At 70.0% G+C, this 57,310-nt stretch carries 47 protein-coding genes and 1 pseudogene (2 of these 48 cut by a window edge); 36 read left to right on the top strand and 12 right to left on the bottom strand.

The features are described from left to right. Positions 1–1,254, top strand: partial view of a DNRLRE domain-containing protein gene (locus BLU84_RS20805; RefSeq protein ID WP_074871676.1) — the 3' portion only. Its footprint begins 495 nt before the window's first position; the window shows 1,254 of its 1,749 coding nt (coding positions 496–1,749); the start codon falls outside the window, past its left edge; its stop codon occupies positions 1,252–1,254. A gap of 95 nt (positions 1,255–1,349) precedes the next feature. On the opposite strand, the gene BLU84_RS20800 is transcribed toward BLU84_RS20805, so the two are convergent. Beyond that, complete coding sequence (locus BLU84_RS20800; protein ID WP_074871675.1) at positions 1,350–1,814, bottom strand: hypothetical protein; 465 nt, start codon at positions 1,812–1,814, stop codon at positions 1,350–1,352. A gap of 250 nt (positions 1,815–2,064) precedes the next feature. Further along, positions 2,065–3,516, bottom strand: a complete 1,452-nt coding sequence (locus BLU84_RS20795) for an alpha-L-fucosidase (protein WP_083382967.1) — start codon at positions 3,514–3,516, stop codon at positions 2,065–2,067. A gap of 238 nt (positions 3,517–3,754) precedes the next feature. Here BLU84_RS20795 and BLU84_RS20790 point away from each other — a divergent pair, with 238 nt between their 5' ends. The 3 genes from BLU84_RS20790 to BLU84_RS20780 all read left to right on the top strand — a co-directional run bounded on the left by BLU84_RS20790 (position 3,755) and on the right by BLU84_RS20780 (position 7,530). Next, on the top strand, positions 3,755–5,194 hold the full coding sequence (locus BLU84_RS20790; RefSeq protein ID WP_083382963.1) for an alpha-L-fucosidase: 1,440 nt from the start codon (positions 3,755–3,757) through the stop codon (positions 5,192–5,194). A 396-nt stretch (positions 5,195–5,590) separates the two neighbouring features. Continuing rightward, entirely contained in the window at positions 5,591–6,556 is a 966-nt protein-coding gene (locus tag BLU84_RS20785; protein ID WP_074871673.1) for a TerC family protein, read from the top strand. A 107-nt stretch (positions 6,557–6,663) separates the two neighbouring features. Beyond that, on the top strand, positions 6,664–7,530 hold the full coding sequence (locus BLU84_RS20780; protein ID WP_211664589.1) for a DNA alkylation repair protein: 867 nt from the start codon (positions 6,664–6,666) through the stop codon (positions 7,528–7,530). A gap of 98 nt (positions 7,531–7,628) precedes the next feature. Here BLU84_RS20780 and BLU84_RS20775 read toward each other — a convergent pair whose 3' ends face one another. Next, entirely contained in the window at positions 7,629–8,099 is a 471-nt protein-coding gene (locus BLU84_RS20775; RefSeq protein WP_074871672.1) for a type II toxin-antitoxin system RatA family toxin, read from the bottom strand. Positions 8,100–8,305: 206 nt separating this feature from the next. Here BLU84_RS20775 and BLU84_RS20770 point away from each other — a divergent pair, with 206 nt between their 5' ends. Next, positions 8,306–10,954: a hypothetical protein gene (locus tag BLU84_RS20770; protein ID WP_074871671.1), complete on the top strand. Its 2,649-nt coding sequence runs from the start codon at positions 8,306–8,308 to the stop codon at positions 10,952–10,954. A 167-nt stretch (positions 10,955–11,121) separates the two neighbouring features. On the opposite strand, the gene BLU84_RS20765 is transcribed toward BLU84_RS20770, so the two are convergent. Both BLU84_RS20765 and BLU84_RS20760 read right to left on the bottom strand, forming a co-directional pair. Then, positions 11,122–12,126 carry an isoaspartyl peptidase/L-asparaginase family protein gene (locus BLU84_RS20765; protein WP_074871669.1) on the bottom strand — a complete coding sequence of 335 codons (1,005 nt, stop codon included), beginning with the start codon at positions 12,124–12,126 and terminating at the stop codon, positions 11,122–11,124. Between the two features lie 37 nt (positions 12,127–12,163). Beyond that, entirely contained in the window at positions 12,164–13,294 is a 1,131-nt protein-coding gene (locus tag BLU84_RS20760; RefSeq protein WP_083383001.1) for a cyanophycinase, read from the bottom strand. 135 nt (positions 13,295–13,429) lie between these two features. On the opposite strand from BLU84_RS20760, the gene BLU84_RS20755 reads away from it, so the two are divergent. The 3 genes from BLU84_RS20755 to BLU84_RS20745 all read left to right on the top strand — a co-directional run bounded on the left by BLU84_RS20755 (position 13,430) and on the right by BLU84_RS20745 (position 18,549). Continuing rightward, positions 13,430–14,053, top strand: coding sequence for an RNA polymerase sigma factor (locus BLU84_RS20755; RefSeq protein WP_074871665.1), 624 nt, complete (start codon positions 13,430–13,432; stop codon positions 14,051–14,053). Then, a complete protein-coding gene (locus BLU84_RS20750; protein ID WP_074871663.1) occupies positions 14,031–15,116 on the top strand; it encodes a FecR family protein in 1,086 nt (361 codons plus the stop codon). The genes BLU84_RS20755 and BLU84_RS20750 overlap by 23 nt, the downstream gene beginning before the upstream one ends. Before the next feature lie 361 nt (positions 15,117–15,477). After that, positions 15,478–18,549 (top strand): TonB-dependent receptor, encoded by a 3,072-nt coding sequence (locus BLU84_RS20745; RefSeq protein WP_233431194.1) that lies wholly within the window; start codon positions 15,478–15,480, stop codon positions 18,547–18,549. A gap of 202 nt (positions 18,550–18,751) precedes the next feature. Here the strand turns inward: BLU84_RS20745 and BLU84_RS20740 are convergent, their stop codons facing one another. Further along, complete coding sequence (locus BLU84_RS20740) at positions 18,752–19,519, bottom strand: trans-aconitate 2-methyltransferase (RefSeq protein WP_074871657.1); 768 nt, start codon at positions 19,517–19,519, stop codon at positions 18,752–18,754. A 256-nt stretch (positions 19,520–19,775) separates the two neighbouring features. Between BLU84_RS20740 and BLU84_RS20735 the strand changes: the two genes are divergently transcribed. Further along, complete coding sequence (locus BLU84_RS20735; RefSeq protein ID WP_074871654.1) at positions 19,776–20,180, top strand: hypothetical protein; 405 nt, start codon at positions 19,776–19,778, stop codon at positions 20,178–20,180. 37 nt (positions 20,181–20,217) lie between these two features. Here BLU84_RS20735 and BLU84_RS20730 read toward each other — a convergent pair. After that, positions 20,218–20,940 (bottom strand): annotated as a pseudogene (locus BLU84_RS20730) (SDR family NAD(P)-dependent oxidoreductase); the annotation flags it as partial. 440 nt (positions 20,941–21,380) lie between these two features. On the opposite strand from BLU84_RS20730, the gene BLU84_RS20725 reads away from it, so the two are divergent. The 7 genes from BLU84_RS20725 (at position 21,381) to BLU84_RS20695 (ending at position 29,514) form a co-directional block, all read left to right on the top strand. Next, complete coding sequence (locus BLU84_RS20725; protein ID WP_074871652.1) at positions 21,381–21,971, top strand: hypothetical protein; 591 nt, start codon at positions 21,381–21,383, stop codon at positions 21,969–21,971. Beyond that, positions 21,972–23,954 carry an XVIPCD domain-containing protein gene (locus tag BLU84_RS27305; protein WP_074871649.1) on the top strand — a complete coding sequence of 661 codons (1,983 nt, stop codon included), beginning with the start codon at positions 21,972–21,974 and terminating at the stop codon, positions 23,952–23,954. A gap of 92 nt (positions 23,955–24,046) precedes the next feature. Next, positions 24,047–25,123 carry a two-component system sensor histidine kinase NtrB gene (locus tag BLU84_RS20715; protein WP_074871647.1) on the top strand — a complete coding sequence of 359 codons (1,077 nt, stop codon included), beginning with the start codon at positions 24,047–24,049 and terminating at the stop codon, positions 25,121–25,123. After that, positions 25,120–26,526: a nitrogen regulation protein NR(I) gene (gene ntrC, locus BLU84_RS20710; RefSeq protein ID WP_074871645.1), complete on the top strand. Its 1,407-nt coding sequence runs from the start codon at positions 25,120–25,122 to the stop codon at positions 26,524–26,526. Before BLU84_RS20715 ends, ntrC begins: the two co-directional genes overlap by 4 nt. 446 nt (positions 26,527–26,972) lie before the next feature. Next, the gene (locus BLU84_RS20705; protein ID WP_074871643.1) at positions 26,973–27,548 is read left to right on the top strand and encodes a superoxide dismutase family protein; all 576 of its coding nucleotides are present in this window, start codon (positions 26,973–26,975) and stop codon (positions 27,546–27,548) included. 172 nt (positions 27,549–27,720) lie between these two features. Continuing rightward, the gene (locus BLU84_RS20700; RefSeq protein WP_074871641.1) at positions 27,721–28,203 is read left to right on the top strand and encodes a GNAT family N-acetyltransferase; all 483 of its coding nucleotides are present in this window, start codon (positions 27,721–27,723) and stop codon (positions 28,201–28,203) included. 75 nt (positions 28,204–28,278) lie between these two features. Then, complete coding sequence (locus BLU84_RS20695; RefSeq protein ID WP_170849213.1) at positions 28,279–29,514, top strand: DUF4034 domain-containing protein; 1,236 nt, start codon at positions 28,279–28,281, stop codon at positions 29,512–29,514. Positions 29,515–29,536: 22 nt separating this feature from the next. Here BLU84_RS20695 and BLU84_RS20690 read toward each other — a convergent pair whose 3' ends face one another. Next, positions 29,537–30,454: a hypothetical protein gene (locus tag BLU84_RS20690; RefSeq protein ID WP_074871635.1), complete on the bottom strand. Its 918-nt coding sequence runs from the start codon at positions 30,452–30,454 to the stop codon at positions 29,537–29,539. Between the two features lie 126 nt (positions 30,455–30,580). Here BLU84_RS20690 and BLU84_RS20685 point away from each other — a divergent pair, with 126 nt between their 5' ends. The 4 genes from BLU84_RS20685 to BLU84_RS20670 all read left to right on the top strand — a co-directional run bounded on the left by BLU84_RS20685 (position 30,581) and on the right by BLU84_RS20670 (position 35,859). Next, on the top strand, positions 30,581–31,858 hold the full coding sequence (locus BLU84_RS20685) for an acetyl-CoA C-acetyltransferase (protein ID WP_074872082.1): 1,278 nt from the start codon (positions 30,581–30,583) through the stop codon (positions 31,856–31,858). 537 nt (positions 31,859–32,395) lie between these two features. Beyond that, a complete protein-coding gene (locus BLU84_RS20680; RefSeq protein ID WP_074871632.1) occupies positions 32,396–33,127 on the top strand; it encodes a hypothetical protein in 732 nt (243 codons plus the stop codon). Positions 33,128–33,485: 358 nt separating this feature from the next. Continuing rightward, the gene (locus BLU84_RS20675) at positions 33,486–35,060 is read left to right on the top strand and encodes a CocE/NonD family hydrolase (RefSeq protein WP_170849224.1); all 1,575 of its coding nucleotides are present in this window, start codon (positions 33,486–33,488) and stop codon (positions 35,058–35,060) included. Between the two features lie 238 nt (positions 35,061–35,298). Next, on the top strand, positions 35,299–35,859 hold the full coding sequence (locus tag BLU84_RS20670) for a hypothetical protein (protein WP_074871627.1): 561 nt from the start codon (positions 35,299–35,301) through the stop codon (positions 35,857–35,859). 69 nt (positions 35,860–35,928) lie between these two features. On the opposite strand, the gene BLU84_RS20665 is transcribed toward BLU84_RS20670, so the two are convergent. The 3 genes from BLU84_RS20665 to BLU84_RS20655 all read right to left on the bottom strand — a co-directional run bounded on the left by BLU84_RS20665 (position 35,929) and on the right by BLU84_RS20655 (position 39,225). Beyond that, entirely contained in the window at positions 35,929–37,179 is a 1,251-nt protein-coding gene (locus tag BLU84_RS20665) for a heme biosynthesis HemY N-terminal domain-containing protein (RefSeq protein ID WP_074871624.1), read from the bottom strand. 52 nt (positions 37,180–37,231) lie between these two features. Continuing rightward, complete coding sequence (locus BLU84_RS20660; protein WP_074871620.1) at positions 37,232–38,230, bottom strand: uroporphyrinogen-III C-methyltransferase; 999 nt, start codon at positions 38,228–38,230, stop codon at positions 37,232–37,234. Between the two features lie 287 nt (positions 38,231–38,517). Continuing rightward, positions 38,518–39,225, bottom strand: coding sequence for a uroporphyrinogen-III synthase (locus BLU84_RS20655; protein WP_233431193.1), 708 nt, complete (start codon positions 39,223–39,225; stop codon positions 38,518–38,520). A 283-nt stretch (positions 39,226–39,508) separates the two neighbouring features. On the opposite strand from BLU84_RS20655, the gene BLU84_RS20650 reads away from it, so the two are divergent. The 7 genes from BLU84_RS20650 to BLU84_RS20620 all read left to right on the top strand — a co-directional run bounded on the left by BLU84_RS20650 (position 39,509) and on the right by BLU84_RS20620 (position 44,573). After that, the gene (locus BLU84_RS20650) at positions 39,509–39,967 is read left to right on the top strand and encodes a YiiD C-terminal domain-containing protein (RefSeq protein ID WP_074871617.1); all 459 of its coding nucleotides are present in this window, start codon (positions 39,509–39,511) and stop codon (positions 39,965–39,967) included. A 74-nt stretch (positions 39,968–40,041) separates the two neighbouring features. After that, a complete protein-coding gene (locus tag BLU84_RS20645; RefSeq protein WP_074871615.1) occupies positions 40,042–40,464 on the top strand; it encodes a hypothetical protein in 423 nt (140 codons plus the stop codon). A 181-nt stretch (positions 40,465–40,645) separates the two neighbouring features. Continuing rightward, a complete protein-coding gene (locus tag BLU84_RS20640) occupies positions 40,646–41,083 on the top strand; it encodes a rhodanese-like domain-containing protein (protein WP_074871614.1) in 438 nt (145 codons plus the stop codon). Positions 41,084–41,421: 338 nt separating this feature from the next. Next, positions 41,422–41,928 (top strand): protein-export chaperone SecB, encoded by a 507-nt coding sequence (secB, locus tag BLU84_RS20635; protein WP_074871611.1) that lies wholly within the window; start codon positions 41,422–41,424, stop codon positions 41,926–41,928. A gap of 51 nt (positions 41,929–41,979) precedes the next feature. Beyond that, a complete protein-coding gene (locus BLU84_RS20630) occupies positions 41,980–43,017 on the top strand; it encodes an NAD(P)H-dependent glycerol-3-phosphate dehydrogenase (protein ID WP_074871608.1) in 1,038 nt (345 codons plus the stop codon). 320 nt (positions 43,018–43,337) lie between these two features. Next, positions 43,338–43,646, top strand: a complete 309-nt coding sequence (locus tag BLU84_RS20625) for a hypothetical protein (RefSeq protein WP_074871606.1) — start codon at positions 43,338–43,340, stop codon at positions 43,644–43,646. A 45-nt stretch (positions 43,647–43,691) separates the two neighbouring features. Continuing rightward, entirely contained in the window at positions 43,692–44,573 is an 882-nt protein-coding gene (locus BLU84_RS20620) for a hypothetical protein (RefSeq protein ID WP_074871604.1), read from the top strand. Positions 44,574–44,797: 224 nt separating this feature from the next. Here BLU84_RS20620 and BLU84_RS20615 read toward each other — a convergent pair whose 3' ends face one another. Next, positions 44,798–45,442 (bottom strand): porin, encoded by a 645-nt coding sequence (locus BLU84_RS20615; protein WP_074871601.1) that lies wholly within the window; start codon positions 45,440–45,442, stop codon positions 44,798–44,800. Between the two features lie 351 nt (positions 45,443–45,793). Here BLU84_RS20615 and BLU84_RS20610 point away from each other — a divergent pair, with 351 nt between their 5' ends. The 9 genes from BLU84_RS20610 to BLU84_RS20570 form a co-directional block, all read left to right on the top strand. Beyond that, on the top strand, positions 45,794–46,576 hold the full coding sequence (locus BLU84_RS20610) for a 2OG-Fe(II) oxygenase (RefSeq protein ID WP_083382959.1): 783 nt from the start codon (positions 45,794–45,796) through the stop codon (positions 46,574–46,576). A gap of 187 nt (positions 46,577–46,763) precedes the next feature. Beyond that, positions 46,764–47,549 carry a peptidoglycan-binding domain-containing protein gene (locus tag BLU84_RS20605; protein WP_083382957.1) on the top strand — a complete coding sequence of 262 codons (786 nt, stop codon included), beginning with the start codon at positions 46,764–46,766 and terminating at the stop codon, positions 47,547–47,549. Between the two features lie 294 nt (positions 47,550–47,843). Beyond that, on the top strand, positions 47,844–50,015 hold the full coding sequence (locus BLU84_RS20600) for a TonB-dependent receptor (protein WP_170849212.1): 2,172 nt from the start codon (positions 47,844–47,846) through the stop codon (positions 50,013–50,015). After that, entirely contained in the window at positions 50,012–50,758 is a 747-nt protein-coding gene (locus BLU84_RS20595; RefSeq protein ID WP_074871596.1) for an ABC transporter ATP-binding protein, read from the top strand. The genes BLU84_RS20600 and BLU84_RS20595 overlap by 4 nt, the downstream gene beginning before the upstream one ends. Next, a complete protein-coding gene (locus BLU84_RS20590; RefSeq protein ID WP_074871593.1) occupies positions 50,755–52,158 on the top strand; it encodes a DUF3526 domain-containing protein in 1,404 nt (467 codons plus the stop codon). The genes BLU84_RS20595 and BLU84_RS20590 overlap by 4 nt, the downstream gene beginning before the upstream one ends. Further along, positions 52,155–53,687: a DUF3526 domain-containing protein gene (locus BLU84_RS20585; protein ID WP_074871590.1), complete on the top strand. Its 1,533-nt coding sequence runs from the start codon at positions 52,155–52,157 to the stop codon at positions 53,685–53,687. Before BLU84_RS20590 ends, BLU84_RS20585 begins: the two co-directional genes overlap by 4 nt. A gap of 2 nt (positions 53,688–53,689) precedes the next feature. Continuing rightward, positions 53,690–55,627, top strand: coding sequence for a TonB-dependent receptor domain-containing protein (locus BLU84_RS20580; protein ID WP_083382954.1), 1,938 nt, complete (start codon positions 53,690–53,692; stop codon positions 55,625–55,627). Positions 55,628–55,650: 23 nt separating this feature from the next. Next, positions 55,651–56,592, top strand: a complete 942-nt coding sequence (locus BLU84_RS20575; RefSeq protein WP_083383000.1) for a GHMP family kinase ATP-binding protein — start codon at positions 55,651–55,653, stop codon at positions 56,590–56,592. Next, positions 56,589–57,310, top strand: the 5' portion of a protein-coding gene (locus BLU84_RS20570; protein WP_074871587.1) for a pyridoxal-phosphate dependent enzyme. 337 nt of this gene lie beyond the right edge of the window; only the first 722 of its 1,059 coding nucleotides appear in the window; its start codon is at positions 56,589–56,591; its stop codon lies beyond the right edge, outside the window. The genes BLU84_RS20575 and BLU84_RS20570 overlap by 4 nt, the downstream gene beginning before the upstream one ends.

Below are 57,310 nucleotides of genomic sequence, written 5' to 3'. Positions count from 1 at the left end.
GCCTGCCAGGGCACCTCGGACCTGATCGTCTCGATCAACCCTACCGCGGTGTTCACCGCCGGCGACAACGCCTACAACAGCGGCACGCTGAGCGAATACAACAGCCGCTACGCGCCGACCTGGGGCCGGTTCAAGGCGCTGACCAGCCCGTCGCCGGGCAACCACGACTACAGCACCACCGGCGCCAAGGGCTACTTCGACTACTTCAACGGCAGCGGCAACCAGACCGGCCCGGCCGGCGACCGCAGCAAGGGCTACTACAGCTGGGACGTCGGCGACTGGCACTTCGTCTCCCTCAACACCATGAGCGGCGGCACCGTTGCGCAAGCCCAGATCGATTGGCTCAAGGCCGACCTCGCCGCCAACACCAAGCCCTGCACCGCGGCCTATTTCCATCATCCGCTGCTCAGCCGCGGCAGCTACTCGGGCTACAGCCAGGTCAAGCCGTTCTGGGACGCGCTTTACGCGGCCAAGGCCGACCTGGTGCTGGTCGGCCACGACCACAACTACCAGCGCTACGGCAAGATGAATCCCGACAAGGCCGCGGCCAGCGACGGCATCCGCCAGGTGTTGGTCGGCACCGGCGGCCGCGCCTTCTACGGCATCAGCGGCAGCCACGCGCTGCTGGAAGCCAGCAACGACAGCACCTTCGGCGTGCTCAAGCTGACCTTGAGCGCGACCGGCTACACCGGCGACTTCGTGCCGCGCGCCGGCAGCAGCTACACCGACCATTTCACCGGCACCTGCAACAAGGGCAGCGGCAACCCGCCGACCCAGACGCTGACGCTCAACAGCGTGCGCGATGTGACGGTGAAGTCCGGCGGCAGCCGCGACAACGGCGCCACGCTCTACGCCGACGGCAGCGACGGCGGCCAGGTGTTGCGCGGCCTGATGGCGTGGAATGTGTCGTCCGCCGCGGGCAAGACCCTCACCGGCGCGCAGGTCAAGCTGCAGGTCAGCGACCGCTCCACCGGCACCTACGACCTGTACCGCGCCGGCGCTGCCTGGACCGAGGCCAACGCGAGCTACAGCGGCGTGAGCCTGGGCACCAAGATCGGCTCGGTCGTGCCCAGCGCCACCGGTGCGCAATCCATCGCGCTCAATGCCGCGGGCTTGCAGCTGGTGAAGGACTGGGCGTCCGGCGCGGTCGCCAACGACGGCGTGGTGCTGTCTTCGACCTCCAGCGACGGCGTGGATTGGTCCTCGCGCGAAGGCGCCAATGCGCCGCAGCTGATCCTGACCTACACGCCCTGATTCGGCGTTTCGATTCGGCGGCTTGAGCTTGTGCGCCGAAGACAAACGAAAACGCCCGCGCAATGCCGGCGTTTTCGTTGCCGCGGACGCGGCGGTCAGGCCATGGCTTGCAAGGCCGGGCGCGCGGCGTGGGTGCCCGCGCCGGCGCCGATCATCAGCTTGACCGATTCCTTGATGCGCTCGGCGCCGCCGAGCTTGACCGCGGCGATCAGCCGATCGCCGATGGTCTTGCTTTCGTCGGCGCTGCTGGCGTGCGCGCCGAGAATGGCCAGGCCTTTTTCGGTAAGCCGGTAACGCAGCGCCAGATGCACGAACGGAACGCCGTTCAACGACTCTTTGACGCAGGCCGTACTGCGCACATACCCCTCGTCGAGCAACCATTCGAAGGTCGCGCCGCAGGCGAGCACCGCCTGCGCCATGGCTTCGCGGTTGGACGGGTCCAGGCCCGGCAGATGACGCGCCGATTCCTCGGCGTTGAAGCGCGCTACGACGGGATGCTGCTCGAGCGCCGCCGCGCAGATCCGCGCGGTGGCAATGCTGAAGACCTCGATGTTTTTCATGGATGACGCCCCCTGACGTCCTTGCTATTTACGAGGGCATTACGTAAAGACGGCGTGATGAAAAACCACGTAATAGATTGAAAAATAACGGATATTTCTAGAGGTCGGTACCGTCTGAACTGTGATGCCCGGCGCTGCGGCCATGACATGGGATGACAAACTGACCTGCCGCGGCAGATGCATAACGCGCTGCGGCACCCGCTTGTGACGCGAGCCGATCAGTTTGATGAACGAATCGGCCCCGTCGCGCTTAGGATTTTTCCGGCACCAGTTCGATCACCGTGTCGATGCTATCGGCCAGCGTCTGCGGCAATGCGATGGCCAGCGCCGCGCCGTCGCGGCGCGCGCGCAGCGCGGCGCCGCCGTCGAGCAGGCGCGCGCGCCACGCGCCGGGCGCGTCGATCCGCAACTCGCCGCCGGCGGGGCGTTCGAACACGTGCAGGTACAGCCGCTCGCCCTGCGCCGTGCGCTTGCGGGTGATCCGGCCCCAGACCACATCGCCGAGCGGATTGGCGCTGGTGGCGTAGATCGAATCGCCGTTGCGGCGCAGCCACGCGCCGATCTCGCGCAAGCGTTCGACGCTGGCCTGCGGCACGCTGCCGTCGGCCATCGGGCCGATGTTGAGCAGCAGGTTGCCGCCCTTGCTCGCGGTGTCGACCAGATCGCGCACCAGCTCGCGCGTGGATTTCCAGTTCGTATCCAGCGCGCTATAGCCCCACGTGCCGTTCATGGTCATGCACGCTTCCCAGTCCACGCCGGCCACGCCGCGCGCGGGGATCGCCTGCTCGGGCGTGGTGAAATCGCCGTGGGCGCGGTCGAACCATTGCAGGCTGCCTTGCGGATCGTCGTAACCCAGCGAGCGGTACAGGCGATTGTTCATGACGATGCCGGGTTGTTGCTTGCGCACTGTCGCCATCAGTTCCTGCGCGCGCCAGGTTTCGCCTTCGGCGCCGGGGTTGGAGTAGTCCCACCACAGCACGTCGATGGGGCCGTAATGCTCGATCAGCTCGCGCACCTGGGCGTGGAGGAAGTCTTGGTATTGCTTGAGGTTCGCGCGTTCGGCGTAGCCGGGGTCGTCCTTGTCGCCGGTTTTTTCCAGCGGATGCGGCAGCGGGTGTTCGAGTCGCGCGAAATCGCGGTACGGATAGGCCCGGTGGTGCCAGTCGATTACCGAGTGGTAGAGCCCGACCTTGAGGCCTTCGGCGCGCGCGGCCTCGACGATCTCGCGCACCAGGTCGCGGCCGGTGGCGTCCTTGGCGTCGAAGTCGCTGACCGCGCTGTCGTGCAGGGCGAAGCCTTCGTGGTGCTTGCTGGTGAACACCAGGTACTTGGCGCCGGCCTGCTTGGCCAGCTTCGCCCACTCGCGGGCGAAGCCGGGCTTGGGCTTGAACAGCGGCAGCATCTGCCGCGCGTACTCGCCGGTGGGCACGTGCGCGTTGCGCTGGATCCATTCGGCCGAGCCTTTGACCGGCTCGCCGTTCCAGCGCCCGGCCGCGCCGGAGTACAGGCCCCAATGCACGAACAGGCCGAAGCGCGCCTCGCGCCACCACTGCATGCGCGCGTCGAACGCGGCTTGCGATTCGGTCGGCGCGGCGACGACGGGCTTGGGTACGGCGGCGGCTGGCGTGGCCGGTGTGGCCGCGTGTGCGGCGCCTGCGAGCGCGAGCAGGCAGGTGATGAGTGCGGCGCGCAACGACGGCATCGGCGTTCTCCTGGAAGCGGATCGCCGCAGTCCAGCAGACCGCGGGCGCGGCGGTCAACTGTGCGCGCGCCCGTGCTTTCGTTTCGCCGTCGTGCCGCGCGCGTTTGCTTTCGGATTGCGCGAGCGCTGGCAAACGCGCGGAAAATCCAAACAAATCCAAATCGCGGCAATCGCGCTGCAGCATTGCGCGCCGCGCGTGCGCCACTAGACTGCGGACGTCGCCGCTGCCGTTGTCGCCATGGACCGTCGCCGCTTCCTGCTCGCCAGTTCCGCTTCCGCGCTCGCCCTGGGCACGCCGGCCGCGGCCAGCGCCGCCGTCGCCACCGCGCCGGCCGCCGCGCGCCCGCGGCCCACGCCGCAGCAATTGGCCTGGCAACGCGAAGAGCTCGCGCTGTTCGTCCACTACACCGTCAACACCTACACCGACCGCGAGTGGGGCGAAGGCGACGAAAGCCCGCGCCTATTCGCGCCGACCGACCTCGACGCGCGGCAATGGGCGCGCGCGGCCAAGGCCGGCGGCTTCCGCAGTTTGATCCTCACCGCCAAGCATCACGACGGCTTCTGCCTGTGGCCGACCGCGACCACCGCGCACAGCGTGCGCAGCAGCCCGTGGCGCGACGGCCAGGGCGACGTGGTGCGCGAGTTCGTCGAGGCCTGCCGCGGCGAAGGCCTCGGCGTGGGTTTCTATCTGTCGCCGTGGGACCGGCACGAGCCGCGCTATGGCAGCGGCCGCGCCTACGACGATTTCTACATCGCCCAGCTCACCGAATTGCTGAGCAACTACGGCCCGGTGGTCGAGGTGTGGTTCGACGGCGCCAACGGCGAAGGCCCGAACGGGCGGCGCCAGGCCTACGATTGGCCGCGCATCCACCGCACCGTGCGCGCGTTGCAGCCCGATGCGGTGATCTTTTCCGATGCCGGCCCCGACGTGCGCTGGATCGGCAACGAACGCGGCGTCGCCGGCAGCACCTGCTGGGCGACGGTGGACCCGGCGCGGGTGCCGTATCCCGGCTACGACCGGCCGTGGGTCGGCGAAGCGCTGCAGCAGGGCGACCCGCACGGCAGCGCGTGGCGGCCGGGCGAAACTGACGTGTCGATCCGCCCCGGCTGGTTCTGGCATGCGGCCGAGGACGCCAAGGTGCGCAGCGCCGACAACTTGCTCGATCTGTACTGTAGTTCGGTCGGCCGCAACAGCAAGCTGCTGCTCAACGTGCCGCCGACGCGCGCGGGGCGTTTCCACGACACCGATGTCGCCCGCCTGGCCGAGTTCGCACGCAAGCGCGAGGCGCTGTTCGCCGGCGGCAACCGCCTGGCCGGCGCGCAGGCGCGCGCCAGCGGCGGCGCCGCGCCCGCGCGCGTGCTCGACGGCGACGCGGATTCGTTCTGGCAGGCCGACGCGCACGAGGCGTGGCTGGAGTTCGAACTGGGCGAGGCGGTCGAGTTCGATTTGTTGTGCTTGCAGGAAGCGATCGCCCACGGCCAGCATGTGGCCAACCATCGCTTCGAGGTGTGGCGCGACGGCGGCTGGCAGACGATCGCCTGGGGCACGACCATCGGCTGCAAGCGCCTGGAGCGATTCGAGCCCGTGCGCGCGCAGCGCCTGCGGCTGACGATCGAGCATGCCTACGACTTGCCGTGCCTCGCCACGGTAGCCGTGTACCGCAGCCGCCCGACCTGATCGCCCCCGTGCGATCCCCCTGTAGGAGCGGCGCGAGCCGCGACCGCGAGGTAACCGGTTGCGTCGTAGGCGCGGTGTCGCGGTCGCGGCTCGCGCCGCTCCTACAGGGAACCGGCGCCACGTCGCGATCCGGCCCAAGCTGAACGGCAGTTCAGCGGCAACCGTGCTATCGTTCGCCGCAGAAGGGGAGTAGCTCCCGCTGTCGTTGCCGTCACTACGGGCTCACCGCCCCGGTGCGACAGGTGTCCGGACCACCGAACGGTCGGCCGGATACGAGCAAGACCTTCGCCGCAGCGGCGAAGGCATGTCTCCCGAATTCCCTCCGGACGACGCTTCGCGGCCTGCGGCCTCGAAACCGGCGCTTGCGCGCCTCCAATCGTCTTGCGGGAGAGTCAAATGGAAACCATCGGCAGTCCGATGCTGTGGGGCGCGTTCGCCGCCTTCGTCGTCGTCGCGCTGCTCGTCGATCTGGTGCTGATGCGCCACGGCGGGCCGCACAAAGTCACGTTCAAGGAAGCGGCGTGGTGGAGCGTGGGCTGGATCGCCCTGGCGTTCGTGTTCAACGCGGCGCTGTGGTGGTACGTGAGCCGCGAGTCCGGCGCTGAAGTCGGCAACCGCATCGGCCTGGAGTTCCTGACCGGCTACCTCGTCGAGAAGTCGCTCGCGGTCGACAACATCTTCGTGTTCCTGATGCTGTTCACCTACTTCGCCGTGCCCGAAGAGCAGCGCCAGCGCGTGCTGGTGATCGGCATCCTCGGCGCGATCGTGCTGCGTTCGGTCCTGATCTTCGCCGGCGCGCTGTTGCTGGCCAAGTTCCACTGGATCTTGTACGTGTTCGGCGCGTTCCTGGTCTTCACCGGCATCAAGATGCTGATGGCCGCGGGCAAGAGTCCGGACCTGGAGCAGAACCCGGTACTCAAGTGGATGCGCAGCCATCTGCGCCTGACCGACGACTACCACGACAGCAAGCTGTCGATCCTGCGCGACGGCAAGCGCTGGTTCACCCCGCTGTTCGCGGTGATCGCGCTGATCGGCGTGACCGACGTGATCTTCGCGGTCGACTCGATCCCGGCGATCTTCGCCATCACCGCCGATCCGTTCATCGTGCTGACCTCGAACGTGTTCGCGGTGTTGGGCCTGCGCGCGATGTTCTTCCTGCTGCAGGGCATGGCCGACCGCTTCCATCTGCTGCCGTACGGCCTGGCTGCGGTGCTGGTGTTCATCGGCGCGAAGATGCTGCTGATCGACGTGTACAAGATCCCGATCCTGGTGTCGCTGCTGGGCGTGGCTGCGATCATCGGCACCTCGATCGCGGCCAGCCTGATGCTGCCGCCCAAGCCGGAGTCGGGCGCGAAAGCTTGATCCGGGTCGGTCGAATCGATAGTTGAAGCGATAGCGGGCCGCGGCGCCGATGGATACATTGGCGCCGCGGCCTTTTCGTTGCCGGCCGCGCCGAACCGGAGGCCGCCGTGGCCCGAACTGCCACCACCGAGGCGATCGCGCGCGCTGCAGGCAAGAAAGCAGCGACGAAGAAGGTCGCTGCGAAGAAATCGCCTGCGAAGAAAGTCGCGGCGAAACTTGCACCCAAGCCATCGTCGCCGGCCGGCGAACGCAAAGCCGCGCAGGCCGCGTTCGCCGCGCTGCCGCTGCCGCAACGATTGGCGCAGGCGCTGGACGCGCTGCGCGCCTCGGCCAGCGCCGAGTACCGCGACGGCATGGCCCGCTTCGCGATCCCGAACGAACGCGCCTTCGGCGTGCCGATGGCCAAGATCCAGGCCGTGGCCAAGCGCCTGGGCCGCGATCACGCGTTGGCCGAAGCCTTGTGGGACACCGGCTGGTACGAGGCGCGCCTGCTCGCCGCCTATGTGGACGACCCGGCCGCGGTCACCGCTGCGCAGATGGACCGCTGGGCGCGCGATTTCGACAACTGGGCGGTGTGCGACACCGTCTGCTTCGCCCTGTTCGACCGCAGCCCGCTGGCCTGGCGCAAGATCGAGCAATGGGCCAAGCGCGAAGACGAATTCGTCCGCCGCGCCGCGTTCGCGCTGCTGGCGAGCAAGAGCGTGCACGACAAGCTGGCCGGCGACGCCGAGTTCCTGCGCGGCCTGGAACTGGTCGAGGCTTATGCCTTCGACGAGCGCAACTTCGTCAAGAAGGCGGTGAACTGGGCGTTGCGCTCGGTCGGCAAGCGCAACGCTGCGCTGCATGCGGCGGCGCTGCGGACGGCGACGCGACTGGCCGCGTCTGCACAGGCTGCGCCGCGCTGGAACGGCAAGGATGCGCTGCGCGAATTGAACGGCGCCGCCACGATGCGCCGCTTGTCCCGAAAGGACTGAACGCGTCCGTCCGAAGCCGCTGTTAACGGCGGCGCCCGCCGCGACCTCAACACCGCCGGCCGCGATGCAAGCGTGTCCGCGTGGAAAATCCCGAGCCTCTACGAATCGGCCACGACCGCCGGCATGCGCTCGCAATACGCCTTCAACCCCTGCAGCCGCCTGCGCACCGCATGGTCGAAGTAAGCCGCGGCCAGGGGCTCGATGCAGCCGCGCAGCCAGCGCGGGTGCGTTGTCAGGCTGTAGCGGAAACGCGCCTGCGTGCGCTGCGCGTCCAGCGCCTGGAAGATCCACGAGCCGGCGAACTTGTGCAGGAACCACGGCCCGCTCACCATCGCGATCGCCGCATGGGTCGGCGGCCGCAACTGGACGAAGCGCACGCGCATGTTCAGTCCCAGCTTGTTGCGGACCAGCACCTCGCTGCCGATGGCGATGCGCTGCGGATCGCCGGCGACCACGTCGATGCGCTCGGGGAACGGATCCCAGTCGTAGCGCCGGGCGTAGTCCTGCGAGACCGCGTAGACGTAGTCCAACGGTGCGGCGATCTCGGCGCGGCGTTCGATCAAGGCCATGCGGGTGCATACGAAGGACGATGGCGAATTATGCCTGTCTTGCGGATTCGCCAGGCCTGCCTCGCGCCCCGCCGCCCGCGCGCGGCCGCAAGCACCGCGGCGGAGCGGCTGCGCCGCGATTTCGCGAGCGACCTGGGGCCGCCCCCAGGCATCGTCGCTGACAGCCCGGTGCTACGGTCTGCAGGTTGAATTCCGAGGCCCCCGCCATGTCCCTCTTCAGCTTCCTCGATTCGGTCTCGCGCACCGTCCAGCAACTGGCCGCGCAGCCCAAGCCGGTGCCGCCGGTGCACACCATCGCCCGCGACGAGACGCTGCCGCAGATCGCCGCGCAGTACCGCGGCGCGGTGCCGCAGGCGCAGTACGAGCAGCGCATCAAGGACGCCAATCCGCAGGTGCTGAACTGGGAGGCGCTGTACCCGGACACGCAGATCGAATTGCCGCCGGCCGAACACGACGACCCGCAGGTGCAGACTGTCGCCTATACCGAACAGGCGCCCGGCGCGCCGGCGAAATCGCCGGAAGCGCAGCGCGTGGATACGGCGGTGCAGGCCGATGCGGCCGGCTCCACCCAGCAGACCCGCGCCGAGCTTAAGGCGGCGGTGAAGGCGGAAATGCAGGCGCGCTATCAGGCCGAATTCGATGCGCGTCCGACCGGCGCGGTGTACGACACCAACGCCATCGACGCCTACGGCCGCAGCATCGCCGACCGCTACGCCGACAACCCGGCCGCGCGCGCCGGCATCGAGGCGGTGAGCAAGGACATCCGCATCGATCACGAAGTCGAGTTCACGGTGATGGTGGCCAACGCCGGCGATCCGAAGTCGGTGGCCAACATCCTCAAGGACCAGTGGTCGAAGATTTCGCCCGAAGCGCGCGAGCGGCTGTCGACCAGCGTCGAGCTGGGCAAGCTCATCAACGAGAAGATCGAGCCGTATGTAGCCGAGCCGTTCAAGGGCGTGGACGGCGGCGGCGATCCCAAGGCGCTGCGGGAGCCGGCCAACGAAGCGTCCAGGCGTCTGGCCGAACTGGTCGACGGCTTGCCGCCCGAGCTGGCCCAGGCGGTGGTGACGCAGAACATCGACACGGTGATGCGCATCACCGAGGTCAAGCCGATGTATGCCGGCGAGAAGTTCGGCGGCAGTTCCTACGCCAACCTGGCCAAGGTCGCCGAAGCGCTCGGCGATTCGCCTGCGGGCCTGAGCCTGCGCTCCGATATCGCCGCGTCTTATGTTGGCCACTCCAGCGATTGGCGCGGGCAGGGCATCCCCTTCCAGGAAAACATCGCCAACGCGATTCGCGACGGCATCGGCCCCGGCCTCGCGTTGGACATGGCCAAACAGCTGCAGGCCAAGGGCGAGAACGAACTCGCCGGCGCGTTCCTCGGCGGCGTGAGCCACGGCGCCGAGCTGTTGCAGCAGCGCATCGAAGGCAACCTCGGCGACTACAAGCAGATGATGGGCGAGCTGGCGCGCCTGCTGAAGTACTCCGAAGGGCTGCCGCCGGAGCAGTTGAACAAGGCGGTCAACGATTACCTCGCCGCCAAGGGCAAGGACGATCCGGATTGGCTGAGCAAGTATCAGTCGCTGGAGAAGAGCCTCGCCGCCGACGGCCGCTTGTTGCAGCAGACGCTCGGCAGCTTGAACGCGTTGCCGGCTGAGGTGAAGGCGAGCAACCCGCAGCTGATGGACCAGATCAAGGCCATCGCCAACGACGACGACACCTTGCAGGCCTTCGGCCTGGCCGCCGGCAGCGACGACCGCTTCCTGGTCGGCGCCGATGCCGATTCGACCGCGGCGCTGTTCGACACCACCAAGGTGTCGAAGGAAGGCGCCGAGTACCTCAAGCGCCTGTCCAGCCAGGCGATCAACCAGAACGCGATGAGCGTGTTCGCCGATGTCGATCCGGACAATCCGGCCAGCATCGCCGACGGCAAGACCCGCTTGCAGGAGCTGAGCCGTCAGTACGCCGGCGCGCTGGGCAAGGACGCCGAGCAATACGCGCGCGCGATCGGCGAGCTGGAGAAACTGCTCGACGTGCCCGCTGGCGACACCCAGGCGATGGCGAGCCAGCTCAACCGCTTCCACACCGAGCTGCAGGGCATCGAAGGCTTCGGTGCGAAGGAGCCGGCCGGCATCACCTTCCGCGCGCTCGGCGTGGCCGCGGCCGGCCTGGCGTTCGGCAAGTCCACCGCCGACGCCATCGACGATCCGACCTGGGCCAACCAGATCGCCGCGTTCGGCGACGCCGCCGGACTGGTCAAGGACGCGCGCGATCTGCTGACCAATCCCGCAGCGCAAGCGGTCGACCGCAATTCGCCGGCGGCGATGGAAGCGCTGGAGAACGGGCTCAAGCGCTTCGAGAACGTCAACAAGGTGCTCGGCGTGGTGTCGGCGGTGGGCGATGTGGCCAAGCTGGTCGACGCGTTGTTGTCGGACCGCCCGCTCAAGGGCGTGGAGGCCGGTTTGTACGGGCTCGGCGCCACCGGCACCGTGATCATGGCGGTGTCGACCGGCCCGGTCGGCGCGCTGGTCGGTTCGGTGATGATCGGCGTGTCGGTATTCGGCCAGGCCTCGCTGGGCGACTACCGCGACAAGCAGGGCAAGATCGAGGGCTCGATCAAGTTCCTGCAGAACGCCGGTTTCGATGCCGATGCCGCGGCGGTGCTCGGCGACCAGGGCGAGGACGAGTACTACCTGGCGGTGCCGACGGTGCCGTTGATCATGGAGGCGGCGCGCGATAACCGCATCGGCGCCGGCAAGCCGTTGGAAGGGCAGGAGGCCATCGACTTCATCAACGCGATGCCGCGCGACAAGTTGCAGGTGATGGTCAACCAGTTGCGCATGGCGCATCGCTGAGGCGATGCAGGCTTGCGCCCGGTCGTCGCGCTGGTCGCGGTCGCTCCCTGTAGGAGCGGCGCGAGCCGCGACCGCGGGGTAGCCGGTCGCGTCGTATCTGCGGTGTCGCGGTCGCGGCTTGCGCCGCTCCTACAGGGGGAATTGCGGCAACGCCGATGGCGGGCGCTTCAGCGTCCCGCCGGCTCGGCCAGCTTCTCGTCCTTGAACAGCGCCACGTGCGGCACGCCGTCGGCGCCGATCCAGCCGCGGTACATGCCTTCGGTGTTGAACGGTAGGGCGAACTCGCCGTTGGCGCCGAGCACGATCGCGCCGCCGTCGCCGCCGGCGGCGGGGATGTCGCGGTCGATCACGCCTTCGGCGGCTTCGCGCACGCTCTGGCCGGCGTAGCGCATGCGCGCGCAGATCTCGTGCGCGGCCACCGCGCGGATGTAGTACTCGCCCCAGCCGGTGCCCGACACCGCGCAGCGCGCGTCGGCGTAGGTGCCGGCGCCGATGATCGGCGAATCGCCGACGCGGCCGTAGCGCTTGTTGGTCATGCCGCCGGTGGAGGTGCCGGCTGCGAGGTGGCCGTCGGCATCGAGCGCGACCGCGCCGACGGTGCCGAAGTGCTTGGCGGTCTCCAGGTCCGCATGGGCCTGGCCCGAGGCTTCTTCCTTGAGCGCCTTCTGCAATTGCTGCCAGCGCTTTTCGGTGCGGAAGTAGGACTGGTCGACCAAGGTCACGCCGGCTTCTTTGGCGAAGACTTCCGCGCCGTCGCCGACCAGCATCACGTGCTTGGATTTTTCCATCACCGCGCGCGCCAGCACGATCGGGTTCTTGACCCGGTGCACGCCGGCGACCGCGCCGGCGCGGCCGCTGGCGCCGTCCATCAGCGCCGAGTCGAGTTCGTTCTTGCCGTCGTGGGTGAACACCGCGCCGCGGCCGGCGTTGAACATCGGCGCGTCTTCCAGCACCACGATCGCCGCGCTGACCGCGTCCAGCGCCGGCTTGCCCGCGGCGAGCGCGGCGTGGCCGGCGCGCAGCGCGCTTTCCAGCGCGGCGCGCGCGTCTTTCTGGTCTTGCTCGCTCAAGCCGGCGCGTTCGACGCCGGCGCCGCCGTGGATCACCAGAACGGGTTTGGGCGCGGCGGGCTTGGCCGCCTCGGCGGCCCAGGCCGCCGGCGCCAGCGCCATCGATCCCAGTACGACGGCGCAGCAGGTGCGGTGCAGGTTACGGCGCAACGAGTTCGTCATCATCGGCTCCATAAGACAAGTTCGGCAGCCGCAGGGCGTCGCGCGCGGCGTCGCCGTCGGCAGGGCCCTCGCGCAGGATCAGCTGCCCGGACTCGACATCATAAAGCTCGACGAACGCCGGCCGCTCGACTTTGAAATCGCGCATGCGCAGCACGCTGCCCTCGCCGACGCCGATCACCGGCACTGCGCGCTGGCTCAGCGGCTCGCCCTGGGCGAAGGTCTGCGCCGGCTGGCGCGGCTTGACCAGCCAGACCTTGCCGCCGTTGCCGCTGAACACGCTGCCTTCGCCGTGCGCGTCGATGCACAGCGCGGTGTATTCGTCCACGCCCAGGCCGACCAGGTCGCGGCGGCCGTATTCGTTGGACAGCCGCGCCAGGAACGCGATCAGTCGGCCCAGCCGCTGGCGCTTGCCGAAGTGGCTGTCGGTGATGACGTTGTGCAGGTAGGGCAGGTGCAGGAAGTCGTCGACCATGGTCAGCTTGGGCCCGGCCGGATCTTCCAGCGCGGCCTGCGAGACCACGCTGCCGCCGTCCATCGCGCCGTAGGAGTACGCGCCCAGGATCGCCAGCCCGGCGCTGGTGCCGCCGATCGGCTTGCCCGCGCGCACGTGCGCGTCGAGCGCGCGCGCCAGCGGCGTGTCTTTCCAATAGCGCACGTAGCGCGACTGATCGCCGCCGGCAATGAAGATGCCGTCGGCGCGGCGCACGATGTCGAGCACCTGCGGGTCGCTGGCGGCGCGGCGGTCCTGGAACACCAGGGTCTGCGCGCCGGTGATGCCGCCGATGTCGTTGAAGAATTCGTTCTGCGCCTCGACCGTGCCGGACGCGCGCAGGATCACGATGCGGCCGTGGCCGGCGCGTTCGGCCATCCAGGCGAAGGCCTCGCGCGGCCATTCGCCGCCGCCGACCAGCATCAACCCGGCGCGGGTCGGCTGCGGGCGCGGCGCGTCGGTGCGGCCGATCTCGTAATAGCGATAGCCTTCGCGCTGGGCCGGGTCGGCGCCGTCGGCAGGCGTCTGCGCCTGCGCGTTCAGGCCGGCGAGCGCGAGGCCCGCGGCCAGCCACAACCCGGCCAGGGTCTTGCGCCGCAGCGCGGACAGGGACCACATCGACGAACTGCGCATCGCACGCTCTCCGAAACGGGATCTGTACATCACGACGAAGCAGGGCGGCGCGATCCCCCATCGCTGCGCGCATCGCGCCGGCCGGATGCGCGGCGCGCGGGGCTGGGCTAATGTCGGCGCATGGACAACGATCTGGACGCGTGGTTCGCCGCCGACATCCTGAGCCACGAGGCGGCGCTGGTGCAGTACCTGCGCCGGGCCTGGCCGCATCCGGACGAGATCCACGACCTGCGCCAGGAAGTCTATGTGCGCGTCTACGAGGCGGCCGGCAAGGCCCGCCCGCACCAGCCCAAGTCGTTCCTGTTCGCCACCGCCCGCCACCTGATGACCGACCGCCTGCGCCGCGGGCGGGTGGTGTCGATCGAACCGGTGGGTGATTTCGAGTCCTTGAACGTCTTGATAGACGAGTGCTCGCCCGAGCGCCGGCTCAGCGCGCGCCAGAACCTGCGCCGCTTGGCCGAGGCCTTCGACCGTCTGCCCGAACGCTGCCGTGAGGCGGTGTGGTTGCGCCGGGTCGAGGAACTGCCGCAGAAACAGGTGTCGCAGCGCATGGGCATCACCGAGAAGACCGTGGAGAAGCAGATCGCCAAGGGCATGCGCCTGCTGGCCGAGCACTACTTCGGCGGCGAGGCGGGCCTGGCGACGGGCAGGGACGAGGATGCCGCGGCGGCCGCGAACGGGCGCGCGCGGCGGATCGCGGCGGACGACGGGAATCAGGGATATGGCGGCCAGCAGGGAGATTGAACACATCGCCGCGCAATGGCTGGCCCGCCGCGAAAGCGGCGAGTGGCCGGCTGCGGCGCAGGCCGAGCTCGACGCCTGGCTGGCGCGCGCGACCGCGCACCGGGTCGCGTTCGTGCGCCTGCAGGCGGCGTGGGCTCAGGCGGCGCGGTTGCAGGCGTTGGCCGGCGCGGCGCCGGATGCGCGCGCGGGCTCGGGCGCTGCTGCGCCGGTACGTGCGGCCTGGGACGATGCGGCAACCGCGCGCCGCGACGCGGCGGAACCGGCCGCCGCGTCGCTTCTGCGCGCCGATGGATTGACGTTCAAGCCGCGCGCCGCGTCGGCGCGGGCCTCGCGCTGGCCGTACGCGGCCGCCGCCGCGGTGGCGGTGCTGGCGGTCGGGCTGGGCTGGGGCTGGCTGCATTACGGCGCGCTCGAGCGTTCCAGCTACCGCACCGCGCTGGGCAAGACCGACGAGGTGGCGCTGGCCGACGGCTCGCGCGCCACCCTGAGCAGCGACAGCCGCATCGAGGTGGCGCTGTCGGGCGCGCGGCGGCGGGTCGAGCTGGCCCAGGGCGAGGCCTTCTTCGACGTGGCCAAGGATCCGGGCCGGCCGTTCGCGGTCGAGGCCGGCGCGCGCCGGGTGGTGGCGGTGGGCACGCATTTCTCGGTGCGCCGCGACGGCGCCGACCTGCGCGTGGTGGTCACCGAAGGTACGGTGCGATTGGAATCCGAACCGGTCGGCGGCCATCCGCAGCCGACCACGCTGCTGCCGGCCGGCAGCATCGCCCTGGCCGGGCCCAACGGCGTGCTGGTGCGCAGCGTGCCGGTCGAGGAGGCCGAGCGCTACGTCGACTGGCGCCACGGCTTCCTGGTGTTCCGCGACACCCCGCTGGCGCAGGCCGCGGCCGAGTTCAACCGCTACAGCGCGCGCAAGCTGGTGATCGCCGACGCGGCCGCGGGCGAGCTGCGCGTGGGCGGCAATTTCCGCTGGTCGAACGCGGAGATGTTCGTGGAGCTGCTGGAGCAGGCGATGCCGGTGAAGGCGGAGCGGTTGCCGGATCGGATTGTGTTGCGTAGTCGTTGAGGGCGGGGGCGTTCGCGGCGCTCGGCCCTCACCCCAACCCCTCTCCCGCAAGCGGGAGAGGGGCTCAAAGCCGCAGCGGCTGTTCCTTCTCCCGCAAGCGGGACGGGGCTTGAGGTCGCCTTGGCTGTTCCTTCTCCCGCTTGCGGGAGAAGGTGCCCGAAGAGCCTGCCCCTGCGAAAGCAGGGGGCGGATGAGGGCAGCCGTCGCTGTTTCCCTGGCTACCTCCCCGGCACACTACGCGCCCCCCGCAGCCCGGCCTTTTTCCGCCGCCGCATGCGGGATTTGCCGAGTTCGTTCGTCTGACATACACAACGGCGCCAAGCGAGCGCCGATGGGGAGGGGAAATCCGATGCTGGGTGCAGTGCGTGGGTTGCGTGTGCTGTTGTTGAGCCTGGCCTGTACGGCAGCGTTGTCCGCGCAGGCGCAGGGGGCGCCGGCCCGGGTCGAGATCCCGGCGGGCGACCTGTCGGCCGCGCTGGACGCGCTGGCGCGCCAGTCCGGCGCCCAGTTCGTCTATTCCGCCGACCAGTTGCGCGGGCTGCGCACCGCCGGCGTCAGCGGCACCATGCCGGCCGGCGACGCGCTCGACCGGCTGCTGCGCGGCAGCGGCTTCGTCGCCCGCCGCGATCCGTCCGGCGGCATGGTCATCGTCAAGGACGCGGCCAAGGCCAAGCCGGCCGCGGCCGCCGCGCCGCGCGCGCAGGCGGCCACCGGCGGCGCCTCGCCGGAGCCGGCGGCGGCGACCGATCTGGAGACCATCCAGGTCACCGGCTCGCGCATCCCGCGCGCGCAGATTGAGGGCCCGGCGCCGGTGACGGTGATGACCGCGCAGGAGATCAAGGCCAACGGCTTCACCACCGTGCCCGACGTGCTGCGCGCGATGACCCAGAACGGCGGCGAGACCCAGAGCCAGCAGTCGGCCAGCGGCGCGGATTTCTCGCCCGGCGCACAGCAGGTCGACCTGCGCGGCCTCGGCCCCAACCACACCCTGGTGCTGGTCAACGGCCGCCGCATCGCCGACTTCCCGATGCCGTTCAAGGGCCGCAGCAACTTCACCGACATCTCCAACATCCCGCTGGGCATGGTCGAGCGGATCGAAATCCTGACCGGCAGCGCCTCGGCCATCTACGGCTCCGACGCGATCTCCGGCGTGGTCAACTTCATCCTCAAGAAGAAGGCCGACGGCACCACGGTCGACGTGCGCATGGGCGATGCCACCCGCGGCGGCGCCGAGTCGTTCGACCTGAGCGTGTCCAGCGGTTTCAGCAACGACCGCTTCACCGCGATCTACGGCGCCGAGCTGATCGTGCAGAACCCGCTGTGGGCCTTTGATCGCGCGCGCCAGGACTCGACCCTGGACGGCCCCAGCGCCGGCAGCCGCGCGCCGCGCCGCACTTTCCTGCGCACCAACTGGTACGACGAATACCTCGACCCGGAAGCCGCCTGCGACGGCCACGCCGCGCTCAACGGTGGCAACACCTACCGCGCCAAGCGCGCCGGCTACGGCGTCGACGGCGAGGACGGCTACTACTGCGGCAGCGACCGTTCGATCGGCTACGGCACCATCATCAGCAAGCGTCGCGGGCTCAACGCCTACGGCTCGCTGAGCTACCGCTTCGACAACGACACCGAATGGTTCGCCGACCTGCAACTGGGCTACCACGAGCTGTCGATGTTCCGCGATGTGACCCAGTGGGTGTACCAGCGCCCCGACGGCGACGAGAGCGGCTACTTCTTCAACCAGGCCACCGACCAGCTCGAATATTGGCAGCGCCAGTTCACGCCTGAGGAAATGGGCGGGCTGAACAACGGCGACATCCGCACCCGCCAGAAGACCTTCAGCGTCACCACCGGCTTCAAGGGCCGCTGGGGCGCGAACTGGGATTGGGAAACCGCGCTGAGCCATTCGCAGTACCAGTCCACGATCAGCTGGCCGCAGATCGTCGCGGCCAAGGCCAATGCGCTGTTCCTCGGCCCGCAGCTGGGCAGCGACGACGACGGCTATCCGATCTTCAACGCCGATCCCTCGCGCCTGTACCGGCCGCTGACCCGCGCCGAGTACGACTCGATCGCCGCGCGCACCGTCTACCAGCCCAAGTCGCGCACCGACACGCTGTCGCTGACCTTCACCAACACCGAGCTGTTCCAGATGCCGGCCGGCGCGGCCGGTTTCGCCGGCACCGTGGAGGCGGGCAACCAAAGCTACAACCTGCGCCCGGACCCGCTGGCCACGCAGTACTACTACTACAGCTGGCGCGACTCCGACGGCCACGGCAGCCGCGACCGCTGGGCCGTGGCCGGCGAACTGCGCCTGCCGTTGTTCGAACGCCTGAACCTCAGCGTCGCCGGCCGTTACGACCAATACCGCTACAGCGGCAGTAGCATCGACAAGTTCACCTACAGCGCCGGCCTGGAATGGCGGCCGCTGGACACGCTGCTGCTGCGCGGCTCCTACGGCACCGCGTTCCGCGCGCCCGACCTGCACTACGTGTTCGCCGGCGAAGGCAACAGCGAATCGGCGGCGATCGATTACTACCGCTGCCGCAGCGAAGAGCCGGGCGTGGACTACGCCGATTGCAGCTATTCCGACGAAAGCCTGATCGTCACCCGGCGCGGCAACCGCAAGCTCGATCCGGAAACCAGCACCTCGTGGACCGCGGGCGTGGTGTGGTCGCCGCTGGCGAACCTGGACTTCTCGCTGGATTACTACGACATCGACCTGCGCCACCAGGTGCAGGACCTGCGCGCCGACAGCGTGCTGCAGGACGAAGCCGACTGCCGCCTGGGCCAGCGCCCCGACGGCACCGCGATCAGCGCCAGTTCGCCGACCTGCGTGGACGCGCTGGCGCGGGTGGTGCGCACCGCCGACGGCCGCCTGTACGGCACCTACGTCAATCCGATCAACATCGCCCGCGAGCGCACCAACGGCGTCGACTTCACCGCGCGCTGGCGCTGGGAGACCGCGGTCGGCACCTTCCGCGTCAGCGGCAACTACAGCTGGGTGCGCGAGCACGAGAGCCAGCAGTACGCCGGCGACCGGGTCGAGGACCAGTTCGCGGTCAACAGCGGCTTCGATATCCCGCGCAGCAAGGCCAGCGCCAGCGTCAGCTGGGACCGCGACCGCTGGACTGCGACCCTGCACGGTGAGCGCCTGGGCAAGCTGCCCAACTACGACTCCTACAGCGAGAGCTACGACCCCGCCGACGGCGGCAGCCCGTGGATCGGCGCGACGTATCGCTACAACCTGTCGCTGCAGTACCGCTTCACCGACCACAACCAGCTGTCGGTGTCGGTGACCAACCTGTTCGACAAGATGCCGCCGCACGACAGCAGCTACACCGGCTACCCGTATTACGACGTGTCCTGGTTCGACGCGCTGGGCCGGCAGGTGTTCGTGCAGTACACCCACAAGTTCGGCGGCGCGCCGCTGTAAGCGCGCCGGCCGCGGACGCGCTCAGCGGCCGCGGCGATGGTTTGGCTTCCTGCCACAAGGATAGTGGCGGGAGGCTTTTTATCCCGCAGCCCCGCTGCTTCGGTCGCCCCCCTGTAGGAGCGGCGCAAGCCGCGACCAACCGAAGTCACGTAGCGCCGCCGTCGGCCTCCGAAGCCACGCATCTCCACGTATCGCCGCAGCGTCACTGCGGCGTACGCGCCACCACGAAAATCCGCCGAAACTCGAACCACGTCGTACCATCGCCGCGCGGCGGATACGCCCGGTCCAGCATCGCCGCCAGCTCGCCGCGAAAACGCAGCCAATCCGCGGAATCCAGCGCCGCCTTGACCGGCCGCAGCGCGGTGCCGGTGATCCACTCCAGCACCGCGTTGTCGCCCTGCAAGCGCTGGGTGTAGGTGGTTTCCCAAGCATCGACCTGGCATCCCAGCCGCGCCAGCCGCTCGGCGTATTGAGGCGGCGCATCCACCGCTTCGTCGTCGCGCAAGCCGACCGATCCGAGCTTGTCCGCCCAGCCCGCACTCGCAGCGAGCTCGCGCGTCAGCACATGCGAGGGCGCATCGAAATTGCCCGGCACCTGGATCGCGATCCACGCACCGCGCGGCAGCTCGCGCACCCAGCGCTCCAGCAGCTCGCGATGTTCCGGCACCCATTGCAGCACCGCATTGGAGACCACGACATCGGTGTCGGGCTTGGGCGACCACTGACGTACATCGATCAGCTCCGCATCGATGCCGAGCTTGCGCGCCGCCGCGACCATCTCCGGCGAGTTGTCGCTGGCCTCCAGCGCCGCCTGCGGCCAGCGCTGCGCCAGCGCCGCGGTCAGATTGCCGGGGCCGCAGCCCAGGTCGACCACCCGCCGCGGCGCGGTCGCCCCGATGCGCGCGGTGAGGTCGAAGAACGGCCGGCCGCGCAGGTCGGCGAAGTCGAGGTATTTGGCGGGATCCCACATGGCGCGGCTCCAGGCTGAGAACGACTGTTCGCACTATAGGTCCGGCGTCGGTGCGCGACTGTGCCCGCCGTGGCCGGATCGCCGGCGCCGCTGCGATGATGCGTCGGCGACGCAAGGCGCGGCCGCACAGCGACGCCGGGCACAGTCCGCGCGATCGCGACCGCTGAGAACGCCAACGTGATTGTGGCGCCCGGCGCGGCGTGTTCCATTCTTCCGCACCCCCGCCATTCCGGCAGGTTTTCAAGGAGGAAACACCATGAAGCTTTCGACTGCCGCGGCGCTGGCCGCGACGATGTGGACGATGCTGTGCGCCCCGGCCTTCGCCGGCGACAAGACCAATGTGCCGGTGACCTTGGAAACCAATTCGTCGGGCCAGGTGATCCGCGCCTACGGCATGATCGGCAGCGCGCGCAACAGCGCCGACACCAAGCAATTGATCGGTTGCTTCATCAGCGCGTCCGGCAGCTTGTTGCAGGCGGGCTGCGAGGCGCAGAACGCGGCGGGCGCGAGCACGCTGTGCTTCAGCGCCAATGCGAACATCGTCGCCGCCGTGCAATCGGTCGGTCCGGATTCGTACATCGATTTCAGCCGCGACAGCGGCGGCAATTGCACCAGTCTGTACGTCGCCAACAGCTCGGTCACTGCGGTGAAGCAGCCTTGATCGATGCGCCGTCGCGGCCGCCACGGCCGCGGCGGCGTCAGTCCAGCAGCACGCCGCTGGTGAGGTTGAGGATCGCGCCGGTCATCGACGCTGCGCGCGGCGAAGCGGCGTACACCGCCGCGCCGGCGATCTCTTCCAGGGTCGGCAGGCGCTTGAGCAGGGTGCTGTCGGCGGCGCCGCGCATCATCTCGTCCAGGCCGATGCCGGCCGCGTCGGCCTGCGGCTGGAACACCTCGCGCGCGTGGGAGCCGTGCTGCAGGGTTTCGGGAATCGCATGCGAGCGCAGGCAGACGGTGCGGATGCTGCGCGGGGCGAGTTCGCCGGCCAGATGCCGCGAGATCGCCTCGACGCCGGCGCAGGCCACGCAATGGCCGAGGAAGCCGGGCCCGGTCATGCGCGCCACCGGCGTCACCAGCGAGACGAGCGCGCCGCCTGCGCGCATGTGCCTGGCCGCCGCTTGGGCGATGGCGTACTGGCTGCGGATGTAGCGGTGCACCGGCAGTTCGAAGTCGGCCAGGCTCAGCTCGGCGAACGGCACGCCTTGCACGTGCACGAAGCCGACCGCGTTGAACACCACGTCGATGCCGCCGGCGCGTTCGGCCACGGCGTCGGCGTGGGCGGCGAGCGCGTCGGGGTCGAGCGCGTCGACGCAGTCGGCCTCGGCGCTGCCGCCGGCCGCGGCGATCGCGGCGACCGCCGCGTTGAGCCGCCCGTGCCCGCGCGCGGCCAGGAACACCCGCGCCCCTTCGCGCGCGAACGCCCGCGCCGCCGATGGCGCCGCTGCCGCCGTGGACCACTGCGACCTTGCCTGCGAGTTCGCCTTGCATACGTTCTCCGTGCTCGGGCGGGGCCTGGGCGGCGCCGTGGGACGCTAGCTCACACCCTGCGCGGCCTTGTTGTCAACCATATGGTTAAGTACAGCGGGCCGCAGGCGCTCCCGCTTGCCGGACTGGCCGCCCCGCGTAGACTGGGCCGCAGCGGCGCAGGCGCGCCGCGCGATGGCCCGGGCGGCGCCTGTCCACGACGGCGCGGCCCGGATTCGACTAGCCAAGGAGCAGGCCGACCATGCCTGGAATTCGCATCGCCGCCTTCGCGCGCACCGCGTTGCTGCTGGCGCCCGCGTTGGCCTGCGCGGCTTGCCTGGCGACCGCGCGCCCGGCCGCTGCACCGACCCCGGACCACTCAAGGAAGGAGGTTCACATGCACGACGCAACGACCCCGGCGCCGTCCGCCGCGTTTGCCGCGCAGACGCTGGCCAAGCGATGGCTGGCGTTCGCAGGCGAGATCCGCTCCGCGCGCGATTTCGAGCGCGGCCGGTTCTGGAAGGCGATGGGCCTTCCGCCGCAGGAACTCAGCGACAGCCAGTACTTCGAGGAGGAATCCGGCTACCAGGCCTTCACCCAGGAATTCGCCGGCGGGAAATGGGCCGGCATCGCCAGCTTCGGCGACGGCGACGGGCAGCCCGGCGGGCGCTTCGCGCGCCTGGCGTTCGAGCATCCGGACGATCGCCTGGACAATGCGGCGCTCGATCTGGGCCCGGTCTGCGAGCTCGACCTCGATGGCTTCCGCCAGGCGCTGCTGGGCGCGGGCTACCTGGAAGGGCCGACCGAGCCGAGCGCTGCCGAATACGCGACCAAGGGCACGGCCACCGTCGTGTTCAGCCGCGGCTCGCTGCAGGTGTCGCTGCTGACCCAGCGCGCAGCCGCGCAGGCGCAGCGCGAGCGCGCCTGCGTCCTCAGCGCCGAAGCGCGCGACTTCTCCGCGGCGCAGCCCGATGCGGGGAGCCGCTAAATGCCCGGGCCGATCAATCCGCAGCTCAAGGCCGCGCTCGACACGTTCGCCGCCGAACCCGGCGTCACGCCGGAGCAGGTCGCGCAGCTCAAATCCACGATCCAGGCCACGCCGGCCTTGCTGCGCGCGTTCAACGAGGATGCGGCCAACGGCCATCTGCAGGGTTTCGTGCTGGCGCCGGCCGGGCCGGAGTCGATCGGCCGCTACGACCTCGCCAGCAACAAGATCGCGATCCCGGCCGCGGTCCTCGGCGGCGTCGCGCCGGTCGATCCGGACCTGCGCGCGGTGCTGAAGCTGCAGGACATGAGCCTGCGTTTCGCGCGCATGCCGGGCGTCAGCGCCGACATGCACGAGAACCTGCAGCGCACGATCAACGATTCGCCGGTGCTGGTGGACCGCTTCAAGGACGCGGTGCGCGACGAGGGCAGCCGCCACCTGACCAGTTTTCAATTCAATTCCGAGCCCGGCGCGGGCGGCAGCTACGACCCGGCCAAGCGCAGCATGAACCTGACCACGGATTCGCTGGCGTCGGCCACTTACAGCCAATACAACATGACCTTCGTGCTCGGGCACGAGCTGGAGCACGGTTTCAATCGGCTGGATCTGGAGCGCTCGCGGCAGACCTACATCGCCGCGCTGCGCACGGTCGCCGGCGACGCCAATCCGGTCAACGACTACACCCCGGCCCTGACCACGCGCATGCAGGCGCATCGCCGCGACGAGGCCGAGTCGCACATCGCCGGCTGGAACGCGATGTTGAGCTACGAGCAGCAGCGCAGCGGCAAGGCCGAGGTCAGCCTGCAGGACATGTGGGACAAGGCCGAGCGCTGGCGCGTCGCCGATTTCGTCGAGCTCGACGCGAGCGGAAAGGCCGTCGCCAAGGCCGGGCTGACGTTCAACGCCGACAACAGCCTGACCGCCACTCCCGGGCCGAAGGGAAACGTCGAAGCGATGGGCAAGCACTACTTCGACCAGCCGCCGGCGGGCACCCCGGGCGTCGCCGCGATCGACTCGATGGACCTGGGGCTATACAACCATTCCGACTACAAGAACCACTACGGGGCAGGCGACATCAGCCTGGCGATCTGGGCCGAACGCGAGATCGCGGTGCCCAAGCACGGCAACGCATCGCAGATGCGCGTGAACATGCAGAGCCTGGGGTTCACGGAGGCCTTGCTGGAAGAGAAGGGGATCCAGATCGCCGCCGGTTCGACCGCATCGCAGTCCTACCGCGACACCAGCACATCGCCGGCGACGGTGGGCCGTTTCGATCACACCTACGACGGCCCCAACAAGAACAAGCATGTGCCGACCGGGACGGCGTCGCCTGCGCCGCCCGCACCGGGCACTCCGACGCCTCCAGGCACTCCAGCGCCTCAGGGTACCCCGGCGCCTCCGGGCACTCCGACGCCTCCGGGCACTCCAGCGCCTCCGGGTACTCCGACGCCTCCGGGCACTCCAGCGCCTCCGGGCACTCCAGCGCCTCCGGGTACCCCGACGCCTCCGGGCACTGCGCCCGCTCCGACCGCTTCCCCCGTGCAGCAGGCGCGGGGCGCGCAGGAACCGACGCTGCCGCAATCGGGACACCCGGGGCACGCGATGTACCGGCAGGCGTTGGACGCGTTCGATCGATCGCCCAATATCCCGGCCGGCGCCTTCACGCCGGAGCAGAAACAAGCGCTGGCCGCGGCGGTCGTCGCCCAGGCGCTGGGACAGAAGGATGCGTTTCCGCAGGCGAAGATCGACCACGTGGTGTTCAACACGGACCGCTCGATGGTGATCGGCGTGCTCGGCGGCATGAGCGGCCCGGTCAACCATCTGGCGGCCGTGGACGTCCAGCGCGGGTTGGCGATGCCGCTCGAGCAGTCCTCGCAGGCCAGCCAGGCGGCGCTGGAATCGGCGCAGCGCAGGCAGGCCCAGGCCCCTGCCCAGGCGGCGGCCCAGCAGGCGGAGACGACGGCCGCGCCGCGACCCGGGCTGTAGCTGTCTGGGTGGGGCGCGAGGTCCGATCCGATCGGGTGCGGTGGGCGCTTAACGCCGCCGCGCCGGACGATTCTTTGCACTAAGATGGTGCAATGCCCCCCGATCCCGCGCTTTCCGCCGACCTCAGCCTCGACGCCCTCACCACTCCGGTGGCCTGGAGCGACGCGGCCGGCGCCCTGACCGGCTGCAACCTCGCCTTCTCGCGCTGGTTCGGCGTCGGCGCACGGCGCCTGCTGGGCTGGCCGCTGGCCGGGCTCGATGCCGGCGATGGGCGCCTGGCGCTGGCGGTGGCGCGCGCCGGCGGCGACGAAGCGCCGCTGCGCATGCGCCGCATGCGCCTGCGCTACGGCGACGGCGAAGAGCGTTTCGCCGACCTGTGGCTGAGCCGGCGCGACGATGGCGGTTGGTTGCTGGAAGCGCATCCGGTCGACGAATTCCCGGGCGACGATCCGGCGCTGTTGTTGCCGTCGGCGCTGTCGGCCTCGCTCAAAGGCCTCGCCCACGAACTGCGCAATCCGCTCGCCGGCCTGAAGGGCGCCGCGCAACTGCTCGCGCGCCGCGTCGACGATGCCGATTCGCGCGAACTGGTGGAACTGATCGACAGCGAAGTCGGCCGCCTCGCCGGCCTGGTCGATCGCTTGCTGACACCGGCGCCGCCGCGCCCGCATGCGCCGCTCAACATCCACGCCGTGCTCGAACGCGTGCTGCGTTTGGCCGAGGCCGATGCCGGCTGGGCCGTACGGCTGGTGCGCGATTACGACCCCAGCCTGCCCGAGTTCGCCGGCGACGCCGACCGCTTGATGCAGGCGGTGTGGAACTTGGCGCGCAACGCGATCGAGGCCGGCGCCAACCACGTCCACCTGCGCACGCGGGTCGAACACGGCGCGCGCATCGGCGACAGCGCGCACCCGATCGCGCTGCGCCTGGAGATCATCGACGACGGCCGCGGCGTACCCGAGGAATTGGCCGAGCAGTTGTTCCTGCCGCTGGTGTCGGGCCGCGCCGAAGGCAGCGGCCTGGGACTGGCGCTGGCGCAGCAGGTCGCGCGCGAACACCGCGGCTCGCTGACTTACCGCTCGCGCCCCGGCCACACCGTTTTCACGCTGCTGCTGCCGATGCAGATCGACGGCCACGCGCCGCAAGGCGAATCGATGGGAGCGCAGGCATGAGCGCAGCGCGCATCTGGGTCGTCGACGACGACCGTTCGGTCCGTTTCGTGCTCGCCACCGCGCTGCGCGAGGCCGGCTACGCCGTGGACGGTTTCGAGAACGCCGCCGACGCGTTGAACGCGCTCGAGCAGCGCGGCGCGCCGGACCTGTTGTTCACCGATGTGCGCATGCCCGGCGACAGCGGGCTGGCCTTGCTGGAAAAACTCAAGGCGCGCGCGCCGTCGCTGCCGGTGGTGGTAATGAGCGCCTACACCGACGTGGCCAGCACCGCCGGCGCATTCCGCGGCGGCGCCCAGGAATTCCTGTCCAAGCCCTTCGACCTGGACGAAGCCGTCGCGCTGGCCGCGCGCACCTTGGCCACCAGCGCGCCGGAAACATCGGCCGAGCCCGAAGCCGAGGCGGTCGCCGCCGATACCTTGATCGGCGACACGCCGGCGATGCTGACCTTGTTCCGCGCCATCGGTCGGCTCGCCCAGGCGCCGCTGTCGGTGCTGATCACCGGCGAAACCGGCACCGGCAAGGAACTGGTCGCGCGCGCGCTGCATCGCGAATCGCCGCGCGCGCACCGGCCTTTCGTCGCGCTCAACACCGCGGCGATTCCGGCCGAGCTGCTGGAAAGCGAATTGTTCGGCCATGAGGCCGGCGCGTTCACCGGCGCCCAGCGCCGCCACGTCGGCCGCTTCGAACAGGCGCACGGCGGCAGCCTGTTCCTCGACGAAATCGGCGACATGCCGTTGCCGTTGCAAACCCGGCTGCTGCGCGTGCTGGCCGAGGGCGAGTTCTTCCGCGTCGGCGGACGCGAGCTGATCCGGGTCGATGTGCGGGTGATCGCGGCGACCCATCAGGATCTCGAAGGCCTGGTCGCGCAGGGCCGTTTTCGCGCCGACTTGCTGCATCGCCTGGACGTGGTGCGCCTGCGCCTGCCGCCGCTGCGCGAGCGCCGCGGCGACGTGCCGCAACTGGCCGAGCGCTTCCTCGCCGCCGCCGCGCAGCGCTTCGGCGCACCGCTCAAGCGCTTGTCCAAGCCCGCGCTGGAACGGCTGATGGCGCACGACTGGCCCGGCAACGTGCGCGAACTGGAGAACGTGTGCTGGCGCCTGGCCGCGCTGGCGCCGGGCGACGCGATCGCGCGCGAGGATCTCGACGACGCGCTCGGCGCCGAACCGGCGGCCGCGGCCGTTGCGGGCGAATCGTGGGAAGCGCTGCTGTCGGCGTGGGCGCGCGCGCAACTGGCCGAAGGCCGCGCGAACCTGCACGCCGATGCGCGCGAACGTTTCGACCGCGCGTTGCTCGAAGCTGCGCTGGCGCATACCGGCGGACGCCGCACCGAAGCGGCGGCGCGATTGGGGCTGGGGCGAAACACGCTGACGCGCAAGCTCGGGCCGGGCCGTCGTCGCAGCTGAGGTCCGGTCTTGTGCGAGTCGGTCGGCGGCGATGGCCGGTTGGCTGCGCTTTCGGCGAGCGGCCACGCTGCTGTGGGAGAGCCTTGCTCCTGTGAGAGTGCCTTGCTTCTGTGGGAGGGCCTTCAGGCCCGACGCTCTTGTTCCCGCTGCGACGATGCTCGCCTTCCAGGGTCCGGATATCGGAGCGAAAAGCGTCGGGCCTGAAGGCCCTCCCACAATCGCCGCGGCGCCGCCGCCTTTGCCGCAACGCAACGATGCATCGCTTGGCGACTCGCTCGCGACGTGGCGCGATCGCCCGCAGCGCCGCCATAATCGCGACGCAAGGCCACCACACACGCCGCGCCGCCACGCCTTCGCGCGCTTCACTCGCGCTGAACCCAGGCCCAGCTAGCGTCGGACCCACGACCGGGCGTCGCTGCGCGACGCCGCCGACCAGGAGCACCGCCATGTCCGCGACTCTTCGCATCGCCGTACTCGCCGCCGCCACCGCCGCGCTCGCGGCGTGCGGCGGCCAGACCGTCAAACCCACACCGCCGCCGGCCGCCGGCGCCAAGCCGGTGTCCACCGCCAGCTCGGCCACCGTGGTGCTGGCCTCGGCCTCCGGCAGCCTGGTCAGCGGCAAGCTCACGGTGCGGCCGATGGGCGACGGCGTACACCTCACCGGCGAGATCGGCGGCCTGACCCCGAACAGCACCCACGCCATCCACATCCACGAGAAGGGCGATTGCAGCGCCGCCGACGCCACCAGCGCGGGCGGCCACTTCAATCCGGCCACGCAGCCGCACGGCCAGGTCGACCACGGCGCGCACCACGCCGGCGACATGGACAACCTGGTCGCCAACGCCGAAGGCGTGGCCAAGGTCGACGCGCATGCCAGCGGCGTGACCCTCGGCGGCGGCGCGCCCAACGACGTCGCCGGTCGCGCGGTGATCGTCCACGCCTCGCCGGACGACTACAAGAGCCAGCCCACCGGCAACGCCGGCGCGCGTCTGGCTTGCGGCGTGATCAAGACCGGCCGCTGATCTGTGGGAGGGCCTTCAGGCCCGAGGCAGTTCGCTCCGGCGCGGTTACGCTTGGCCGCGGCTGAGAAGCTCCAGCATCGGGACTGAAGCCCCTCCCACCAACGGCTTCGCGTTGTCGACGGGGCATTCGGCGCAACGGCAATCCTCCACTTCCACCATCGAAGCCATCGCCATGACCCGCCTGCGCATCCGCGACGCCGCGCCCGCCGACTGCGATCTGATCGCGCAGTGGATGATCGCGATGGCCTGGGAAACCGAGCACAAGCGCCTGGACCCGCCCACCGTCCACGCCGGCGTCGCCGCCGGCCTGGGCGATCCGGCCAAGGCGCGCTACTTCGTCGCCATGCGCGAAGCCGACACCGCCGGCCGCGAAACCATCGCCGTTCCCGCGGGCACTTTGATGCTGACGCGCGAGTGGAGCGATTGGCGCAACGGCGAGTGGTGGTGGATTCAGAGTGTCTATGTCGGCCCTGAGCACCGCCGGCAGGGTGTATACGATGCATTGCATAGTCACGTAGCGGCTTTGGCGCAAGCCGATCCTGCCGTTATCGGCTTGCGTCTGTACGTCGAGCGCGAGAACATCGCCGCGCAGAACACCTACCGCTCGCAAGGGATGGACGAGAGCGGGTACCGGATCTACGAGTCCGGGTTCTGAGGCCCGACTTACCGTTTCCGAATCGATCCTGCAAGGAAGAGTGTCATGCAAGGAAAGCGCCTGGCCCGTACCGGCTTGTTCGGGTTGTCGTTAGCGCTCGCCTGGGCGATGTCTGCGCATGCCGAGCCTCCGTCGGCCACGTCGCCGTCCAATACATCCGTCGCGCCCTCGGTGCCGTCGATTCCTGCAGGACTGACCCGCGAGCAGCAGGTCGCCGCGCAAAAGGCGATCATCGCCGAGCGCAAGGCGCTCGGGCGCGCGCAGTTCGAGCAGCGCATGAAGGAGCTTGAGCGCCGGCGAAACCCGACGCTCGAAGATTTGCGCGAGTTCTATCCGGCCGACTACGAACGCGAGGTCAAGCGTCAGCAACACCTGGCGGCCGTGTTCAAGAACAGCCCGGAGATGGAGATTCGTCAGGTACTGCCGGCGCGTGCGCGCAAGCTGTTCGCGGCGCGCGATTTCGCCGAGTTGGATCGGGTATACGACGACTACGCGCTGCAGTCCGAACGAACGCCCAGCGGTTTGTGGAAAAGCGGCATGTGGCTCGCGGCCTTGCGCGCCGCAGCCAACAGCGAAGAGGCCTATCTCGCCCGCGACGAGTTGCTGCAGCAGTGGCTACGCGAGCGTCCGCAATCGGCCTTGGCCCGGCTGTTGCGTGCGGATCTGATGGTTGTGCGCGCCTGGGCGATCCGCGGTAACGGCTACGCCGCCAGCGTTGAAGAGCGCAACTGGCGGCCGTTCTTCGATTGGTTGGGGCGGGCGCAGGACTATCTCGACGCAGAGAAGGCCATCGTTGCGGCCCGGCCCGAATATTACGAACAGGCGATCGACCTGCTGCGTGCCCGGCAGAAGTCCTCGTTTGCGACTTTCGATGAGGGGCTGGAAAAATTCCCGGCGTACTACCCGATGTACTTCGCGATGCTGCAATCTTTGCTGTCAAAATGGCGCGGCAGCGCCGAGCAGATCGAGCACTTCACCAGCGAAGCGGTCGCCCGCACCCAAAAAACCGAAGGCCGCGGCATGTACGCGCGCATGTACTGGTACGTCTCGCAAATCGAATACGAGGGCGAGCTGTTTGCCGACACGCGGGCCAACTGGGACCGCATGCGCGCCGGCTTCGACGACGTGATCGCGCGCTACCCCGACCAGTGGAACCTGCAGAACTACGCCAGCTTCGCCTGCGACGCGAACGACGAAGAAACCCTAAAGAAGCTGTTCGAACGCATCAGCGAGCCCAGCCTCGACGAGGCCTGGCGCTCGCGCGAGCGCTATGTCGCCTGCGGCCGCCGGGTGGGCAAGTTCAAGGACTGAGCCCGGCGCCGCCGGGCCGAGTTCACAGGTCGCCGGGCTGGTAGTCGCCGTCGCAATGCACGAACGTCACCGGCACCCCGTGCGCGCCGAGCACCGCCGAGACCTGCCGCAGCCGCGCTTCGAAGTGCTGGTAGCGGCGGTTGAGCTTGTCGCGGCATTCGGCGGTGTCGCACGGCGCTTCGGGCGCGTAGCGCGCGTGCCAGGCGGCCGGCGAGAACAGGGCGATGCGGGCTTCGCCGTCGGCGTAGTGCACCAGCGGTTCGGGCACGGCGTCGAGCCATTCTTCGCCTTCGGGCTGCAGCAGCGCGGTCTCCAGCAGCGGCCACAGCGGGCCCAGGCCGGCGTGGTCGTACTGCATGGCCATCATTGCGGTCAGGTCGTGCACGGTGAGGTAGCGGGCGTGCTCGACCTTGAGGCCGAACGCCTCCTGCGCGGCCAGGGCGGTGTCGGCGCCGGCCATGCCGCGTTCGAGCAGGCTGGATTCGAGGATCTCGCCGACTCGGGCGACCAGTTCAGGCGAGCCGCTCAGCGCGAACGGCACCAGCCGCAGCGGGCCGCCGGCGAAGTCGGGCGAGGGCGTCAGCGCGCCGGGCAACTGGTCGTCGTGGGCGCCGAAGGCGATCACCCGGCCGGCCTGCTCGGCACCGCGTTCGCGCGGCGCGCGCGCGGCGAGCTCGTCGAGTTCGCGGTGCAGCGGCCAGCCCGGGCGCAGCAGTTCGACCGGGTCGTAATGGGCGCCGACGGTGACCAGGTCCAGCGCCGCGGTGTCGGCGGCGAAGCCGGCCAGGTCGCGGGCGATCTTCTCCGACAGGGCGCCGGCGTCCTGGCGGGCGAGGGCGCTGCGTTCCACGGCGGCGTCGCCTTTGAGCTCCAGGGCGAGCGCGCCAAGGACGTGCAGGGGCGCGGTCGGGCCGCGGGCGGAAGGGCTGTCGGGGGTCATGGTCACCGAGGATACGCTGGCGTTTGGTAGAGCGCGCTGGCGGCGCTACACTGGGCCACATTATGCCCGCTCTGCCCCACGGGCCTGCGCGAGTTCCCAGAAACCGCTTCTTCAGAGGTGCTGCCGATGCGTCAAAACCGTCCCGTCGCCGTGCTCGGTGGCGTGCGAATCCCGTTCTGCCGGCAGAACACCGCCTATGCGGACGTCGGCAACCTGGGGATGTCGGTGCGTACGCTCGGCGCGCTGGTCGAGAAGTTCGGCCTGCACGGCCAGCAGCTCGGCGAGGTGGCGATGGGCGCGGTGATCAAGCACAGCAGCGACTGGAACCTCGGCCGCGAAGCCGCGCTGTCCTCCGGGCTGTCGCCGCTGACCCCGGGCATCACCCTGCAGCGCGCCTGCGGCACCTCGCTGGATTCGATCATCACCATCGCCAACAAGATCGCCACCGGGCAGATCGAGGCCGGCATCGGCGGCGGTTCGGACACCACCTCCGACGTGCCGATCGTCTACGGCCGCAGCCTGCGCCGGCGCCTGTTGCAGGCCGCGCGGGCCAAGACCACCAAGGACAAGATCGCCGCGTTCAAGGGCTTCCACCTGCGCGAGCTCAAGCCCGAGTTCCCCGGCGTGGCCGAGCCGCGCACCGGCAAGAGCATGGGCGACCACTGCGAGGACATGGCCAAGCAGTGGAACATCTCGCGCGATTCGCAGGACGAGTGGGCGCTGTCTTCGCACCAGAAGCTGGCCGCCGCCTACGAGCGCGGCTTCTTCGACGACCTGGTGGTGAGCTTCCGCGGGGTCTCGCGCGACAACATCCTGCGCGCCGATTCCTCGCTGGAAAAGCTCGCCACGCTGAAGCCGGCGTTCGACAAGACCTCCGGCCGCGGCACCCTCACCGCCGCCAACTCGACCCCGCTGACCGACGGCGCCGCGGCCTGTCTGCTGGCGTCGGAGGAATGGGCGCAGGCGCATAACCACGAAGTGCTGTGCTACCTGCGCGATGCGCAGGTGGCCGCGGTCGACTTCGTCCACGGCGAGGGCCTGCTGATGGCGCCGACCGTGGCGGTGCCGGAGATGCTCAAGCGCAACGGCCTGACCTTGCAGGATTTCGACATCTACGAAATCCACGAGGCCTTCGCCGCGCAGGTGCTGTGCACGCTGCGCGCGTGGGAGAGCGAGGACTACTGCAAGAACCGCCTCGGCCTGGACGCGCCGCTGGGCCGGATCGACCCGGCCAAGATCAATCCGAACGGTTCCTCGCTGGCCGCCGGCCACCCCTTCGCCGCGACCGGCGCGCGCATCGTCGCCACCGCCGCCAAGGAGCTCAAGCAACGCGGCGGCGGCCGTTGCCTGATTTCGATCTGCACCGCCGGCGGCATGGGCGTGGTGGCGATCCTGGAGCGCTGATCGCTGCGGCGGTGCGCCGCGGAATCGCGAGCCTCACCGGGGCCGAAGCTGCGAAGCTTCGGCCCCGCTGTTTTTTGGCGGCCGCCGATGCGCCGGGCCGGAAAGCGTCGGGCCTGAAGGCCCTCCCACAAAAACAGCGGTCCGGAGCTTTGGGTCGAGCGGTCCGAAGCTTCGGTCGGAGCGGTCCGGCGTTTCAGTCCGAGCAGTCCGAAGCTTCGGTCCGAAACGCTTGGGGGTGGAGCTTCACTAGCTTCTGTCCAATGCGCTTTTGTGGGAGGACTTCAGCAGCTTCTGTTCGAGGCCCTTGTGGGAGGGACTTCAGCAGCTTATGTCCGAGGCCATGTGGGAGGGATTTCAGTAGCTTCTATCCGAGGCCCTGTGGGAGGGACTTCAGCAGCTTCTGTCCAAGGCTCTTGTGGGAGGGACTTCAGTCCCGCCGCTTCGCCCTTGCACCGCTTAGCCCGCGCATCCCGCCCCCAAGGCCCCGCCTTCGCGCTTTGAGGCACAATGCCGCTTCTGTCGCGACAAGGATCTGTCATGCGCCTGCTTATCGCGTTGTCGCTCGCCCTGGGCCTGGCCCCGCTGTCCGCCCCGGCGATGACCTTCCTGGACCAGTCGTTCGTCTGCCCCATCGACGGCCAGAGCTTCTCCGCCCGCATCGCCGGGTCCGGCACCTCGTTCGGCCGCTACTTCGACGCGCAGCATTACGGCCCCATCGCTTCGCCCGGCCCGTTGCCGATCTGCCCGGGCAACGGCTTCATCGTCGACGAACCCGAGCGCCGCTACGACGAAGCCGAACTGACACGGCTGCGCGCGTTCGTGGCGTCGCCCGAGTACCGCGGCTGGGTCGCGCAGGACACGCCGTATTACCGGCTGGCCAAGCAGCAGGCCTACTTCGGCGCGTCGCAGGACGAGATCGCCCAGACCCTGCTGGCCGCGACCTGGGAAGCCGGCGCGCGCCGCTACCCGCGCTACGCCGAGCAGGCGCTGGAGGCTTGGCAGAAGCGCGTGGTGCGCGAAGCCGGCAACGACCGCGCTTATTACTCGCGCATGCTGGTCGGCGAACTGCAGCGGCGCCTGGGCCGCTTCGACGATGCCCGCGCCAGCTTCGAAGCGCTGCGCGCCGATGCCGGTTTTCCCGGCAAGCAGGTCGAGGCCGACGATGCCGCGTACATGCGCAAGATCGTCGAGGCGCAGCTCAAGCTGATCCGCGACCGCAGCGTGGCGCATGCGCGCCTGGACGAGAACGGCGAGATCGTCGATTTCTGAGGCGGTGTGTGCGCTCGAAGTCTGTGGGAGGGCCTTCAGGCCCGATGCCTTTCGGTCCGCTGCGGTGAACGCTGATCGCGGCTGACAGGAAAGCATCGGGACTGAAGTCCCTCCCACAAAAGCAGCCGTCTTGCGACTGCTCGGACAGCTTTTTGCTGCGTTAAGACATATTTATCGCGCCTTTCGGCACCTCTCCCGCTCATTCCGTGACCCAGGTCGCCCAGGTTCACCTGGTTGCCCGACCCCCGCCGTTGTTGCCCTCCATGCGCGGTGGTACGGTCGTCGTGCGGTAAACCATACGCAAACGTATCCAGTCGTGCGGAACCAGTCCTTGGGAGGGGACGAGCTCATGCGCAGAATCCATTCGTGGTGGCTGACGTCAGTGTTGTTGCTGCTCGGCGTGATGAGCCCGGCCTACGCCGGCGGTTTCAGCGGCCAGTACCAGCGCATCGACGGCTGGGACGGGGCGCAGATGGGCGCCTTCGTGATGGTGCCCAAGGACCAGGGCCCGGGCCCGTTCCCGCTGCTGGTGATGCCGGCCAGCTGGGGCGTGCCGAACCTGGAGTACGTCGGCCGCGCTGGCCAGCTCGCGGCCAAGGGCTATGTGGTGGTGAGCTACACCTCGCGCGGGTTCTGGGATTCGGCCGGGCAGATCGACATCGCCGGGCCGGGCACGGTCGAGGACGTCAGCTCGGTGATCGACTGGGCGCTGGCGAACACGCCGTCGGATCCGAACCGGATCGGCGCCAGCGGCATTTCCTACGGCGCCGGCATCAGCCTGCTCGCCGCCGAGCGCGATCCGCGCATCAAGGCGATCGCCGCGCTGAGCGGCTGGGCCGATCTGGAAGCCTCGCTGTACGCCAACCGCACCGTCAGCCAGCAGGGCGCGGCCCTGTTGGTGGTGGCCGGCGCGCTGACCGGCCGCCCCGGCCCGGAACTGGCCAAGGCCACCGCGCGCATCGCCCTGGGCGATTTCGACGGCGCCGTCGCCGGCTTGTTGCCGATCGTGCCGCAGCGCAGCCCGATGACCGAGGTCGCCGCGCTCAACCGCAACGGCACCGCGGTGCTGCTGGCTAACGCCTTCAACGACAGCCTGTTCCCGCCCGGCCAGTACGTGGACTTCTACAACGCGCTGCGCGGGCCCAAGCAGTTGCTGTTCGCGCACGGCGACCACGCCACGGTCGAAGTGCCCGGCGCGCTGGGTCTGCCGAACGAGACCTACACCGCGGTGGAGCGCTGGTTCGACCATCACCTCAAGGGCGTCGACAACGGCGTGCAGCGCGAACCGGCGGTGCGGCTGAAGTCGCAGGACGGCGATTGGCGCGGCTACGCCGACTGGGCTGCGGTGCAGAGCGGCGCGACCGTGTTCGCGCTGAGCAAGCCCAGCGGCCTGATCGCGCCGACCGGCGAGCTGCGCGATGCGCCGAGCGTGGGCTGGAGCCATTCCATCCTCGCCGGCGTGCCGACCGTGGCCGACTCGGGCGTGGCCATGGTCAGCGGTTTCCTGCAATCGCTGCAGGTCGCGCCGACCGCGTCGATCCCGCTGGTCGCGCGCGCCGGCGCGGCGGTGTGGCAGTCGCCGGTGTACTGGAGCGGCGCCCAGCTCAGCGGCATGCCGCAGCTGCGCATCACGGTGACGCCGAGCCAGAGCGAGGTCAGCCTGTTCGCCTATCTCTACAGCGTCGACCTGCTCGGCACCGGCCAGTTGTTGAGCCATAAGCCGGTGTCGCTGCGCGGCGCGCGGCCGGGCGTGGCGCAGAACCTCGACCTGCGCCTGGAAGCGACCAGCTGGGACATCCCGCCGGGCCGCCGCCTGGTGCTGGTGGTCGACACCGCCGATGCGCGCTACGCCGGCGCCAGCCGCCTCGGCGGCACGGTGCGCTTCAGTTCGCCGGCCTCGGCGCCAGCCACGCTGACCGTGCCCTTGCGCTGAAAGCGATAGCAGAGCGATAGCGAAGACGGCGCCGCGAGGCGCCGTCTTCGTTTGCGCCGCCGCCACGCGCGCGCAGCGCCGCAGCGCTTGCGCGGGATGCGGGCGACGCTACGATGGCCGCGGGGATCGCCGCGGACCGCGCGCGCCGCACACGCGGCCCGCCGCCGCATGTGCGACCGCGACGGACGCCGCGCCGGGCAGGGGGCCTGGGGCCGGACGCGCGGATACCGGGGGCCGGATGCAAACCTTCAATCCATACGAAGCGCCGCAGAGCGCATTCGCCGACACGTCCACCGAATCCGACGAGCGCTACGGCCCGTGGCGCGACGGTTCGGCGCTGGTGACCTTGCGCGATTCGCACCTGCCGGGGCGCTGCGTCAAATGCAACGCGCCGGGCCAGACCCGGCTGCACAAGACCTATTACTGGCACAGCGGCGGCTGGTATCTGCTGATCCTGTTCAACCTGGTGATCTACGCCATCGTCGCGATGATCGTGCGCAAGAAGTGCCGGCTGGAAGCGAGCCTGTGCGCGCAGCACGCGCGCCGCCGCTCGCGCCTGATCGGGTCCACGTTCGCCTGCCTGGGCGGATTCGTGTTGGCCCTGGTGTTGGGCGTCGTCAACGACTCGGGGCCGCTGTTCCTGCTCGCCGGCGTGGCGGTGCTGGCTGCGATCGTGCTCGGCATCATCGCCGGACGCACCCTGTATCCGACCCGCATCGGCGAGCGCTACGCGCGCTTCGGCGGCAGCGGGCGCGAGTTCCTCGCCACCTTGCCGAAGTTCCGCGACACCGGCGTTTGAGCGCGGCGCCGCAAATGCGAAACGGCCGCGTCGCCGCGGCCGTTCGCAGGGTGGATCGGTGCGCGACGCTCAGCCGCGCAGACGCGGCATACCGAACTCGTCGCGCTCTTCCACCACCGCTTCGTCGAACAGCTTCTGGCGCAGGTCGCGGCCGGGCAGCTCGCTCGGCGCTTCGCCGCGCGCGGCGCGCAGCGCGTTGAGGTAGCTCAGGCGCGCGCGGCTTTCGTCGCCGGCCTGGGCGAAGCCGTGGCCGAGCTCTTCCCAGGCCTCGCTGCCGGCGCCTTGGGCCAGCGCGCGGTGCAGATAGGCCTCGGCCTGCGGCCACTGGCCCTGGGTGCGCGCCAGCCGGGCCAGGCTCAGCAGCAGGCCCGGGCTGCCGGGGTGCCCGGCCAGCCAGCGTTCGGCCTGGGCGCGGCGGGCGTCGAGGCGGCCGATCGGCAGGCGTCCGTACAGAGCCGCCAGCGATTCGTCCCAGCGCGCGTCCAGCGCTTGCTCGAGGCTTTTGGCGGCGGCTTCTTCCCAGCGCATGTCGGCGGCGCGTTCGGCGTAGGCGGCGACCGCAGCCGGTTCGTTCTTGAGCGGTTTGGGCAGGCTTTCCCACAGGTCGGCCAGCACGTTGGCATCGGCGGCTTCGCGCAGCGCGGCTTCGGCCCATTGCGCTTCCAGCCGGCTCAGCTGCGCGGCCGGCCAGGCGTTGCTCTGGCGCAGCGCGCCGAGCAGGCCGTAGGCCTCGCCGGCGCGTCCCAGCGCGGCCAGCGCCTGCGCGCGCAGGGCCAGGCCGCGCGGCGGCAGCGGTTGCGCGGCCGGCGCGTCGAGTGCGGCCAGGGCGTCGTCGTTGCGGCCGTCGGCCAGGGCCTGTTCGGCCGCGGCCAGTGCGCGTGCGGCCGGATGTTCGGCGGCCAGCGCATCGAGGTGCTGCGCCTGCGCCGCGGTATCGCCGCGCGCCGCCGCGGCGCGTGCGGCGCCGACGCCGGCCACCGCCGCCACGTCGCCGTTGCGCGCGGCCTGCGCCAGCGATTTCTCGGCGCGGCTCCAATGGCCCTGATGCAGCGCGTCCAGGCCGTCGATCAAGCGCGCGCGCGCCTGCTTCTTGCGGTGCCGGCGCATCGCCACGAACGGCAGGCTCAACGCCTTCCACACCAGCCACAGCGCGAGCAGGCCGCCGATCAACATCAGCAGCGCCTTGGGCACGTTGGTGAGGTAGTCGTAGCCGCCGTAGGTGACGACCACGCGGCCCGGGTCCTGCAGCAGCAATTGCGCGGCCAAGGCGCCGACCAAGGCCAGCACGATCCAGAACAGCAGGTTGCGGAACAGATTCATCGCGGCGCGTCCTTCCTCAAAGCCCAGTCGGTGCGTTCGGTGCGGGCGGCCGTCAATGCGCGGCCGTGCGCAGCTGACGCAGCTGCTGCAGTGTGGTGCCGAGGGTGGGAACCGTCAGTGAAAGCGGCATCGCCGCCAGCTCGCGCAGGCTCGCGAGCTGTTTGTCCTGCGTGGGCGAAGGCGCGGACAAGCGCTGCACCCATTGCTCGGCGCGCTTGAGCGCGATCTTGTAGCCGTCGGCGTCGTGGCGTTCGGCCGCCGCGCGCGCGAGCGAGATTTCCAGTTGCAGGCCGGCCAGCGCGGCGGCGCGGTCGGCCGGATGCGAGGCGACCGTGCGGTTGACCGGCTGGGTTTCGATCAGCGTGCCGAACGCGCGCCGCCACCACGGCGCCGGTTCGGCGACGGCGGGCTTGGCGGTGTCCTGCGGCAGGCTCAGCGACTGCGCCAGCGCGTCGAGCTTGGCCATCGCCTGCATGCGCGGTTCGATCCCCAGTTCCTTGAGCGCGGCGGTTTCCTGCAGCAGGGTTTGGCGCAGGCTCAGGTAGGCCGGGTCGTCGATGCCGTCGAGCACGCCGCCGGCCAGGATGTAGGCGCGGCGCGCGCCTTCCAGGTCGCCGGCGATCTGCAGGCGCTGCTGGCCCAGGGTCAGTAGCAGTTCGGTCTCGTCCAGGCGCATGGCCTGGGCGCCGTGGCGGTTGGGGTCGGCGAGCTTGGACACGCTGTCTTCGATCAGCGCCGCGCGCTGGCCGATGCCGTGCAGTTCGTCGCGCAGCACCCGGTTGGTGCTGTCGGCCTGGACGATGCGGCGGTTCTGCGCGTCCTGGTTGGTGCGCAGGCCGTCGACGCGCTGCTCAAGCGCGTCCAGGCGCTGCGCGCCGTCGGCCGCGGCCTCGCGTTCGGTCACTTCGCGCTGCTGCCACTGGCGCCAGCCGTACCAGCCGCCGGCGCCGATCAGCGCCAGCACGACCAGCCACAGCCAGACGGACGAACCGCGGCGCGCGGCCGCGGCGGTAGAGGGAGGGATGGACACGGAATCGGTGGGGTCGCTCATGACCCGGCCATGCTACCGGATGAACGGATCAAGACAGCCTTGACGCCGCCGCGGCGGGGCGCGGCCGGGCGTCCGGCGCGGACCGGCGGCGCGGGCTGGCGGGCGGTGCGCTGGCGGGCGCGGATCGGGCCGGTGCGGATGCGGCGCGCTGGCGCGACCGAGTCGTCTGCGTTCGTTCGATCCGCCGCGGTCCGATCCGCTCGACGGGAGCGGTTCGAATCGGTCCGGCTCGGAAAGGTCCTGCTTGAAACGGTCCGGGTTGATCGCTCCGGTCCGATCCGCGCGGCTCAATCCGCCCCGTTCTCGTCCCCGGCCAACGGCGCCAACAGTTCGCGCGCGCCCGGCCCGGCGGCGACTTCGACCTCGCCGAAGCCGGCCTCGCGCGCCAGTTGCGCCAGCCGCTCGCTGGCCGCGCTGACCCGCGCCTGGCGCAGCCGCGCGGCGGCCTGCGCCGGCAATTGTTCGAGCACGCGCTGCAAGGCCTCGCCGCTGGACAAGGCCAGCAGCAGCGGCGCATGCGCCGCAGTCAGGCGCGCGATCATGAATCGGTCCAGCGGCGCCGGTTCGCGCTGGTAGATATCGGCGCGGCGCACCTGCGCGCCGCGCGTAGTCAGCGTCGGCGCGATGACGCCGCGTCCGCCCGGCGCAGTCAGCAAGCCGACCGACTCGCCTGCGTCGAATCGTTCCAGGCCGGGCAGGGCGAGCAGGCCTTCGCTGTCCATGCGCTCGGGCCAGCGCACATCGACGATGCCGAAATCGGCCAGCGCCTGTGCGCTGCCGGCGCCGACCGCGTACCAGACCTGACCCGCGCGCTGCAGCGGCTGCGGCAACGCCGGCACTGCCTCGCGCGCATCGGCCGCGCACAGATCGCGCAGCGCGCGCACCGCGTTGGGACTGGTGACGACGATGCGCGTGGCGCGCAAGGCCTCGGCCAACGCAGCGCGCGTGACGGCGCGGTTGTCGCTGCGGATCGACCACGGCGACAGCTCGATCAATGCGCTGCCGTATTGCGCTGCGATACAGCGTAGCGACTCGTGTTCGTCACTAGGACGTAACGAGATCACGTACCATCGCGGCGGTGTCGTCGGCTCGCGGCTCATGCAGTCAGCTTCGCACAGCGCCGCGCGCAACGGCAGCCGCCGTGCGTCGCAGCGCCGCATCGCGCCATTGGTTTCCGGTTTGTCGTTTCGTTCCTGTAGATACGTTCCCGTACGCACCCGCTCCCGCACGATCGCTTCCGCACGCATCCTTCCCTTACGCACCGCGCTTCCGACGCTGATGACTTTCGACGCCGCTCTGCAACGCTTGCACTCTCACTACCAGTCCATGCCGCCGGTCGCGGCGATGAACGTCGGTATCACCGGCTACGACGGCAAGCGCCTGCGCCTGCGCGCGCCGCTCGCCCACCACGTCAACGACAAGGGCTGCGCGTTCGGCGGCAGTCTCGCGTCGGTGATGACCCTGGCCTCGTGGGGCCTGGTCTCGCTGGGGCTGGAAATCGCCGACCTGCGCGCGGAGGTGTTCGTCGCCGACAGCCAGATCCGCTACCTGGCGCCGCTGTTCGGCGACCTGGAAGTGCAGGCCGAACTGGCCGCCGACGCCGACTGGAGCCTGTTCGTGCAGACCCTGCGCGGCCGCGGCCGCGCCCGCACCGGCCTGGTCGCGCGCGCGCTGCTGCCCGAGGGCGGGGTCGCGACCGAGTTCACCGCGCGCTACGTCGCGATCCTCAAGGCCTGAGCCGGCCCGCGCCTGACGCGGCGCGGGCGTGCGGGTAGGATGCACGCCACACCGCCACCGAGCCGGAGCCCGCGATGCGCCTGTTGAAGTACCTGCTGCTGACCTGCCTGTGCGCGCTCGCGCTGGCCGGCTGCCAGACCACCGGCACCCAGAACAATCGCCTGTTCGAAATGCAGTACGCCTATTCGGCGGCGATCCGCTGGGGCGATTTCGAGGGCGCGGGCAACCTGATCAAGCCCGAGCTGCGCAAGAAGCTGGCGCCCACGCCGATACAGCTGGAGCGCTTCAAGCAGATCCAGGTGTCCGGCTACACCGACGTCGGCAGCGAAACCGACAAGAAGAAGGGTAGCGCGGTGCGTATCGTCAACATCGGCGTGATCAACCGCCACACCCTGGCCGAGCGCAGCGTGCGCTACGTGGAGGCCTGGGAATGGGATCCGGTGGCCAAGACCTGGTGGCTGATCAGCGGCCTGCCGGATTTCTGGGAAGGCCAGTAAGACAGGAGATAGCGGGTAGGCGATAGGAGATGGCCGCGACGGCTTTTCGCTATCTTCTATCTCCTGTCCGCTATCCCCCTGAAGGGCCCGAAGGGCCCTTTTTTGCGCCCGGGCCCGCCGTGGGCGACAATCGCCGCCCCGTGAGGGCCGTACTGGCCCCGCCCGTGCATGAGCTGACTCCGTGAGTTTCGACGAATTGCTGGCGTTCGCCGGCCGCCACCTGTACCTGTCGCTGGGCCTGGCCGGCTTGACCGTAGCGCTGATCTACACCGAGATCGCGCGCCTGTTCCGCGGCTACAAGGCCCTGCGCCCGGCCGAGCTGACCCAACTGATCAACCGCGACAACGCCCTGGTCATCGACCTGTCGGCCATCGCCGAGTACGAAAAGGGCCACATCCCGAGCAGCCGCTCGGTCCAGCCCAGCCAGTTCGACCCGGAAAGCAAGCTGCTGGCCGGCGCCAAGCAACTGCCGGTGGTGGCGGTGTGCCGCAACGGCCAGGCCTCGGCCGATGCCGCCAAGCGGCTCAAGAAGGCCGGTTTCGAGCAGGTCTATTGGCTCGACGGCGGCATCGCCGCCTGGCAGCAAGCCGAGCTGCCGCTGGTCAAGGGCCGCAACTGAGCCCGCCGGCCGCGCACCGCGGCCGCACCGCGCCTCGTTCGTGACCGGCCCGCGGCGGCCTCGCCGCGGCCGCTGTCGCACCGGCGCCACGCGCGCCGGCCACACTGGCGTCGCAGCGCCCGCGCCGGGGGCCGGGCAATGTGTGAGGCGCGCCGGGATTCCGGCGCGATGCCGCCGCGATCCGGCCCCGGGGCCTTGATCGCGCCGCAATCGCCTCAATCCAGGTTGTTCCGCGGCCGAACCCGCGTCCACGCGTCCGGGCCGTTTGGCCCAGGCGCGCACGTGCGGGCATAATCGGCCTCTTTTCCGAATTTCATCTTGCTGGGGGAGTCACCACGATGTCCGAAGAAAACGTCAACGGCGCTGTCGCGCCGGCCGAAGCCAACGGCCCCGCGTTCACCGTCGAAAAGATCTACGTCAAGGACGTCTCCTTCGAGGTGCCCGGCGCGCCGGCCGTGTTCGCCGAAACCCAGCAGCCGCAGCTGCAGCTGAACCTGTCGCAGAACGTGCAGCGCGTCGGCGACAACGCCTTCGAAGTCGTGCTCGGCGTGACCCTCACCTGCACCGCCGGCGACAAGCCGATGTACCTGGCCGAAGTGAAGCAGGCCGGCGTGTTCGGCCTGATCGGCTTCGACGGCCAGACCCTGGACGCGATGCTCGGCACCCACTGCCCGAACGTGCTGTACCCGTACGCGCGTCAGCTCATCAGCGACCTGATCCAGGCCGGCGGCTTCCCGCCGTTCTTCCTGCAGCCGATCAACTTCGACGCGCTCTACGCCGAAGGCCTGCGTCAGCGCTCGCAGGGCGACAGCCTGGCCGACGCGGAAACCGCCGGCAACGCTTGATCGCTGCTTGATCGTTACGATCCAGGGCAAGGCACCGGAACCCGCGCGCGCATGACTTCGCAGACCACGACTTCCAAGCCGCGCGTGGCGGTGATCGGTGCCGGTTCCTGGGGCACCGCGCTGGCGGCGCTGATCGCACGGCACGGTCATCCGACCGTGCTGTGGGGCCGCGACGGCGACATCGCCGCGGCCATCGACGCGCGCCACGAAAACCCGCGCTACCTGCCGGGCATCGCCCTGCCGGACGCGCTGCGCGCCACCACCGACCTGGCGGCCGCGCTCGCCGGCGCCGACCTGGTGCTGGTGGTGACGCCCTCGCACGCGTTCGCCGAAACCCTGCGCGCGCTGGCCCCGCACCGGCCCGCGCACGCCGGTGTGGCCTGGGCGACCAAGGGCTTCGAACCCGGCAGCGGCCGCTTCCTGCACGAGGTCGCCGAAGAAGTGCTCGGCGCAGGCGTGCCGCTGGCGGTCGTCACCGGCCCCTCGTTCGCCAAGGAAGTCGCGCAAGGCCTGCCGACCGCGCTGACCGTGCATTCCGACGATGCCGACTTCGCCCAGTCGGTCGCCGACGCGCTGCACGGCCCGGCGTTTCGCGCCTATACCGGCGACGACATGCTCGGCGCCGAGCTCGGCGGCGCGATGAAGAACGTGCTCGCGGTGGCCACCGGCGTGGCCGACGGCATGCAGTTGGGCCTCAACGCCCGCGCCGGCCTGATCACCCGCGGCCTCAACGAAATGCTGCGCCTCAACCAGGCCATCGGCGGCCAGCCGGAGACCCTGATGGGCCTGGCCGGCCTCGGCGACCTGGTCCTGACCTGCACCGGCGACCTCTCGCGCAACCGCCGCCTGGGCCTGGCCCTGGGCCGCGGCCAGTCGATCGAGGACGCGGTGCGCGAAATCGGCCAGGTGGTCGAGTCGGTGCAGACCGCCGACGAAGTCATGCGCCAGGCCGAGCGCCACGGCATCGAACTGCCGATCTCCAGCGCCGTGCGCGAAGTGCTGCACGGCCGCATCACCCCGTCCGACGGCCTGCGCCAGCTGCTCGCGCGCGAGCAGAAGCCCGAGTATCCGAACGACCTGTTCGGCTGACGCGCTGCGGCCTGGGCCCGCGTGCGCGCCGGCGGGCTGGCGCGCCGCCTTGACGATGCGTCTGCACCCTCGCCGGATCGCCCCCAGCGGCCGGCCCGTTGCCTGAATGCGTGCGCGGCCGGCAGGTTCCGCCCGTTTTTTTCGTTCAAGCTATCAACCAGCCCCCGCGCCGCCGGCCCGGGCCGCGGGCGCCCCGCCGGCGCGGCGCCGATGCGCCGCCGCGCGGCCGTGTCGCCGGACCGATGGAGCGTCCTATGTGGAAGAGATCGACGGCCCTGCTCGCGTTGTTTCCTTTCGTTGCCGCATGCACAGGAGTGAACATGAAGCCAAGTTACGCCAAATCGGCGGTCGAGCCGGTCGTCGTGCAGAAACTGCAGGGCGATGAATTGAGCGTGCGTTACAGCGTGTTTCCGGAGAGCTCGTACTACTCCGGCGGCATCAACTACGAAAAGGCCGGCGACACGCTGAAGATCGTGATCGACCGCTGCGGCATCAGCGACAAGTGCGCGCCGATGGCCAAGACCGTGATCCCGCTGGACGACAAGTGGCAGGCCGAAGTGCGGCTGCCCTATCACGGCGAGAAGGTCGTGCTGGTCCATGCCGACCAGGAAGAGCAAATCTACCCGTAAGCCATGCGCTAGCCGCGTCGGCGCGATCGATGGAGCGAACGAGCAATGGGCGACCCCGCTAAGACCGTACTGGGAATACACACCAACGCCGGCCCCGGGCCGAACGGCGAACCGGCCGGCTTGACCGACGGCCATGCCTGGATTTCGGTGACCCGCGACGGGAAAACCGAAGTCTATGGCCTGTGGCCCAACGGCCACCCGCGCTTCGCCAACGAGAACCCGCATCCGGAAAGCAACATCCGCAAGGGCATCGAAGTCGGCCGCGGCTTCGAGCCGACCGCGAGCCGCTACATCGAGCTCACGCCCGAGCAAGAGAAAAAACTCGACGCGGCGCTGAAGGAAAAAGTCACCTGGGGCTACACCAACACCTGTGCGTCCTGGGCCAGCGACGTGACCGAGAAAGTCACCGGCCAGCGCATCAGCGCCAGCGAACTGCTCGGCGCCACCGGTACCCCGCGGCAGTTGTACGAAAGCATCAACGAGCTGGAGAAGAAGCAGCCGACCGCGCCGGACAAGGGCGCGCCGCCGGTCAAGCCGGGCGAACACGGCTCCAGTTCGCTGTCCGCCGCCGAGCCGGCCGGGCCGCTGAAGAACGCGCAGGACAACGCGGTGTACCAGGCGATCCGCGACAAGGCGCCGGCCGACGTGCCCGACGCGGCGGTGGCCTATGCGGTGCTCAAGGCCAACCAGGACGCGAAGATCACCCAGCCCGGCGAAGTCGGCGCGGTCGCGGTGCGCGACGAGAAACTGTTCGTCGCCGGGCAGACGCCGGGCTTCGTCGCCGCGGTCGACCTGAAGCAGCCGATTCCGGCGGTGGCCGAAGTCGATACCCAACTGGCCGCGCACCGGCAGGCGCAGACGCCGCAGCAGGCGGTCGCGCAGGAGCAACAGCAGCAGACCTCGCAGGCGTCGTTCTCCAGGGCCTAGGCGCGCACCCGACGCATCGCCGCGTAACGAAGCGCGCAACGAAAAGCCCGGCGCCAGGCCGGGCTTTTCGTTTTTGCGTGCGGCTCGCGCGGACAGGCGCCGTCCGGCGCACGCGAATCGCAGGCAAAAAAAGAGCCCGGCCTTGCGGCCGGGCTCCATCGCGACTTTTCGGGGGAGAGAGAGAATTCGCGATTGTTGCCGGAATCTTTCCGGACGCGTTCTTCTTAGAAGCTGAAACGCGGACCGATGAAGAATTCCTTCTCGCCGCCGTCGATGAACTTGGCGTCGGCGGTGATGCCCCAGTTCTGGTTGAACTTCACCTGGGTGCCCAGACGGGCGTAGAACTTGCTGTCGTACTTGGCGGCCAGGTCGCCGTAGCCGCGGGTGTTGTCGAAGTCCTGGTAACCGGCAAAGGCATAGCCTTCCCAGTTCGGCGCCAGCGAACCGCGCACACCGGCTTCGACGAAGCCGCCCTTGAACTTGTCCGAACCGAAGCCGCCGCCGAAGTCGTACTTGTTCTGCTCGTAGGCGATGCGGGTGACCAGGTCGACGCGCTTGCTCAGCTCGTGGTTGTAGCCCACGCCGACGTTCCAGCGGTCGACGTCCGCGCTCGGCGTACGGAAGGTGTTGCCGCCGAACACGTAGTTGCGCGAATCGGTCTCCTGCTTGCTGTAGCTGCCGAAGACGTGGAAGTTCGGGAGGAACGCGTACGAGCCGGCGATGGTCCAGCCATCGGAGTCGGCGAACTTGTTCTTGGCGTCGATCTTGGCGTAGCCGGCTTCGACGTAGTTGTAGGAAATGCCTTCGGCGGCCGAAGCGGTGAACGGCAGCGCGGCGGCGAGGGTCAGGGCAAGCAATGCACGCTTCATAAAGGTCTCAGCCTCTTATTGGTCTTATTCCGTTTCCACCCGCCTCGGGGTAAGGCGACCGTGTGGATCCGGTGTGCGCAGTATCGTCATCGCGCTTCAATCGCGCCTGAATTTTTCTAAGTTTTTTATAGGAACTAAACGTTCTGTTTACGGTACTTGGATGTCCGGCTAGGCCTGAAGTCATGGTTTTCAAGGGGTTTTCGGCGTTTCGCGCGATGCAGTCTTGCTCGCGGCTGAACATCGCCGCGCACGATCGGCAAACCGTCGCGGCGCAAGAAACGGATGGCGCGGCCCAGTGCGCATCGTCAGCATGACGTTCGTCATCCGCTTGCGCTGCAAGGCGCCCATCCTATGACTACCGATGCGATCGACCGATCCGAAAACGCCGCGCCCGACGCGGCCGATGCGCGCGAACGCCTGCGTCGCCGCATCGACGGCTACGACTGGAACGCGGTCGGCGCCGCGCTCGACGCGCAAGGCTGGGCAAGCCTGCCGGCCTTGCTCAGCGCACGCCAATGCACGGCGCTGGCCGAGGGTTACGACGAGGACGAGCGCTATCGCAGCCGGATCGTGATGCAGCGACATGGTTTCGGCCGTGGCGAATACCGCTATTTCCGCTATCCGTTGCCGGCGATGGTGCAGACGTTGCGCGAGGGCCTGTATCCGCACCTGGCGCCGGTGGCGGCGCGCTGGAGCGCCGCGCTGGCGGAAACCGGCGAGTATCCCGATACGCTCGATGCGTTCCTGGCGCGTTGCCACGCGGCCGGGCAGGTGCGGCCGACGCCGCTGCTGTTGCGCTACGTCGAAGGCGACTACAACTGCCTGCACCAGGACGTTTACGGCGAGCACGTGTTTCCGTTGCAGGCGGCGATCCTGCTGTCGCAGCCGGGCCGCGCGGAGGACGGCGGCGACTTCGAGGGCGGCGAGTTCGTGCTGACCGAGCAGCGCCCGCGCATGCAATCGCGCGCGCAGGTGGTGCCGCTGCGGCAGGGCGATGCGGTGGTGTTCGCGGTGCGTCACCGGCCGCAGCGCGGGGCGCGCGGGTTCTATCGGGTCAACCTTCGCCACGGCGTGAGCGCGTTGCGCGCGGGACGGCGGCATACCTTGGGGGTGATCTTCCACGATGCGCAGTGAGGCGGCGAAGGCCGCGGCATAACGCGGCCGCGGCGTGGCTGCGGCCACTGCGCTGTTGCATCCGCGCATCGCGCCGTGCTGACCGCATCGCCGCGGCGCCGGCGTTGGCTCCTAAGTCGCCGATCCGCGACCGGCGCACCGCATCGCGGCCGCGCCGCAAGGACGCATCGATCACAAGGAGCCCGCCATGCCGCTGTCAGACCAATCTTTCGTGCGCCGCGAACTCGACTTCCCCGGCGCCTTGCGCCAAGGCGCCAGCGGCGCGGCGGTGAAACGCGTGCAGGAGTGGCTGGGCTATCACGGCAACGGCACGCCGGTCGACGGCAAGTTCGGGCCCGGCACCGACCGCGCGCTGCAGGGATTCGCCGCGCGCAAACGCATCGCCTATGCCGACGAAGTCGGGCCGGCGCAGTGGGCGGCGCTGACCGAACCGCTGGCGCGGGTGCTCGGCGCCGGCGCCAATGCGCCGGCGGGCAAGCCGTATCCGCAACTGGTGCGCTGGTTCGCCGAGCAGCATCTGCTCGCCCATCCGATCGAACTGGGTGGCGCCAACCGCGGGCCGTGGGTGCGCTTCTACATGAAGGGCAGCGAGGGCGAGAGCATGCTGTGGTGCGCCGGTTTCGTCAGCACCGTGTTGCGGCAGGCGGCCGAGCACGCCGGGCGCGCGATGCCGATCGCGGGCAGCTTCGGTTGCGACGAACTGGCCGCGCAGGCCAAGGCCGGCGGTCGCTTCCTCGGCGGGCGCGCGGTCGCCGGCGCGTCGCCGGGCTTCGCTGCGCTCGGCGCCTGCGGGGTGTTCCTGGTGCGCAAGAGCGCCAGCGACTGGGTCCACACCGGCTTCGCCTTCGACGGCAACGCCGACAGCTTCCTCAGCATCGAGGGCAATACCGACCACAAGGGCTCGGCCAACGGCTTCGAGGTGGCGCAGCGCGCGCGCAAGACCTCGGTCTGCGATTTCATCCACTTGGGCTGAGCCCGCCCGCCACCGCTCCCGCGCGGGCCCGCCGACGGCGCGCCCGCGAATCTTCCGGACGATTCCTCCTCACGCCGTATTGACGGCCTGCGCCCGCCCGCTTACCTTGTGTCGATAATGAAATGATATATCGTTTCATTTCACACTTTTGAAGCAACCGGGGGCGCAGTGGACACAGGCAGGCGGGGAGGCCGCGCGGCAGCGGCGGCTGGGAATCGAGCACAACGACGCGGTGCGGCCGCGCCTGAGGCCGGGCCGCGCTGGCTCGCCGGCGCGGTCCTGGCCGCGCTGGCGTTGCCGTCCGGCTTCGTCCCGAGCGCGTACGCCCAGAACGGCCCGGCCGCCCCGGCCGAGAGCGCCGGCGGCGCCGCGCCCAAGTTGCTCGACAAGGTCACCGTCGAAGGCACGCCTACCGCATCGCGCGACCGGCCCGCGCCGACCGCTTCGCGCCTGGGCCTGAGCGCGCGAGAGACCCCGGCGGCGCTGGAGACGGTGACCCAGGAGCAGATCCAGGTGCGCGGCCTGCGCGGCAGCGTCGAGGCGCTCAACGCGGCGCCCGGCGTGCTGGCCGGGCAGTTGCCGTCCTCGCCTGGCACGGCCTCGATGCGCGGTTTCAGCGGCGGCGCGATCGCCTTGCTGTACGACGGCGTGCGCCAGAGCGCCGCGCCGCTGGTCACCCGCGACTTCGACAGCTGGAGCTTCGAGCGCATCGAAGTGCTCAAGGGCCCGGCGTCGGTGCTGTACGGCGAAGGCGCGCTGGCCGGCGCGATCAACCTGGTGCCCAAGCGCCCGGACTTCGACGGCCGCGCGTTCGCCGGCCTGATCGGCGTCGGCAGCTTCGGCAGCCAGCGTTATGCGGTCGACTTCAACGAGCCCATCGGCGAGCGCCTGGCGCTGCGCGCGATCGTCAGCCACCGCCGCAGCGACGGTTACGTGGACGACACCGCCAGCGCCGCGACGTCGGCCACCGTGGCGCTGCGTTGGCGGCCGAGCGATGCGGTCGAGGTCGATATCGCGCTGGATCATTTCGAAGACGACTACGACACCGCGTATTGGGGCACGCCGCTGATTCCGGCCGCGCTCGCGCGCGATCCCAGTTCGCTGGTGCGCAGCAGCGATGGCCGCGTGCTCGACCGCTCGCTGCGCCGGCGCAACTACAACGTCGACAACGGCCTGCAGGATTCGCGCGGCGACTGGCTGCGCAGCAAGGTCGGTTGGCAGATCGGCGACGGGCTGCGTTTCTCCAACGAATTCAGCTATTACGACGCCAAGCGGCGCTGGTGGAACTCGGAAACCTACGCCTTCAACGCGCGCAGCGGCCTGCTCGACCGCGGCACCACCCGGATCGAGCACGACCAGCGCTTCTGGGTCGAACGCGCGAGCTTGTCGGCCGACAGCGACTGGGGCGGGCACCGCAACCGCGCCGCGGTCGGCGTGGAGATCAGCAACGGCGATTTCGCGGTGATGCGCCGCTTCGGCACGACCGCGCCGGTCGATCCGTTCGCGCCGCAGCGCGGCCTCGCCGGATTCGCCGACACCGCGGCCAACTTCCCGGGCGCCGGCAACCGCGTCGATTTCGATTCGCGCACGCGGGTGTACTCGCTGTTCGCCGAAGACGCGTTCAACCTCAGCGAGCGCTGGCTGCTGCTGGCCGGCCTGCGCTACGACCGGATCGAACTGGCGCGGCGCATCGAGGACCGCAACACCGGCGCGATCACGCGTTTCGAGCGCAGCTACGAGCCGCTGTCGTGGCGCCTCGGCACCGTCTACGATCTTGCGCCGACGACCCAGTTGTACGCGCAGTACAGCACCGCGGTGGCGCCGGTCGGCAGCTTGCCGCTGCTGTCGCTGGCGAATTCGCGCTTTGAGTTGACCCATGGCCGTTCGGCCGAGGCCGGGATCAAGAGCAGCGTGTGGAACGGCCGCGTCGATCTGGGCGCAAGCGCGTACTGGATCGAGCAGGACGACATCGTCACCCGCGATCCGCGCAACGCCAATCTGTCGGTGCAGGGCGGCACCCAATCCTCGCGCGGCATTGAGCTTACCGCCGCCGCCGCGCTGACCCGCGCGCTGCGGGTCGAGGCGAGCCTGGCCGCGCTGGATGCGCGTTTCGACAAATTGCGCGAAGCCGGCGGCATCGACCGCGCTGGCAACGTGCCGCCGAACGTGCCCGAACGGCTGGCGCAGCTGCGCGCCAGCTATCGCTTCGATGCGCTGCCGCTGACCGTCGGCGCCGGCGCGCGCTACGTCGGCCCGTGGTACGCCGACAACGCCAACCGCCTGCGCGTCGCCGGCCGCACGGTGTGGGACGCCAGCGTCGCTTACCGCTTGCCGTTCGGCGAGATCGCGCTGTACGGCCGCAACCTCGGCGATGCGCTGTACGCCGACTGGACCGGCGGCGCCGCCGACCAGTTCGTGCTCGGCGCGCCGCGCAGCGTCGAGCTGACCTTGAGGGTGAATCTATGAGCTTGCTGCAGACAGCGACCGATGCACTGCGCCTGGACGGCGTGTGCAAGGATTTCGGCGACCGCCACGCGCTGCAATCGCTGTCGCTGGGGATCGCGCCGGGCGAGGTGTACGCGCTGCTGGGCCCCAACGGCGCCGGCAAGACCACCACCTTGAACCTGATCCTGGGCTTCCTGGACGCCGACGGCGGCCGCATCGAAGTCGCCGGCATCGACGTGGCCCGCGACCGTCTCGGCGCGCGCGCCCGGACCGCCTATCTGCCGGAAACGGTGATGCTGCATCCGCAGCTCGACGCGATCGAGAACCTCAGCTATTTCGCTCTGCTCGGCGGCCGCCGCATCGATGGCAAGCAAGCGCGCGATCTGCTGACCCAGGCCGGCCTGCAGGCCGAAGCGCACACCCGCCGCGCCGGCGGTTTCTCCAAGGGCATGCGGCAGAAGGTCGGTCTCGCCATCGCCTTGGCCAAGGACGCGCAGTTGCTGCTGCTGGACGAGCCGACGTCGGGGCTCGATGCCAGCGCCGCCAACGATCTCTCGCACGGCGTGCGCGCGGCTTCGCGGCGCGGCGTGGCGGTGTTGATGGCGACGCACGATCTGTACCGGGTCAAGGACGTGGCGCATCGCCTCGGCATCCTGAGCGCGGGCCGGTTGTTGACCGAGCGCCGCACCGCCGAGCTGTCGGCGTCGCAGATCGAGGCTTTGTATCTGCAAGAGCTGGATGCTGCGGGGGCCGTCGCCGCATGAGCGCCTCGCTGACCGCTTATGAGTGGACTTTGCTGCGCCGCGACCGGCGCGCGTGGTGGGCGCTGTTGGCGCTGGCCGCGTTGGTGCTGCTGGCGTTCTCGTTCGATCTGGCGACGGTGGCCGCCGGCAACGCGGCCAAGACCGAGGCCGCGCGCGCCGAACGCGCGCGCTGGCTGGGGCAGGGCGAGAAGGATCCGCATTCGGCCGCGCACTACAGCATCTTCGCGTTCAAGCCGGCGCCGCCGCTGGCGGCGCTGGACCCGGGCGCGCAGCCCTTCGTCGGCCAGACCGTGTGGCTGGAAGCGCACGTGCAGAACGACATGCTGTACCGGCCGCAGGGTGAGGCATCGGCGCTGCAGCGCGCGGGCCTGGCCAGCCCGGCCAGCCTGTTGATCGCGTTCGCGCCGCTGGTGGCGTTCCTGTTGGCGTTCACCGCGGTGGCGATGGATCGCGAGCGCGGCACCTTGCGTCTGGCGCTGGGCGCGGCGCTGCGGCCGCGCGCGATCGTCGCGGCCAAGACATCGGCGATCTGGTCGGCGCTGTTGTTGGCGCTGCTGGCGCCGGTGACCGTCGCCGCGGCCGTCGCCAGCGCGGCGCTGGGCGCCTTGAGCGCGGACGTGGCGCTGCGGCTGGCGCTGTGGGCGGCGGCGATGGCGGCCTACCTGGGCGTGCTCAGCGCATTGGGCGTGGCGGTGTCGCTGCTGACGCGCAGCGTGCGCGGCGCGCTGGCGGTGCTGTTCGGCTTGTGGATCGTGCTGGCGCTGGCATTGCCGCGTTGGGCCAGCAGCGCGGTCGACGCGGCGCTGCCGCTGCCGTCGAGCCAACAGATCAAGCAGCAACTGCAAGACGAGGCGCCCTCGTTCTGGACCGCCGAGGAAGCCAAGAAGCACCGCGAAACCTTGCTCGCGCGCTACGGCGCCAAGGACGCGAAGGACTTGAGCGTGGACGCGCGCGGCGCCGAGCTCGACCTGAGCGAGCGCCATTCGCACGAAGTCTTCGACCGCGTGCTCGGCGGCTTCTACGACCGCGTCGCCGCGCAGGACCGCGCCTTCGCCGCCTGGGGCTGGCTGAGCCCGGCGACGGCGATGCAGAGCCTGTCGCCGATGCTGGCCGGCAGCGATTTCGGCCACCACCGCCGCTTCATCGACGCCGCCGAGCGCTATCGGCGCGCGTTGGTCAACCGCATGAACGAGGACGTGATGGCGCATCCGCTCAACGGCGCGCAGCCGCGGCATACCAACAACGAATCGCTGTGGGCGCAGATTCCGCAGTTCGAAGCGCCGGCGCCCGCCTTGGCCGCGAACTGGCGCAACGCCGCGCCGGCGCTGTTCGGCCTGCTCGGCTGGAGCGCCTTGGCTGCCGGCTTGTTGGCGCTGGCAGCGCGCAGGTTGCGGCCATGAGCGCGCCCGCAGGATACGCCGGCGCGCTCGCGCTGCCGGAAGCGCGCAGCGCCGGCTTCGCCGAGCTGTTGCGCTGGGAACTGCGCCACATCGGCCGCAGCCGCTTGCTGTGGACGGTGCTGGGCCTGTTGTTCGTGGCGATGCTGTGGGGCGCGCACAGCGGCGCGGTGCTGCATCGCGGCCAGGACCGCGCGATCGAACGCAGCCGCGCCAGCGATCTGGCCTGGACCCAGCAAATTCTCGAACGCGCCCGCCGCTACGCCGAGCCCGCGGCCGAGCCGGTGCCGTACTGGCAAGACCCGACCGACATCGCCGGTTTCAGCCGCTATTTCCTGCGCGCCCACAGCTACAAGCCGAACCTGCCGTTGTCGGCGCTGGCGGTCGGCGGCAGCGACCTGACGCCCACGCGCCTGCCGGTGAAGCTGGAAACGCCGTTCGGGGTGGAGCCGGCCTACGACTTCGAAAACCCGCGCGCGCTCGGCCTGGGCCGTTTCGATCTGGGCTTCGTGCTGGTGTATCTGCTGCCGGTGGCGGTGATCGTGCTGATCGGCCTGCTCGCCACGTTCGAACGCGATCACGGAATGCTGCGGCTGATCGCCGCGCAGCGGGTCGGCCCACGCGCGTGGCTGGGCGCGCGCATCGCCGCGATCTTCGCCTGGTTGGCGCCGCCGGCGCTGCTGGGCCTGGCGATATCGTTGTTCTCGGCCGGCGCCGACCTGGGCGCGGCCGTTCCCGAGTTGATCGCGTCGGCGGCACTGGTGGTGGCCTACCTGGCGTTCTGGGCCGCGCTGGGATTCGTCGTGGTGTCCGCGTGGCCCGGCGCCGCCGGCGCGATCAGCCTGATGAGCGCGGTGTGGGCGGTGCTGGCGATCGGACTGCCGTTGCTCGGCAGCGGCGTCGCCGCGCGGCTGGGCGACGCGCCCACGCCGATCGCCTATGTCGATGCGCAGCGCCGCGCCAACGACGCCATCGCCGGCGAGCGCGATGCGTTGCTGACGCGCGACTTCCGCGCCCGCGCCGATCTGTCGGCTGCGCTCGACAAGATCGCCGGCCTCGACTACGCCACCCGCCTGAGTTTCCTCGCGCCGGAACTGGAACGCCGCCTGCAGCCGCTGCGCGATCGCCAGGAATCAGCGCGCAGCGTGCGCGAGCGCTGGTCGCAGTGGGCCGGCTTCGTCGCGCCGCCGCTAGGCATGGAGCAGGCGCTGGCGCGATTGGCCGGCACCGACGCCGAGCGCCACCGCCGCTTCGAACATCAGACCGCGGCCTATCAGCGCCAGCTGCGCGATTGGTTCTATCCGCGCATCCAGCGCCAGATCGCCGCGCCGACGCCGCGCCCGCGCGCCGACAGCTATGGGCGCATGAACTTCTTCGAGTTCGACGCGATTCCGGCCTACGCCTGGAACGAAGCGCCGGCGTGGTCGCGGGTGACCGGCGCGCTGCCGACGGCGCTGTGGCTGGCGCTGCTGGCGGCGGCGTTGGGCGGGTGGGCGCTGCGGCGCCTGCGGCAATGGCCGGCGGAGCTGTGAGCATGCGCGCGAACGCATCCGCATACCGCCTGGGCGCGGCCCTACTGCTGTACGCGGCGGCCGCGCCGGCGCAGCGCGTCGGCGACAACGCGGTGACCGCGGCCGAGGACGCGTTCGGCGCGACGCTCGGCAACGAGACCATCGGCCTGTACAGCGCCAAGCAGGTGCGCGGCTTCTCGCCGGTGGACGCCGGCAACGTGCGCATGGACGGCGTCTATTTCGACCGCCAGGGCACGGTGCCGCCGGCGCTGGTGGAAGGCTCGACGATCCGGGTCGGCCCGTCGGCGCTGAACTATCCGTTCCCGGCGCCGACCGGCATCGTCGATTACCGCTTGAAGAAAGCCGGCGACGAGCGCGTGCTCAGCGTGCTCGGCGCGCTCAACGCCTATGGCGCGCCGGCGCTGGAGTTGGACGCGCGCCTGCCGCTCATCGAAGGCCGACTGGGCATTGCCGCCAGCCTGGCGCTGGCGCGCGAGGAGTATTACGACGGCGCCGACGCGCGCTACGTGCGCGCCGGCTTCGTGCCGCGCTGGCGGCCGAGCGAGAACGTCGAGATCCTGCCGTTCTGGAGCATCTCGCGCGGCCGCGACGAGGAAGTGGCGCCGACCATCCTCACTGCCGGTCCTTACCGGCCGCCGAAGATCGAGCGTCGCCGCCACTTCGGCCAGAGCTGGAGCGACAACGAATACGACAGCCGCAATTTCGGCGTGCTGGCCAAGGCGCGCATCGGCGCGGACTGGGCCTTCGCCGGCGGCGTGGTGCGTTCGATCAACAACCAGCCGCAGGGTTTCGCCGAGCTGTTCACCGACACCACGCGCGAGGGGCTGACCCGCGAGCGCGTGGTCGCCGACCCGCGTCAGCGTTACGCCTCCACCAGCGGCGAGCTGCGGCTGAGCCGCAGTTTCCGCGAAGGCCCGCGTCTGCACGTGCTGCACGCGGCGGTGCGCGGGCGCGGCGTGGACAGCGAATACGGCGGCTCGGCGCCGGCGATCGATTACGGCTGGCGGCCGCTGGGCGAACCGCGGCCGCAGCCGCGGCCGGAGGCGTTCGAGTTCGGCGAACGCACCCACGACCGGGTCGAACAATGGACCGCAGGACTGGCTTACGAAGGCCGTTGGCGCGAGGTCGGCGAGTGGAACCTCGGCATCCAGCGCAGCCAGTACCGCAAGCGCATCCTGCAACCCGGCGCGGCGCCGGCGCTGAGCCGCGACGATCCGTGGCTGCCCAGCGCCAGCGTGTCGCTGCAGCTGAGCCCGCGTCTGGCGCTGTACGCCGGCCACACGCGCGGACTGGAAGAGAGCGGCATCGCGCCGGACGACGCGGCCAACCGCAACCAGGCGCTGCCGGCGATCCGCACCCGCCAGACCGATGCGGGGCTGCGTTGGAAGCTCGGCGACGATCTGAAACTGGTAGCCGGCGCGTTCGACGTGCGCAAGCCGTATTTCGCCACCGACGAGAACAACGTGTTCGGGCCGCTGGCCGAGGTGCGCCATCGCGGCGTCGAGCTGAGCCTGAGCGGCAAGCCCGCCGACAACTGGACCTTGGTGGCCGGCGCGGTGCTGATGCGGCCGCGGGTCAACGGCGAAGCGGTGCGGCTGGGCCGGGTCGGCGACCGGCCGATCGGCCAGACCGAGCAGATGCTGCGCGCCGATGTCGAGTATCGCCCGCCGATGCTGCCGGGCTGGTCGTTCGACGCCTCGATGAGCCGCTACGGCGAGCGCGTGGCCTCGCGCGACGGCCGCAACGTGGTGCCGGCCTATGCGCTGGTCGATGTGGGCGCGCGCTACCGCTTCCGCCTCGGCGATGCACCGGCGAGCTTGCGCCTGCTGGTGGCGAACGTCGGCGACACCTTCACCTGGAACATCTACGGCAACAACAGTTTCGGCCTCATCGACGGGCGCCGCTACGTGGCGCAGCTGACGGTGGATTTCGACGGTTGATCGTCGCGCTCGGGGAGATGCGCATGTTGCAACGGTACGAATCGAAGGATGTTCCGCGCCGCGAACCCGCGGGCGCGGCCGCGCTGGCGCCGCAAAGCGCGTTGCGCGCGGCTTACAGCGGCGTGTGCCACGGCACCTTGGGCGAGTTGTGGCAGGGGCCGTGCGAGCACGACGGCGAACTGCACATCGGCCTGATCTCGCTGCCGGTGCGGCGCTACAGTTGGATGCATTTCCTGCCGGGCGAGGACGGCGATCTCGAGCGCGATCTCGACGGCAAGGACAAGTGCCGGCGCGCGATCGAGGCGTATCTGCGCCTGCACGGCAAATCGCTGCCGCCGGGGCGCTTCAGCCACGACAGCGAATTGCCGGTCGGCAAGGGCATGGCGAGTTCCACCGCCGACGTGGTCGCGACCGTGCGCTGCCTGGACCGAGTGTTCGCGCTGCACACGCCCCTGGACGCGCTGACCGAGCTGCTGCGCGGCATCGAGCGCTCCGACAGCGTGTTTCTCGACCGCTACGCGCTGTATCTCAGCGGGCGCCAGCGCGTGCTGCGCGAATTCGGCCCGGCGCCGCGCCTGCACGCCTGTTACATCGATGAAGGCGGCACGGTGGAAACCGAAAAGCTGGCCGAGCCCTTGCTGCAGCATTACCACCGCCACCAGTCTTCCTATCGCGTGCATCTGGAGCTGGCGCTGGAGGCGTTCGAACGCGGCGATGCGGCGGCGATCTGCGAAGTCGCCACGCGCAGCGCGCAGCTGGCGCAGTGGGTGACGCCGAAGCCGCACCTGGACATGATGCTGCGCCATCGCCGAGAACTCGGCGCCGACGGCGTGGTGGTCGCGCACACCGGCAGCCTGATCGGCTATCTGTTCGCGCAACGGCCGGAGCCGATGCGGCTGGGCGAGCTGTCGGCGTTCTTCGCCGGGCTCGGCCGGCAATGCCGGATGATCGAGGCCGGGCCATGAGCGCGGCCGTGCACGCCCACATCGCCGATGCGATCAAGGCGCCCGACCTGGTCCGGCTGGGGCCGAACCTGTATGTGGCGCGGTTCGAGACGATGAAGGTCTACTCGACCCTGGTCGCGGTCGAACGCCTGCTCGCCAGCGGTCGCATCCGCCCTGGCGCGACGCTGATGGACAGCTCCAGCGGCATCTACGCCTATGCGCTGGCGCTGGCCTGCCACAAGTACGGGCTCAACTGCCGCATCGTCGGTTCCAAGACCGTGGACAAGACCTTGATGGTGCAGCTGCGCATCCTCGGCGCCACGGTCGAGCAGGTCGAACCGCAGGCCACGCTCAAGCTCGACCAGAGCCTGCGGGTGGCGCGCATCCGCGAGCTGATGGCGGCCGATCCGGAACTGCACTGGATGCAGCAGTACCACGACGAGATCCATTACTGCGGTTATGAGCCGGTCGCCGAACTGATCGCCGACGGCGTGCGCGGCGCGCCGTTGAGCCTGATCGGCGGCGTCGGGTCGGGCTGCTCCACCGGCGGGCTGGCCCGCGCGCTGCGCGAGCGTGCAGGCGAGGTCGAGCTGATCGGCGTGCAGCCGTTCGGCAGCATGACCTTCGGCTGCGAACACATCGAAGACCCCGGCATCATCATCGCCGGCATCGGCAGCTCGATCCCGTTCCGCAACGTGCGCCACGCGCTGTACGACCAGGTGCACTGGGTCTCGTTCGA

It is taken from the genome of Lysobacter enzymogenes (genome assembly GCF_900106525.1).
Taxonomy (GTDB): Bacteria; Pseudomonadota; Gammaproteobacteria; order Xanthomonadales; family Xanthomonadaceae; genus Lysobacter; species Lysobacter enzymogenes.
The sequence above is the reverse complement of the archived record's forward strand: the minus strand, read 5'-3'. Positions and strand labels throughout refer to the sequence as shown.

What these genes read in the sequence shown, in the direction of transcription:
- BLU84_RS20800 (WP_074871675.1), bottom strand. Translation starts at nt 1,814, where the DNA reads ATGAAAAACATCGAGGTCTTCAGCATTGCCACCGCGCGGATCTGCGCG.
- BLU84_RS20795 (WP_083382967.1), bottom strand. Translation starts at nt 3,516, where the DNA reads ATGCCGTCGTTGCGCGCCGCACTCATCACCTGCCTGCTCGCGCTCGCA.
- BLU84_RS20790 (WP_083382963.1), top strand. Translation starts at nt 3,755, where the DNA reads ATGGACCGTCGCCGCTTCCTGCTCGCCAGTTCCGCTTCCGCGCTCGCC.
- BLU84_RS20785 (WP_074871673.1), top strand. Translation starts at nt 5,591, where the DNA reads ATGGAAACCATCGGCAGTCCGATGCTGTGGGGCGCGTTCGCCGCCTTC.
- BLU84_RS20775 (WP_074871672.1), bottom strand. Translation starts at nt 8,099, where the DNA reads ATGGCCTTGATCGAACGCCGCGCCGAGATCGCCGCACCGTTGGACTAC.
- BLU84_RS20770 (WP_074871671.1), top strand. Translation starts at nt 8,306, where the DNA reads ATGTCCCTCTTCAGCTTCCTCGATTCGGTCTCGCGCACCGTCCAGCAA.
- BLU84_RS20765 (WP_074871669.1), bottom strand. Translation starts at nt 12,126, where the DNA reads ATGGCGCTGGCGCCGGCGGCCTGGGCCGCCGAGGCGGCCAAGCCCGCC.
- BLU84_RS20760 (WP_083383001.1), bottom strand. Translation starts at nt 13,294, where the DNA reads ATGTGGTCCCTGTCCGCGCTGCGGCGCAAGACCCTGGCCGGGTTGTGG.
- BLU84_RS20755 (WP_074871665.1), top strand. Translation starts at nt 13,430, where the DNA reads ATGGACAACGATCTGGACGCGTGGTTCGCCGCCGACATCCTGAGCCAC.
- BLU84_RS20750 (WP_074871663.1), top strand. Translation starts at nt 14,031, where the DNA reads ATGGCGGCCAGCAGGGAGATTGAACACATCGCCGCGCAATGGCTGGCC.
- BLU84_RS20740 (WP_074871657.1), bottom strand. Translation starts at nt 19,519, where the DNA reads ATGTGGGATCCCGCCAAATACCTCGACTTCGCCGACCTGCGCGGCCGG.
- BLU84_RS20735 (WP_074871654.1), top strand. Translation starts at nt 19,776, where the DNA reads ATGAAGCTTTCGACTGCCGCGGCGCTGGCCGCGACGATGTGGACGATG.
- BLU84_RS20725 (WP_074871652.1), top strand. Translation starts at nt 21,381, where the DNA reads ATGCACGACGCAACGACCCCGGCGCCGTCCGCCGCGTTTGCCGCGCAG.
- BLU84_RS27305 (WP_074871649.1), top strand. Translation starts at nt 21,972, where the DNA reads ATGCCCGGGCCGATCAATCCGCAGCTCAAGGCCGCGCTCGACACGTTC.
- BLU84_RS20715 (WP_074871647.1), top strand. Translation starts at nt 24,047, where the DNA reads ATGCCCCCCGATCCCGCGCTTTCCGCCGACCTCAGCCTCGACGCCCTC.
- ntrC (WP_074871645.1), top strand. Translation starts at nt 25,120, where the DNA reads ATGAGCGCAGCGCGCATCTGGGTCGTCGACGACGACCGTTCGGTCCGT.
- BLU84_RS20705 (WP_074871643.1), top strand. Translation starts at nt 26,973, where the DNA reads ATGTCCGCGACTCTTCGCATCGCCGTACTCGCCGCCGCCACCGCCGCG.
- BLU84_RS20700 (WP_074871641.1), top strand. Translation starts at nt 27,721, where the DNA reads ATGACCCGCCTGCGCATCCGCGACGCCGCGCCCGCCGACTGCGATCTG.
- BLU84_RS20690 (WP_074871635.1), bottom strand. Translation starts at nt 30,454, where the DNA reads ATGACCCCCGACAGCCCTTCCGCCCGCGGCCCGACCGCGCCCCTGCAC.
- BLU84_RS20685 (WP_074872082.1), top strand. Translation starts at nt 30,581, where the DNA reads ATGCGTCAAAACCGTCCCGTCGCCGTGCTCGGTGGCGTGCGAATCCCG.
- BLU84_RS20680 (WP_074871632.1), top strand. Translation starts at nt 32,396, where the DNA reads ATGCGCCTGCTTATCGCGTTGTCGCTCGCCCTGGGCCTGGCCCCGCTG.
- BLU84_RS20670 (WP_074871627.1), top strand. Translation starts at nt 35,299, where the DNA reads ATGCAAACCTTCAATCCATACGAAGCGCCGCAGAGCGCATTCGCCGAC.
- BLU84_RS20665 (WP_074871624.1), bottom strand. Translation starts at nt 37,179, where the DNA reads ATGAATCTGTTCCGCAACCTGCTGTTCTGGATCGTGCTGGCCTTGGTC.
- BLU84_RS20660 (WP_074871620.1), bottom strand. Translation starts at nt 38,230, where the DNA reads ATGAGCGACCCCACCGATTCCGTGTCCATCCCTCCCTCTACCGCCGCG.
- BLU84_RS20650 (WP_074871617.1), top strand. Translation starts at nt 39,509, where the DNA reads ATGACTTTCGACGCCGCTCTGCAACGCTTGCACTCTCACTACCAGTCC.
- BLU84_RS20645 (WP_074871615.1), top strand. Translation starts at nt 40,042, where the DNA reads ATGCGCCTGTTGAAGTACCTGCTGCTGACCTGCCTGTGCGCGCTCGCG.
- secB (WP_074871611.1), top strand. Translation starts at nt 41,422, where the DNA reads ATGTCCGAAGAAAACGTCAACGGCGCTGTCGCGCCGGCCGAAGCCAAC.
- BLU84_RS20630 (WP_074871608.1), top strand. Translation starts at nt 41,980, where the DNA reads ATGACTTCGCAGACCACGACTTCCAAGCCGCGCGTGGCGGTGATCGGT.
- BLU84_RS20625 (WP_074871606.1), top strand. Translation starts at nt 43,338, where the DNA reads ATGAAGCCAAGTTACGCCAAATCGGCGGTCGAGCCGGTCGTCGTGCAG.
- BLU84_RS20620 (WP_074871604.1), top strand. Translation starts at nt 43,692, where the DNA reads ATGGGCGACCCCGCTAAGACCGTACTGGGAATACACACCAACGCCGGC.
- BLU84_RS20615 (WP_074871601.1), bottom strand. Translation starts at nt 45,442, where the DNA reads ATGAAGCGTGCATTGCTTGCCCTGACCCTCGCCGCCGCGCTGCCGTTC.
- BLU84_RS20610 (WP_083382959.1), top strand. Translation starts at nt 45,794, where the DNA reads ATGACTACCGATGCGATCGACCGATCCGAAAACGCCGCGCCCGACGCG.
- BLU84_RS20605 (WP_083382957.1), top strand. Translation starts at nt 46,764, where the DNA reads ATGCCGCTGTCAGACCAATCTTTCGTGCGCCGCGAACTCGACTTCCCC.
- BLU84_RS20595 (WP_074871596.1), top strand. Translation starts at nt 50,012, where the DNA reads ATGAGCTTGCTGCAGACAGCGACCGATGCACTGCGCCTGGACGGCGTG.
- BLU84_RS20590 (WP_074871593.1), top strand. Translation starts at nt 50,755, where the DNA reads ATGAGCGCCTCGCTGACCGCTTATGAGTGGACTTTGCTGCGCCGCGAC.
- BLU84_RS20585 (WP_074871590.1), top strand. Translation starts at nt 52,155, where the DNA reads ATGAGCGCGCCCGCAGGATACGCCGGCGCGCTCGCGCTGCCGGAAGCG.
- BLU84_RS20580 (WP_083382954.1), top strand. Translation starts at nt 53,690, where the DNA reads ATGCGCGCGAACGCATCCGCATACCGCCTGGGCGCGGCCCTACTGCTG.
- BLU84_RS20575 (WP_083383000.1), top strand. Translation starts at nt 55,651, where the DNA reads ATGTTGCAACGGTACGAATCGAAGGATGTTCCGCGCCGCGAACCCGCG.